This window comes from Rhizobium sp. Root1334, assembly GCF_001426665.1.
Lineage (GTDB): Bacteria > Pseudomonadota > Alphaproteobacteria > Rhizobiales > Rhizobiaceae > Pararhizobium.
This window is the reverse complement of the sequence record NZ_LMEY01000012.1, coordinates 566,129-618,750: the sequence shown is the minus strand read 5'-3', so window position 1 is coordinate 618,750 and position 52,622 is coordinate 566,129. Positions and strand designations below refer to the sequence as shown.

Genomic DNA, 52,622 nt, shown 5'->3' with positions numbered 1-52,622 from the left:
CCCTGAAGAGCCAGATGCACCCGAAGGATATCGCAGCTCAGCGCGGCATGAAGTATGCCACCCTGCAGAGCCGCCGCGTATCCGCCGGCGTTGCTTCCGAAGAATAAGGGAGCCTGAACAATGGCTAAGAAAGAAGTTGCAAAGAAGACGGTTGCGGTCGAACAGATCGGCAGCCCCATTCGCCGCCCAGCCGTACAGCGCGCAACGCTGATCGGTCTCGGTCTCAACAAGATGCACCGGGTTAGCGTTCTGGAAGATACACCTTCCGTTCGCGGCATGATCCGGGCCGTCCAGCATCTCGTTCGCGTCGTCGACGAGAAGTGAGGGGGATACCGTCATGAAACTGAATGAAATCAAAGACAACGAAGGTTCGACGAAGAACCGCAAGCGTCTCGGCCGTGGTATCGGCTCCGGATCCGGCAAGACTGCCGGCCGCGGTGTCAAGGGTCAGAAGGCTCGTTCGGGCGTTGCCATCAACGGCTTCGAAGGCGGCCAGATGCCAATCTACCGCCGTCTGCCGAAGCGCGGCTTCAACAACATCTTCCGTTCGGATTTTGTTGTTGTGTCGCTCGGCCGTATCCAGATCGCAATCGATGCCAAGAAGCTTGATGCTTCCAAGACCATCGATGCTGCTGCTCTGACGGCTGCCGGCGTTATCCGCCGCGCCAAGGACGGCGTACGCGTTCTCGCCGACGGCGAACTGAAGGCAAAGGTAACGATCGAAGTTGCCGGCGCTTCCAAGCCTGCGATCGAAAAGATCGAAAAGGCTGGCGGTTCGATCAAGCTGCTTTCGGGCGCTGCTGAATAATTAGTTGCTGATGAACCGCCCGGGGTGCTTCACACCGGGCGGTTTTGCTCCCATATGAGAGCCTCACGGATTGCACGGCCGGATTCGTCCGGCGCAGCAGAATATTGATCGGGAACTACGGTGAGGCGCGTGATTGCGGTAGCAGTCGTCTCCAAACCGGTTTTCATAAAAAGAAGATAGCTTTTTTCCGGATCTGACCGGGTTTCCCCGCGGGTTCCGAACTGGCTACGCGGAGAATTGCATGGCTTCTGCAGCGGAACAGCTCGCCTCCAACCTGAATTTTGCGACTTTCGCAAAAGCCGAAGATTTGAAACGCCGCCTCTGGTTCACCCTCGGCGCGCTTCTGGTGTATCGCCTTGGCACATATATTCCGCTGCCAGGCCTGAATCCGGAAGCTTTTGCGCAGGCGTTTGCCGGGCAGAGCGGTGGTATCCTCGGCCTTTTCAACATGTTTTCGGGCGGCGCCGTCGAGCGCATGGCAATCTTCGCCCTCGGCATCATGCCTTACATTTCCGCCTCCATCATCGTTCAGCTGATGACCTCCGTGGTCCCGTCGCTGGAGCAGTTGAAGAAGGAAGGCGAGCAGGGCCGCAAGGTCATCAACCAGTACACCCGCTACGGCACGGTGCTGCTCGGCACGCTGCAGGCCTATGGCATTGCAGTCGGCCTTGAAAGCGGCAATGGCCTGGTCGTGGACGCAGGCTGGTTCTTCCGGATCTCGACCGTCATTTCGCTGCTTGGCGGTACGATGTTCCTGATGTGGCTTGGCGAGCAGATCACATCGCGCGGCATTGGTAACGGTATTTCGCTGATCATCTTTGCCGGGATTGTCGCGCATCTGCCGACAGCTCTGGCTGGTACGCTCGAACTGGGCCGCACCGGCGCTCTGTCGACGCCGCTCATTCTGGCCATCATCGTCATGGTCGTTGCCGTTATCGCGCTGATCGTCTTCGTCGAGCGCGCCCAGCGCAGGCTTCTGATCCAGTATCCGAAGCGGCAAGTTGGCAACAAGATGTTCCAGGGCGACACGTCTCACCTGCCGCTGAAGCTTAACACCGCCGGCGTTATTCCTGCGATCTTCGCGTCGTCGCTTCTGCTTCTGCCGGCAACGCTTGCAGGCTTTGCCAATAGCGCAGCGCTGCCAGGCTGGGCAACGACCGTCGTCGCGGCCCTTGGCCACGGCAAGCCGCTCTACATGGTGCTCTACGGTGGCATGATCGCGTTCTTTGCCTTCTTCTATACGGCCATCGTTTTCAATCCGAAGGACACGGCCGACAATCTGAAGAAGCACGGCGGTTTTATCCTCGGTATTCGCCCAGGTGAACGCACTGCTGAGTACATCGATTACGTGTTGACGCGCATCACCGTGCTCGGCGCGATCTACCTGATGTTCGTCTGCATTCTGCCTGAAGTCATGATCGCGCAGACCGGCGTGCCGTTCTACCTTGGTGGTACGTCGCTTTTGATTGTTGTCAGCGTTACCCTTGATACTGTAGCACAGGTACAGGGTCACCTGATTGCCCAGCAGTATGAGGGGTTGATCAAGAAATCGAAGCTGCGTGGAGGAAAGAGGGGCCGATGAGACTAATATTTTTAGGACCGCCGGGTGCTGGCAAGGGAACTCAGGCCAAGCTTCTGACGGAAAAATACGGGATTCCGCAGCTTTCCACAGGCGATATGCTGCGGGCTGCCGTACAGGCGCAGACGGAAGTCGGGAAGCGTGCCAAGGCTGTCATGGATGCCGGCCAGCTCGTTTCCGACGAGATTGTCAATGAAATCGTATCCGACCGGATCGATTCGCCGGATTGCGCCAATGGTTTCATCCTCGATGGCTATCCGCGCACCGTTCCGCAGGCTGTTGCCCTTGGCAAGATGCTTGCAGGCAAGGGGCTTCGCCTTGATTCGGTTATCGAATTGAAGGTGGATGAAGATGCGCTTGTACGGCGCATCGAGAATCGCGTAGCAGAAACCATTGCCGCTGGCGGTACGGTTCGTTCCGACGATAATCCGGAAGCATTCAAGAAGCGTCTTGTCGAGTATCGCGAGAAGACGGCGCCTCTGTCGCAGCATTATGCTGTAACCGGCGAATTGAAGACAGTTGATGGAATGGCGCCGGTCGAGACCGTCACCTCTCAAATCAACGCAATTCTGGCATCGGCTTCGGCTGACGCCTAAAGGCAGTTCTTGAAAAAGGACTGCCGGGGAGTTGACTTTTGCGGTCGATTCCTTCAAAGACCGCGCTAACTCGCAGCATGCTAGGGATCGGCGCGGATTTCAAAGACGAAGTCCGGGCGCGATTCTTTTGACGTGTTCCGAACAGAACTTTCACAGTCGGCCTTTTGAAAAGGGCTGCATAACGAAGCACCTATTGCCGGATGGCAACTGGAAGCAAGGAGAACAGGCGTGGCACGTATCGCTGGCGTCAACATCCCGACGAGCAAGCGCGTAGTAATCGCGCTTCGTTACATTCACGGGATCGGAGCGAAGTTCGCACAGGAAATCGTCGAGAAGGTCGGTATCCCGGCTGAACGTCGTGTGCACCAACTGACGGATGCTGAAATCCTTCAGATCCGCGAAACAATCGACCGCGATTATCAGGTTGAAGGCGACCTGCGTCGCGAGACCTCGATGAACATCAAGCGTCTGATGGACCTGGGCTGCTACCGCGGTCTGCGTCATCGTCGTTCGCTGCCTGTTCGCGGTCAGCGTACGCATACCAATGCTCGTACCCGCAAGGGTCCGGCAAAGGCGATTGCTGGTAAGAAGAAGTAATTTCCCGACATGGGGAATGCGGGGGCTGGCGTTCGACGCCGGCCTCTTTTTGTAGTTTCGGATGGGCGTGGTTTCATGCCCCTCCGGTGGAGCTGCTGGTGTTACGGCAGTGACGATATCGCCGCGCAGGCCGGGTCTTCCGTCTGTGCACAATCTTGAGAATTCAGGGCAGGGGTTATCCTCCGCCCGGTGGAGCCGCTGGTACTACGGCGGTGCAGAGATCAACGAAAGGTATACCATGGCCAAGGAAGCCACACGCGTTCGCCGTCGCGAGCGGAAAAACATTTCTACGGGCGTTGCTCACGTCAACTCGTCGTTCAACAACACGATGATCACCATCACCGATGCACAGGGCAACGCGATTGCCTGGTCGTCGGCTGGTTCGAAGGGCTTCAAGGGCTCGCGTAAGTCGACCCCGTTCGCAGCCCAGATGGCTGCTGAAGATGCGGCCAAGAAGGCCCAGGAACACGGCATGAAGACGCTCGAAGTCGAAGTCTGCGGCCCGGGTTCCGGCCGTGAATCGGCTCTGCGCGCGCTTCAGGCTGCTGGCTTCATGATCACCTCGATCCGTGACGTTACGCCGATCCCGCACAACGGTTGCCGTCCGCGCAAGAAGCGCCGCGTTTAAGTTTACGCATTCATCAAGCCGGTGAGGGGGCAACCTCTCCCGGCGCTTCAAGGCTCGGTTGTCACGATTGAATGGTGGCAACGAACAGAAGGCAGAACATATGATTCAGAAAAACTGGCAGGAACTGATCAAGCCGAACAAGGTTGAGTTCTCGTCCTCCGGCCGCACCAAGGTTAGCCTTGTTGCCGAGCCGCTGGAGCGTGGCTTTGGCCTCACCCTCGGCAACGCGCTTCGCCGCGTTCTTCTGTCGTCGCTTCGTGGTGCTGCTGTTACCGCAGTGCAGATCGACGGCGTCCTGCACGAGTTCTCCTCGATCCCGGGCGTCCGGGAAGATGTGACGGACATCGTGCTGAACATCAAGGAAATCGCCATCAAGATGGATGGCGACGACGCAAAGCGCATGGTTGTGCGCAAGCAGGGCCCGGGCGTTGTTACCGCCGGTGACATCCAGACGGTTGGCGATATCGAAATCCTCAACCCGAACCATGTGATCTGCACCCTCGACGAGGGCGCCGAGATCCGCATGGAGTTCACCGTCAACAACGGCAAGGGCTACGTTCCTGCTGACCGCAACCGTTCGGAAGATGCACCGATCGGCCTCATCCCGGTCGACAGCCTGTATTCGCCGGTCAAGAAAGTGTCCTACAAGGTGGAAAACACCCGTGAAGGTCAGGTTCTCGACTACGACAAGCTGTCCATGCAGATCGAGACCGACGGTTCCGTCACCGGTGAAGATGCAGTCGCTTTCGCGGCCCGCATCCTTCAAGACCAGCTCGGCGTTTTCGTCAACTTCGACGAACCGCAGAAGGAAGCCGAAGAAGAAGCCGTCACCGAACTGGCTTTCAACCCGGCGCTCCTCAAGAAGGTCGACGAACTGGAACTTTCCGTCCGTTCGGCCAACTGCCTGAAGAACGACAACATCGTCTATATCGGCGACCTCATTCAGAAGACCGAAGCCGAAATGCTTCGCACTCCGAACTTTGGCCGCAAGTCGCTGAACGAAATCAAGGAAGTTCTCGCTTCCATGGGCCTGCACCTCGGTATGGAAGTACCGGCATGGCCGCCCGAGAACATCGAAGATCTCGCCAAGCGCTACGAAGACCAGTATTAACAATAAAAAAGGCAGGTTTTGACTGCCTTTCCCCGTCAAACAGCAGGCAAAAGTCTGCATGTGCCAGGAAACGGCAGGCCCAGACTGAAAAGGGAACCTGCAATTAAAGGAGAATAGCAATGCGCCATGGTGTAGCCGGCCGCAAGCTGAATAGAACTGCAAGTCACCGTAAGGCAATGTTTGCCAATATGGCTGCTTCGCTCATCGAACATGAGCAGATCGTCACCACCCTGCCGAAGGCAAAGGAAATCCGCCCGATCGTCGAGAAGCTCGTTACGCTCGGCAAGCGCGGCGATCTGCATGCCCGCCGTCAGGCCATCTCGCAGATCCGCGACGTTGCTGTCGTCGGCAAGCTGTTCGATGCCATCGCAACCCGTTACGCAACCCGCAACGGTGGCTACCTGCGCATCATGAAGGCCGGCTTCCGTCACGGCGACAATGCGGCTCTGGCCGTTATTGAATTCGTCGATCGCGACACCTCGGCCAAGGGCGCCAAGGACATCGCACGCGTTGCTGCCGAAGCAGAAGCTGCAGACGCCGCTTAAGTTTTCCGTTTGATCGGAAGATTGAAACAGCCGGGCCAAAAGCCCGGCTGTTTTGCGTTTAGGCTGTTGTTGATCCTGTTTTCACGGTTCCGCCGCCTTTGCTTTTTATCCCTGACATCCTATCTGTTTTACCCCATGACCCATTTCGGCAGGATGTCCCGCATGATCCGTTCCCCCGCTACTCTCGTCCTGTCCACCATCGCCGCGCTGGCGCTTGTTGCCGGCGTCGCGCATTTTGGTTTTGCCGGCACACAGCCGGACGATGGCGTGGAAAACATCCATACGAGTGCGGTAGTGGCGCAGGCGGAGACACCGAAGGTTCTGCCGCAAAGCAAGACGGAAATGCAGCTGTCCTTTGCGCCGCTGGTCAAGCAGACGGCCAATGCCGTCGTCAATGTCTATGCTGAAAAGACCGTTCAGACCCGCTCGCCCTTCGCCGATGACCCGTTCTTCGAGCAGTTTTTCGGCCAGCGCATGCCCAATCGCTCGGAAAAGCAGTCGTCGCTAGGCTCCGGCGTCATCGTCGGCAAGAATGGCATCGTCGTCACCAATTACCATGTCATCACCGATGCCGATAACATCAAGATCGCCCTGGCTGACGGCCGCGAGTTCGAAACCACGGTCATGCTCAAGGATGAGCGGCTTGATCTCGCCGTGTTGAAGATCAAGGCCGACGGTCCGTTCGAGACCGTGCCGCTGGGTGATTCCGATGCTGTCGAAGTCGGCGATCTCGTTTTGGCGATCGGCAATCCCTTTGGCGTCGGCCAGACGGTGACCAGCGGCATCGTTTCGGCGCTTGCCCGCAATCAGGTCATTTCTGGCGATTTCGGCTTCTTCATTCAGACCGATGCGGCGATCAATCCGGGCAATTCCGGCGGTGGCCTGATCGATATGAACGGGCAACTGATCGGCATCAACACCGCGATCTTTTCGCGCGGGGGCGGCTCCAACGGCGTCGGCTTTGCCATTCCGGCCAATCTGGTCAAGGTTTTCGTCGCTTCGGCCGAGGGCGGCAATGGCAGCTTTACCCGGCCGTTCATCGGAGCAAGCTTTGAGCCCGTAACCTCGGAAGTCGCCGATGCGCTCGGGCTCGACCGGGCACGCGGCGCGCTGGTCACGTCCGTTATCGAGGGCGGTCCAGCGGAGAAGGCCGGCATCAAGCCCGGCCAGGTGATCGTTGCCGTCAACGGCATTGCGGTCGAACACCCGGACGCTCTGGGTTATCGTCTCACCACCGTCGGCATCGGCCATGTCGCCAAAGTCACGATCAGCGACAATGGCAAGACCCGCGATATCGATCTCGCGCTTGCCGAAGCGCCGGAAACATCGCCCCGAGACGAGCGGCTGATCGAAGGCCGCAATCCCTTTGCCGGCGCCGTAGTCGGCAATCTGTCGCCGCGGCTGGCGGATGAACTGCGGATGCCTGCTTCATCGAAAGGCGTGGTGATTACCGAAATTAATCGTGGGTCGCCTGCTGCCCGCGTCGGTTTCCGGCCGAAGGACATCATCATCGCTGTCAACGGCACGCCGATCGACAAGTCAGCGACGCTTGAAACCATCGCCAAGGATGATCCGTCGCTGTGGCGCGTCGAGATCGAACGTGATGGCCAGCGTATCCGCCAGTTCTTCCGGTAATCATTTAGCCGGTTTCAGCGGGAGCAGAGAGCAGAGGCATCTTGCTTTGGCCGTCATAGGACCGGCCGGAGCAGGATGGGGGAGTTGGATATGACATTGTTCGATGAGGCGACGCAGCGGCCGCTTGCCGATGCTCTTCGTCCCGAGACTCTGGAAGAGGTCATCGGCCAGGATCATCTCCTGGGCGAAAACGGGCCTATCGCCCGTATGCTGTTGCCGGGCGGCACGGTAGGCTCCTTCATTCTCTGGGGGCCGCCCGGCGTCGGAAAGACCACGATTGCGCGGCTGGTGGCGACCTCCGCAAAGATGGAGTTCGTCCAGCTGTCCGCCGTCATGTCCGGCATTGCCGATCTTCGCAAGGTCTTCGAGACCGCAAAACACAACAGGACCGTCGGGCGGCAGACCATTCTGTTCATCGACGAGCTTCACCGGTTCAACCGCAGCACCCAGGATGCGCTTTTACCGCATGTGGAAAACGGTACGGTCATTCTGATCGGCGCAACCACGGAAAATCCGAGTTTCAGCCTAGTCGCGGCCTTGCTGTCGCGGCTCAAGGTTTTCACTCTCAATCCGTTCGACGCCGCCTCGTCCGAACTGCTCCTGGCGCGGGTTGAAAACTTCGTCGGAAAGCGGCTGCCGCTGACCAGCGATGCACGCTCCTCGTTGATTAACATGGCCGATGGAGACGGGCGATATCTGGTGGGACTGGCTGATGATGTTCTCTCGATCGGGGAGGAGGGCGACCTCGATATCGGGCGTCTGTCCAAGGCGCTGCAGAAGCGGATGCCCGTCTATGACAAGGCGCAGGACGGTCATTACAATCTGCTGAGCTGCTTCCACAAGAGCCTGCGCGGCAGCGATGTTGATGCGGCCCTTTATTGGGGCGCCAGAATGGTAGATGCCGGCGAAGATCCGACAACGCTGTTCCGGCGGCTTGCCTGCGCTGCCAGCGAAGACGTCGGCATGGCCGATCCCAACGCGATGCCGCAGGTGATTGCCGCCTGGACGGCCTTCGAGCGCATCGGCTGGCCGGAAGGACGGCTGTTCATTGCCCAGGCGATCGTCTACGTGGCGACCGCGCCAAAATCCAATGCCAGTTACCGGTCGTTCGACGCGGCACTCGAGATGGCCCGCCAGACCGGCTCCATCCCGCCGCCGAAGAGCATTCTTAATGCCCCGACCAAGCTGATGAAGGACCTCGGCTATCACGAGGGTTACAAATACGATCACGATTATCCGGATGCCTATTCCGGCCAGGAGTTCTTTCCGGAAGAGCTGCGCAGCAAGGACACGCGGTTTTACAAGCCGCAAGAACGCGGCTTCGAGCGTGAGACGCTGAAACGCCTGGAGTTCTGGCACCGGCTGAAACGGGAGCGCGCGGCAAAGGAATAGGCTTGCGCGTTCTTTACCGCTCTAGCCTACGTCTACTCACTCAGGCAGCTTGAAAAATGCCTCGAGGCGATAGCCATCGGGATCGACGAGAAAGCCGGCGTAATAAAACTGGCTGTATTCCGGCCGCAGTCCCGGCGGCCCATTGTCTTCGCCACCGTTGGCGATGCCGGCTGTATGGAAGGCGTCGACCGAAGCGGTATCCGGGGCGATGAAGCAGAAATGCAGGCCAGACCCTCGGTCGGCGGGGACGGGGGTCTCGACCTGCGCAATCCACAGACTGATCCGGTCCGAACCATAGCCGATCACCGTGTCCGTCTTCGACAACCGCTCATAACCGAGCGGCATCAGGATGGCGTCATAGAAGCGAAGCGAACGATCGAGGTTTTTGACGCCAATCGAGACATGGTCAAACATTGCGGAACACTCCCTGTTTCGTCGCCATCTTCACCGTTCGAAATCATTCGCACAAGTGCAAACCACAGGGCGTCCGGATTGCCGCCTGCGCATAGCCGGCACGCGCCGCGTGCTCTTGTCATGGTTAAACCGGGATGGCATAGAGTGCTTATGCAGACGGCTGCACGGGATCGGCATCATTGCCTGGACCCGAACATCCGCGAGGACGGCCTCGCTCCCTTAGACGGAGTCAGTGATGGCTTGGACTATCCTTTTCCTCGCAGGAATTCTTGAAATCGGTTGGGCAATCGGCCTGAAATATACCGAAGGCTTTACCAGGCTTGTGCCGACGGTACTGACCGGTGCTTCCATGGTGGCAAGCGTCGTTCTGCTCGGTATCGCCGTGCGCACGCTGCCGCTCGGCACGGCGTATGCCGTCTGGACGGGCATCGGAACAGTCGGGACGGTGATCCTGGGGATCGTGCTGTTTGCGGAGCCTGCGACGGCTGTACGCCTCGGCTGTATCGCGCTGATCATCGCGGGCATTGCCGGGTTGAAGCTGACGGCCTGAAATCACCGGCGTTGAATGAAAAAAATACCCCGTGCAGATCGCTGCACGGGGTATTTCAGTATCGGACGCTTGGGTCGCCTTGAAAATCAGCGCAGAGCGTCGAGCGTCACTGTTGCTGCCTGCATTTCCCGCCAGCGGTTTTCACGGCGCTGAAAGGCTTCATCGTCGGTGCCCCAATGCTCGATCTGCCAGTCCTCATCGAGATGGGCAAGCGCCCAGGCTTCTTCCGCCGACAGCTGCTTTTCGGCAAAGGCGATGGCGAGCAGGGCCGAGCCGGTCAGCGTGGTGATCGTGTGCAGGCAGGCGAGGCCGAGCGGCGTGGCATAGGCGCGAAGCGCTTCAGCGACACCGTTGATGGCGGCGCGCGGCTGGACCTGATGCACGATGCCTTCGACAAGGATGAAGTGCGCACCCAGCTTCTCGGCCGCCCAGCGGATCACGGGATCCCAGCGTTCCGACTGGCGGACGGCCAGGCCCTCAGGCTCTCCTGCCCGGTAGCAGAGAAGATCCGTCCCGGCAAAGTTGAGGATGTCGTCGAAAACAGCGCGGATATCCTTGGAGACACCATCGATCGCGGTGTTGGCAAGCCGGGTGACCGGCATGGTCGCCGGGTCGATTTCTTCCTTCTGCGCATCCCATTCGGCTGCCAAGAGGTTGGCTGCGGCTTGTGTCGGAACGGTCAGATACTGTTTTGCCGGGGTGCGGACCGTGCGGCCGTCGAGAAGCACGGCATGGCCGCCGTCTTCCGCCGGGGCGGTACTGACGGTGGTATAGAATCGCTTTGGCAGCGGCTTGTGCATCTGTATCTGCGCGCGGCGTACGGGATCGGGGTCGCTCAGCGCGTCATGCAGATCGTCGCGAATATCAGGCATGATGTCTCTCCATCCAGTCCAGAATGTCATGCGGGGTGCGGGCAATGAAATCGGCGCCTGCCTCGATCAGCTCGGGAACCGACGCATAACCCCAGGCAACGCCGATGGCGGATGCGCCGGCGCTCTTGGCCATCTGCATGTCATAGATGGCATCACCGATGACGACGGTATCCTTGGCGTCGATACCGGCTTCGCTGCAGCATTCCGTCACCATGGCCGGATGCGGTTTCGACGGGCAGTCGTCGGCCGTACGTGAAACGAAGAATGTCTTTTCGTAACCGTGGCTTGCACAGATCTGATCAAGTCCGCGGCGTGATTTTCCCGTTACGGCACCCAGCAGCAGTTCGTCCTTGGCCATCAGGGCTGCGAGCAGCGGCGCGATGCCGTCGAACAACGGCTCGCGGAAGTTCATTTCGGTGCGGACCCCGCCGTAGATTTTCTTGTAATGCGCCGTCATCGCCAGGGCGCGATCATCGACATGCGGCTGGTGCATCAGCCGGGCAATGGCAATGTCGAGCGTCAGGCCGATGATACTCTTGGTGGCATCCAACGAGATGCGTTCGAGGCCAAAATCCTCGAACGTCCGTGCCATGACTTCGTGGATGAGTCCGGCGCTATCGACCAGAGTGCCGTCACAATCGAAAAGAGCGAGTTTCATCAGTCGTCGGCTTCCTCGGCGCTGGCCATGTCGAAGCCGATCAGGTTCCAGCTCTGGACCATATGCTGCGGCATCGGTGCGGTGACGACCAGGCGGCCGCCATCCGGATGGGGAATGTCGATACGCCGGGCATGCAGGTGCAACTTGTTCTGCACACCACCGGGGAAGGCCCAGTTGAATTCGGCGGCAAAATATTTGGGATCGCCGATGATCGGGTGGCCGATATGGGCGGCGTGGACGCGCAGCTGATGGGTCCGCCCGGTATAGGGCTCCATTTCTAGCCAGGTCAGGTTCTGGCCGGCGGTCTCGATGATCCGGTAGTAGGAAACCGCATGATCGGCGCCATCGTCACCATGCTTGGCAATCCGCATCCGGTCGCCGTCTGGCGTCTGTTCCTTGACCAGCCAGGTGGAGATCTTGTCTTCCTTCTTGCGCGGGACGCCCTTGACCAGTGCCCAGTAGGTTTTCTTGGTGTCGCGTTCGCGAAACGCCGCCGTCAGTTTCTGCGCGGCGCCACGGGTGCGGGCGATCACAAGAACGCCGGATGTGTCGCGGTCGAGGCGGTGCACGAGACGTGGCTTTTCGCCCTTGGGGCTGGTCCAGGCTTCCAGCATGTCGTCGATATGGCGATTGATGCCGGAGCCGCCTTGAACCGCGATGCCTGGCGGCTTGTTGAGAACGATCACCTTGGCGTCTTCATGCAACAGCATGCGCGACAGAAGTTCGTGGTCGGAGGCGTGGCGCAGGTCACGGCCAGCGATCGGACCTGTCTTGGTCTTCGGATCGACATCCATCGGCGGAATGCGCACGACTTGGCCGGGCTGGACGCGGGTATCGGATTTGACACGGCCGCCATCGATGCGTACCTGGCCGGACCGCAAAAGCTTCTGCAGCGGACCGAAGCCGAGGCCCGGATAATGCACCTTGAACCAGCGATCGAGGCGCATGCCCGCTTCGTCGGATTCGACCTGCTTGTGTTCAATACCCGCCATCGTGTTTCTACCTGCATCCAATTGCCATCGCGCCCCGGCAATAGTGCCGGCCGGAAATCCGTGCGCAAACTGATATGACAGAGCAGGCCGGTCCCAAGTGGACGCATGGCGCTCTGAGAGGTCCCTTTAGACTATTGCGCGCATAAGGGCCAGCCCGGCAAACACCGCGAGAGCCGAAAGAAGCACGCTGGATACCACATAAATCAATGCCGTGACCGGTTCGCCGCGTTCAAACAGAGTGATCGCGTCAAGAGAGAAGGCGGAAAAGGTGGTGTAGCCGCCGAGAATGCCGGTGATCAGGAACACCCGCATCTCTGCCGATGCACCGAATTTTCGGGCAATCACCTCGGCAAAGACGCCGATCAGGAAAGATCCGGTGATGTTGACCGTCAATGTTCCCCACGGAAATGAGGGGCCGAAGCTGCGCAGCGTCCAGAGCCCGACGAGATAGCGCAGGACCGAGCCAAGCGCACCGCCGGCGGCAACGAGAAGGATATGTGTCATGGCAAATGCCATAGCCGAAACCAGGGTTCCAGAAAAGATGGCCGCCCGTTGCGATGGACCGGTCACGCCGGAGCGAGCGGGTGCGCCAAACCAATTTTTAACACGCGATCGCTAAGGTTCCGACATCTGGCCAGGCTGTTTTCAAGCGGACGTGCAATGACAAAACTGAAGTTCAGCTTCACCCACTACGACCTCAAGCAACAGCGCGCAGGCGTAACCATCGAGATCACCTTGTCGGCCGTCGCCAACGTGCGTTTGATGACGGCCAATAATTTCCAGCTCTACACGGAAACGCTGAAGCATCAGTTCGTCGGCGGCGTGGCGCGCAAATCACCGATCCGCCTGACCATCCCGCAATCCGGTCACTGGCATGTGGTCGTCGATATGGAAGGTCATCATGGCCAGTGCGAATCCAGCATCCGCATCGTCGAGACGGCCGCGCCGCCGCGCTTCCAGTCCGCCTCCTGAAAAAGAAGAACCGCACCGTGGGGGACGGCACGGTTCTCCAATCCGCTTGGCTAGGCTTTAGGCCAGCCGTTCGGCATGCCATTTCAGATGATCATCCATGAAGGTCGAGATGAAATAATAGGAATGGTCGTAGCGCTCATGCATGCGCAGTGTCAGGCCGATATCTGTTCCTTTGATGGCCTCTTCGAACAGCCAGGGACGTAAGCCGTTCTCCAGGAAATTATCGGCCTTGCCCTGATCGATCAGGAATTCCGGGAAGCGCGCGCCGTCTTTCACCAGCGCACAGGCGTCGTACTGCCGCCAGCGTACTTTGTCTTCACCAAGATATTTTTCGAAGGCACCGATCGACCAGTCGGCCGTCGACGGCTCGACGATCGGTGCGAAGGCCGAGCAGCTTTTGAACCGGTTCGGGTTCTTCAGCGCGATGGTCATGGCGCCGTGGCCGCCCATCGAATGGCCGAAGATGCCCTGGCGGCTCATATCGGCGCGAAAATGCTGGGCGACGAAGGCCGGCAGTTCCTCGTTGATATAGGTGTACATCTGGTAGTTTTCGGCCCAGGGCGCCTCTGTGGCGTCAAGATAAAAGCCCGCCCCCTTGCCCATTTGCCAGTTGGTCAGTTCGTCCGGAACGTCACCGCCGCGCGGGCTGGTATCCGGGCAAACGATGATCAGACCAAGCTCGGCGGCCATCCGGCGGTATTCGCCTTTCTCCATGACGTTGGCATGCGAGCAGGTGAGGCCGGAGAGATACCAGACGACCGGGCAGGGCGTGGTGATCGCCTGTGGCGGGATATAGACCGCGAAGGTCATCTCGACCCCGCAGGCCTGTGAATCGTGCGCAAACACGCCCTGCATGCCGCCGAATGCGGTGTTCTGGGAAAGGACTTTCAAGCTGTGCTCCTTTGAGGCTGAAACGGCATTATGCCAGCGACACCGCCGCGTTGACCGCAGCTGCCACCAGTACCGTATTGAAGAAGAAGGAGACGACCGCGTGAACAAGGTTGATCTTGCGCATGGCTGTCGTGGTGATTGCAATGTCTGAGGTTTGTGCCGTCATGCCGATGACGAAGGCGAAGTAGAGGAAATCGTAGCCGCCCGGATCCTTGGTGCCTGGAAACTCCAGACCGCGGCTGTCGCCTTCATTTTTGTCTGTCTGCAGCATCCAGTAGGTATGGGCATAGTGCATCGCCGCCATCGTATGGATTGTCAGCCAGCCGAGCGTGACGGAGGAAAATGCCAGCACCAGATCAAGCACCGTTTCCTTGCCGCCCGCATTCAACGCCATGAACAGCGAGACCAGCGAGATCGCGGCGGTCGCCAGCGTCACGGCAAAGATGATGATCGCCGGTTCGTCGGTGCGGGCAGCATGGTGCTTGAGATAGGAGCCCGTCAGTCTGGGAAGACGCCAGGCGATCATCAGCAGATAGACAAGGAAGAAGACCACTGCGGCCAGATTGACCGCCAAAGTAGGCTTGGCAAACAGGCAGATCGCAAAGGTGATCGCCGCGCAGATGCCGCCCGCATAGAACGGCGTATGGCGGCGATGCGTGATTGTCCTGTCCTGCATGCTCATCAGGGCTTCCGATCCTGCTGGGTCAGCGTTGTTTGACGCGGCGGCAAAGTCGATCGAGCGTTTCGAGGAAAGCCGACCGGTCGCGCGGCGAAAAGGCGGCATTATAGCCCTTGCTCTCGCCGGTTTCGCGCAAATGCGCGCCGAGATCGCGCATGGCGGTCGCCATGCCGATATTGCCCTTGTCAAAAATACGGCCCGTTGGCCCGGTCACCTGTGCACCGGCGGCAACGCAGCGCCCGGCCAGCGGCACATCGGCGGTAATGACGATATCGCCGTCATGGGCGCGTTCGGCAATCCAGTCGTCGGCGGCGTCGAAACCGGACGAGACGATGACGTTGCGCACCATCGGATCACGGGAGGGACGAAGACCGGAATTCGCGACCAGCACGACAGGCAGGCCGTGACGCTCGGCGACCTTCAGGATTTCCGGCTTGACCGGGCAGGCGTCGGCATCGACGTAGATCGTGGGTGTTGGCTGGGGTGGGTCTGACATGGCTGTTCGTACCGCTTCACTGTTGTCATGGCCGCGCCGCAGGGCTGCTCATCGGCTTCATCGCTTCGCTCGTTGGCGTCTTCGGCCGCTCAAGAGAGCGGGCAGCACCGGGGCGTGTCCATGTTTCCGTCGACACTTTTTCGCCATCCGCATAGGCCCAACGGCCTTTCCAGGAACCGTCCGGCTGCAGGTCATATTGCGAAATGCCAAAGCCGCTTTCGTTACCGTAGCCGATGGTGATCATATCGTCATCCACGGAGGCGACGCCCGTCGTTTCCGTGTTGCCACGCTTGCCGCCAATGCCGACGCCGTTTGCTTCCGTGCCGGCAATCGTCCAGGTCACCGAATAGGTTTCGCCGGTACGCTTGACGGTGACGGTTCCGTGATATTCGCCGCCATCGTCTGGATTGATGCCGGCGACATTATAGGTCCCGGTTGGATCAGCCAATGCAGGGGTGGAGGCGGAAAGGCTCAAGATTACACCGAATGTGTAAAAACCACGCCTGATCATTCCGCCCTCATGCTTTTCTTGTCTCGGCCGTTTTTCGGCCGTGGTCTTGCGAACGCATAGCTGTCCGGCCGCTCGAAATCCAGAACCATATCAAGCGGGCAGGGATCCGTACGGCAGACAAGCGCCGCGCCTTGAACAGACGCGGCGCCCGGTAATTGTTAAGCCCGAAGATGCGAGAACCGGTGCCGGAGTCTCGGGTTTCTGCTAGTAGATCACCACACTGCGGATGCTCTTGCCTTCGTGCATCAGGTCGAAACCCTTGTTGATGTCTTCCAGACCCATTGTGTGGGTGATCATCGGGTCGATCTGGATCTTGCCTTCCATGTACCACTCGACGATTTTCGGCACATCGGTGCGGCCGCGCGCGCCGCCAAAGGCAGTCCCCATCCAGTTGCGGCCGGTGACCAGCTGGAACGGACGGGTGGAGATTTCCTGGCCGGCACCGGCAACGCCGATGATGACCGATTTTCCCCAGCCGCGATGCGAGGATTCCAGTGCCTGGCGCATGACTTTGGTATTTCCGGTGCAGTCGAACGTGTAGTCCGCGCCGCCGATCGTGTCGCCGTTGCGCTTGGTCAGGTTGACCAGATAGGGAACGATATCATCGCCGACTTCCTTCGGATTGACGAAATGCGTCATGCCGAACTTTTCGCCCCAGGCCTTGCGGTCATTGTTGATATCGACGCCGATGATCATGTCGGCACCGGCAAGGCGCAGGCCCTGCAGCACGTTGAGACCAATGCCGCCGAGACCGAAGACGATGGCCGTCGAGCCGATCTCGACCTTGGCCGTGTTGATGACGGCACCGATGCCGGTGGTGACGCCGCAGCCGATATAGCAGATCTTGTCGAACGGCGCGTCGGGATTGACCTTGGCCAGTGCGATCTCCGGCAGAACCGTGAAATTGGCGAAGGTCGAGCAGCCCATATAGTGGAAGATCTTGTCCTTACCGATGGAAAAGCGGCTCGTGCCGTCCGGCATCAGGCCCTGTCCCTGGGTTGAGCGAATCGACGTGCACAGGTTGGTCTTGCGCGACAGGCAGGAATAGCACTCGCGGCATTCCGGCGTGTACAGCGGAATGACGTGGTCGCCTTTCTTCAGCGATGTGACGCCCGGGCCGACATCGACGACGATACCTGCACCCTCATGGCCGAGAATGGCTGGAAACAGGCCTTCCGGATCCGCACCTGATAGCGTGAATTCGTCCGTATGGCAGATGCCGGTCGCCTTGACCTCGACCAGCACTTCGCCGGCGCGCGGGCCGTCGAGTTGAACGGTCATGATTTCGAGTGGCTTGCCTGCCTGCACGGCAACAGCGGCGCGTACGTCCATGAGTATCGTCTCCCTGAAATGAATTCTCGCCACAATCGCAGAGTGGCTGGTGGCGCTCAAGCCGGAATCGGCCGAGAATCGGTCGTGAAATATTACATGTCCTGTAGGACGCGGTTGATCTCCATCTCAAGGGCGGAGATCGCCTTTCCCGTTTGTTCGTGCAGTTTCTTCACTTGCGCCAGCTGATCGCGCAGCTGGCCGGACACCGTGTTCGAAAGATCGTCCTTCGGCGCTTCGCCAATGCCGGCGATCAACCAGGCCGGTGTGACCCCAAGGACGCCGGCCAGCATGAACAGCCGGTTCGTGCGGGGCTCGGACCGGTCACGCTCCCAGGCGGAGATTGTATCGCTGCGGACGCCGAGCTGGTTGGCAAGATCTTTCACCGAGAGGTTCATCGCATCGCGCGCCCGCCAGATGCGGCCTCCCAGCGTGTCGTTGTCGCTTGGCCTGCGTAACATTGCCATGGCGGTTTCGGTCGATAGACGCATCGGTCTCTCCTTGTGCCTTTTGGGCCGGGATGGGTCGAGTTCCGGAGCGGCCGCGAATGCGGTCGAAGACTTCAAGCTTGCAATTTATAGGGTCTGCGGCGAGATTGGACACCCCTCCACGTCAAAAATGCCGCCAAATGCGTCTTCCGTGCGTTCCATCCCGCACGGCGCCAACAATGGGACTTCGAGCTTGAGCGTTTCCACATCCACAGCCGCCGCGCCCAGCCATACCGTCATGCAAGGCCTGGTGATCATGCTGGTGGCGATGATCATCCTGCCATGCATGGATGCGATCGCCAAATATATGGCGGTCTATCAAGGCATGTCGCCGGCGCAGGTGACGTTCTACCGGTTCTTCTTCCAACTGGTCTCGATCCTGCCGATGCTTCTGTCGGCCGGTGGCCTGCGGGCATTGAGGCCGAAGCGCCTCTGGTTCAACCTTTTGCGCGGCGTGCTGTTGGCCGGTGCCGCACTGTTGTTTTTCGTTTCGGTCAAATACATGCCGCTGGCCGATGTCTTCGCCATCTATTTCGTCGAACCGTTCATCCTCACGTGCCTTTCGGCCCTGATCCTGCGTGAAAAGGTCGGCTGGCGGCGCTGGCTCGCCATCTTCATCGGTTTTGGAGGGGCGATGATCGTCATTCAGCCGAGTTTCGAAATCTTCGGGCTGAAGTCGTTGATGCCGGTTTTCTGCGCCTTCCTGTTTGCCTGCTATCTGCTGCTCAACCGGGTGGTCGGCAATGCCGATACGCCTTTGACGATGCAGACCATTGCCGGCATCGGCGGGTCGCTGTTCATGATGGTCGTCATCGCGGTCGGCTACAGCGCAGGATCAGCGGATTTCGTGCCATCCTTGCCACACTCGACGCTGGGCTGGGTTCTGGTCATCGCGCTCGGTACCATCTCCGGTTATGGCCATCTTCTGGTGGTCAAGGCATTCCAGGCAGCTCCCGTCTCGCTGCTGGCCCCGTTTCATTATCTGGAGATCATCACCGGCACCGCGCTGGGGTTCCTGATTTTCGGCGAATTCCCGACACTGTCGAAATGGCTGGGCATCGCCATCATTGTCGGTTCCGGCCTGTTCATGATCTGGCGCGAGCGGCGGGCCGGATTAATGGTAAAAATTGACTGAATCCCGCAAGCCTCTGCTAACGCTCATTCTTTCCAGATTGGAAACGGGCACGGTCTACGTTTAGTCCAGTTTCATGATGAAACGGGAGAGAAACGATGGGTGAACTTCGTCTTTCTTATCCGGCATGTGTCATCGCCGGGAAGACGCGCTTGACGGTCGATGATATCGCCATTCTGCGTGAGCATGTTTTCGTTCCAGGAATTACCGCATCGCAGGATGCGGTAATTCTCCTGGCGATCAACGGCTCGTGCAGCGAAAAATGCCCGGAATGGCGCCATTATTTCATCGATGCCCTGACGGAATTCATTGTCCATACCCGTTACCCGCAAGGCGCCATGGATGAGTGGAATGCCGATTGGCTGATTGCGATGATCTCGACGCGCGGCGTGGTCAATTCGCGGATCGAGCTCGATCTGTTGTTTCACATCATCGACATCGCCGCGCACATTCCCGACAGCCTGTCCATATTTGCTCTGGAACAGATACGCATGGCGATGGCCGAGGATACGGGGGCCTGGGCGAGCTTGCGCGGCACCCGGAAAAATGGCCTACAAAAGGCTGACGTTCTGCTGATTACCCGGGTCATGAGCGCCATTGCCCGCTCGCGTGGCAGCCAGTTGACGGCACGCGAGCGCAGGATGCTGGATGAGATCGGTATCCTGACGGGCGTATCGGCCAGTCGTGTCGAAGCCGCATAGCCACTGAAACGTGGAGAGGCCGGTGGGGTGCGGCTTCCCGCACGATTTGTTCATGCTCTGCGGCTAGCGTTCGGCTGACCATCAAGGGGAGAGCACATATGGCGACGCATGCACCGGCGATCGCGCTGCTTGTCATCAATGTCGGGCTGCTATGGCTTCTGCTGGCGGTGCCGCTTGGATTGCGCACGCTGCGTGTGCAGGCAACGTTCCGGGCGGGGCGGGCCAAGGTCTGGAACGCGATCTTTCCGCTTGGAACTTCCGCCAACTGGCACCATTCCGTTCTGGCCAGCCAAAAGGAAGCACCCAACCGGGTCCGCCAAACCTACACCCATCTTGATCGTCATGGACAGCCGATCGTCCGGTCGATGGAAGTTACCGAAACACGGGCTGGAACCGAATATGACGCTCGTGTGCTCGATGACAGCGCACTCGACCCGGTATTCTGGAAGGATTTTCACGAGCGCCGGCGGCTCGTCGAGGATGGCGACGGGGTTCATCTGACCATCGAACAGACGGATCGTTATCGTGGCCTGGCGTTTCTGATCTTTCGCTTCTTTGCCTTGCGGCGCGAGGTTAAGGCGTTGCAGCAATGGCTCGATACCGGGCAGAGCAGGCCGGCTCGCGCCGTTTTCGAGCACCCACTTGTCCAATGCGGGCTGGCGATTGTATCGACGCTGCTTCTGTGGCCGTTCTTCGGTCTTACCCGCAACGGCCTGTTGCTATCGACGCTTTTGACGCTGGTCATCGTGCTGCACGAACTGGGACATATGGCTGCCTACCGGGCTTTCGGACATAAATCGGTGCGTATGATCTTTGTGCCGCTGTTGGGTGGGGTGGCGATCGGCGGCAGACCCTACAATTCGCTTTTCGAGGTCGCCACCTGCGCCCTGATGGGGGCGGGCATGTCGGCTTTTCTCATTCCGGGTGCCATCCTTCTATACGAAGCAGCCGGCAATGACGTGTTCGGCTCGGGAACGGCGGTTCTGATTTTCCTGCTGATTCTCGGCGCTTTCAACCTGCTCAATCTCTTGCCGATGAACCGGTTCGATGGCGGTCAGGTCCTGCGCCAGGTTTTCCATTCACATGCTGGCCGGGTAGCGGGAAGCTTCCTCATCACTCTGATCATTGCCGGTGTCGGCTGGCGTATCGGCCTTTCAACACCGGCACTGCTGGCCGGGCTCGCGGTCTTTGGCCTGCTGAGCATGATGGGGAGCGGCGGCGTCAAACCGCGCCACCGGCTGGACGAGATGACAAGTGGCCAGCGGATTCTCAGTGGCCTGGGGCTTTATTCTGCCGTGGCCCTGCACGGTTATGCCATCGTCTATGCAACGGACCGGCTGTTTTCCTGATCGTCCTGTGGACAGCCGGCGTCATTGACGGCCGGGCCAAAAATATCTTCGAATGCCTGACGAAGCTTGATGTCGACATCGGTCATCATCACCGGCAGGCCGAGATCGACCAGGCTGGTGACGCCATAACCGCGAATGCCGCAGGGCACGATTCCGTCGAAATGCTCAAGATCAGGGTCGACGTTCAACGACATGCCATGAAAGCTCACCCAACGGCGCAGGCGAATGCCGATCGCGGCAATCTTGTCTTCGGCCATCGAGCCGTCGGGCAGGGCAGGCCGTTCCGGACGCCGGACCCAGACGCCGACACGGTCCTCGCGCCGCTCGCCCCGGACATTCATACTGGCCAGCGTTTCGATCACCAGGCTTTCGAGAGCGGCGACGAAGGCGCGAACATCCTGCTTGCGCCGTTTCAGATCGAGCATGACGTAAACGACGCGCTGGCCCGGGCCATGATAGGTATATTCGCCGCCGCGACCGGTCTGAAAAACCGGAAAGCGGCCGGGCATGACCAGATCGGCGGAATCGGCGCTGGTTCCGGCTGTATAGAGCGGCGGATGTTCGACGAGCCAGACAAGTTCGTCCGCTTCGCCGGCCGCGATCGCGGCTGCTTCGCGCTCCATCGTCTCGATTGCATCTTCATATTCGACCGGTGAGGGCGCGATTCTCCACCGCACCGGCGGACAGTCATCGGCTGCGAAGAATGTTTTTTCCAGATTTTCGCGCTGCATGGTCAAAGCAATCCCGTTGATTTGCTTTTCTAAATGGTACGCCGGAGGGCAAGAGTCCAGCATTCTCAGGGGGCCGTGAAAAGGCCTGTTGAAATAGTTGATGTTGCCGTCAATTTTCTGTCATCCTGCCCTTGTGCACCCCAAATGCTTTTGCTACATGCACCCCCGTCGCCGCAAGACGACACCTACCACGATGCGGTCGTGGCGGAATTGGTAGACGCGCAGCGTTGAGGTCGCTGTGGGGCAACCCGTGGAAGTTCGAGTCTTCTCGACCGCACCAACTAAAACCCGCTTCGGCGGGTTTTTTGTTGCCTTATCGCAAGTTGGCATGTGAAGGCTTCGTCAGCATCCGCGCTTCACAAACAGACGAGGCTGCGGTGGAAAGCAAAGAGCCCGCCGTTCGTCCGTTTACAATCCGCCATTATCATTCAGCCTGAAATCTTCCGCTCTGCGTCTTGAAATGATTTTGAGCGAGCGATCCGGCTGTATCTGATAGGTCTCGCTCCAGTAGTTGCCCCGCTGGTCGTGGAAGGTGTGACTGAACGTGCTGCCGGCTGGCGACTTCGTCAATTTGGTGCGTGGCTGGCCGTTATAGGTGATGCTGCCAGGGATCGGCTCAACCTCCACAGCAGTGCAGGAGGCAAGCAGTACCGCTGCCACCATTATCATGCCCCATCTCATTGCAGGCCTCCTCCTATCGTTCTGCCTTATTTTATACTCCGCTAATTAAATCGCGCCAGCGTGAAATCGAACGCTGGGATCCAGTCGCGCATCTGTGTGTCTGTCTCGCTTGAGGCAACGCTTGATTGCCAATGGGCATAGTCGAAGCGCGACCTGTACCAGACACCCGCTTTGTACTCCGGCACATCTCAGTGTTGCGTTCAAGAATCAGCCGCCTTCTCCTGCTTGGCGAAACGCTTGATCGCTCTGTCGCGTTTCAGGCGCGACAATCTCTGAAGCCAGAATATGCCGTCGAGTTGATCGATCTCGTGCTGGAGGCAGATGGACAGGAGGCCATCGGCCTGGTCTTCCTTCACCTCGCCAAGTAACGTTTGATAGCGGACACGGACCTGGCTCGGCCGGATCACGTCTTCGCTGATGCCCGGCATGGAGACGCTGCCTTCGGCATGCGATACCGTTTCAGCCGATGACCCTGTGATTTCCGGATTGACGTAGATTCTAGCGCCGGACTGAGCGTCGAGTTCAATCACCGTCAAGCGTTGCAGCACGCCGACATGCGGCGCCGTGATGCCGATACCGGGGGCTGCCCGCATGGTGTCGAAAAGGTCTGACGCCAGTGCTGCAAGCTCCGTGCCGAATTGCACCACCGGGCTGGCTGGCACGGATAGAAGCGGATGGGGAAAACGCAGGATCGGTCTTCGGGGCAAGGGCAGGCTCCATGGTTTTTCGCTTCGCCAGAGCTAAACATTTCATATGATTTTGCAACAGCTTGCACAAAAACAGCAGCAGGACCGAATTGTCAGGGCATCGGGTTGTGGACCTCCCGGGTTTGTTGGGTTAGCAGAGACAGGCGGTTTGCTTTTTCAAGGTCACCGCGACCACCGGTCTATGACATTGCCTTCCTGCTCCCGCCCGGTTTTATGCCGGCGCCTTGGATGGCTGCAAATCTTTTGAGGCGGGCACATGAGCAGTACCGGCGACCAGGACAAGGACCGTAATCCCTTAGAAGCCGATGTCTATGATGGCTCCGATATTTACGGCGAAGACGGGTCGGTGCGCTCCGACTATCTGATGCATGTCGGTGCCGCCATTGCCGATCGTGATCTTCTTTATCTGCGCCAGCACGTCGCAAGGCTGCACGCGTCCGAAATGGGCGACCTTCTGGAGGTCATCCAGCCGGAGCAGCGCCGGGCGCTGGTGTCGCTTCTGGGCGACGATTTCGACCTTTCGGCGCTGACCGAGGTCGATGAGGCGATCCGCCTCGATATCGTCGAGCACCTGCCCAACGAGCAGATCGCCGCCGCCCTTGGCGAAATGGATTCCGATGATGCGGTCTACATTCTGGAAGACCTCGATCAGGAGGACCAGGAAGAGATCCTGTCGAAGCTGCCGTTTACCGAGCGGGTGCGGCTGAGACGGTCTCTTGATTATCCCGAAAGCACGGCCGGCCGCCGCATGCAGACGGAATTCGTCGCGGTGCCGCCGTTCTGGACGGTCGGCCAGACTATCGACTACATGCGCGAAGACGAAAACCTTCCGGAGAGCTTTACCCAGATCTTCGTCATCGATCCGACGTTCAAGCTGCTGGGGGCGCTTGATCTCGACCGCGTGCTGCGCACCAAACGCTCGGTCAAGATCGAGACGATCATGCGCGAAACCAACCACCCGGTGCCGGCCGAGATGGACCAGGAAGAGGCTGCCCAGCTGTTCGAGCAGTACGATCTTCTTTCCGCGGCGGTGGTCGATGAGAACAACCGGCTGGTCGGGGTTTTGACCATCGATGATGTCGTTGACGTCATCCAGGAAGAAGCCGAAGAGGACCTGATGCGCCTTGGTGGCGTCGGCGACGAAGAACTGTCTGATTCGATCGGCAGCGCGTCGCGCTCGCGCGTCCCGTGGTTGATGGTCAATCTCTTCACCGCATTTCTGGCTGCATCGGTCATCGGCCTGTTTGAGGCGACAATCCAGCAGATCGTTGCCCTTGCCGTATTGATGCCGATCGTTGCCGGCATGGGCGGCAATGCCGGTTCGCAGACGATGACGGTGACGGTGCGTGCGCTTGCCACACGCGATCTTGATATTCACAATGCCTGGCGCGTCGTTCGCCGCGAGGCCGGGGTCGGCCTTTTCAACGGCATGCTGTTTGGCATTCTGATCGGCGTTGTCGCCGGCGCCTGGTTCCAGGATTACAATATCGGCGGTATCATCGCGGCTGCGATGCTGATCAATATGATTGCCGCGGCACTTGCCGGCATCATGATTCCGTTGCTGCTTGACCGCTTCGGCGCCGATCCGGCCGTCTCCTCGGCCGTTTTCGTCACGACAGTCACTGACGTCACCGGCTTCTTCGCCTTCCTGGGGCTGGCGACGTGGTGGTTTCGGGTTGGTTGACGCCACGTGAAAATTTGACTTTTACGTCAAAGTCAATCAATCTGCCTTTTGGACATCGGTGCCGCTTCATTTCAGGCAGAGTTCCGGTGCGACACTTCAATCGCAGCAGTATTATCCGGCGCATGTCGCCTGATTGTCCCGCTTGCGGTGTAGGGCGAGGCAGGCGTGAACAAGTATTATACCATTACAGAGCTGACACGGGAATTCGGGGTTTCCACCCGCACCCTGCGCTTCTACGAGGACGAGGGGCTGATCCACCCGGAGCGGCGGGGCCGGACCCGATTGTTCCGTTCGGCAGATCGCCGCCTGATCATGGAAATCCTGCGCGGCCGCCGTATCGGCTTCACCATCGCTGAAATCCGCGAAATTATCCAGGTCTACCGGGATCCGCCGGGCGAGGCTGGTCAATTGCGCCTGCTGATGAAGCGTGTCGAGGAAAAGCGCGAAGAACTCAATCAGAAGCGCAAGGACATCGAGGAAACGCTGGAGGAACTCGGCAATGTCGAGGAAGCCTGTCTGACCCGGCTCGCCGAAATCGGCGTCGGAACCTGAGCGGTCAAATCCACCGGCTGGTGGTGCGGCAGTAGCGTTCGAACTCGAAGCCGAAGCGCGACAGCAGATGGCGTTCTTCGTTGCGGATGGCAAACATCGTCATGAGCGCAACAGCAACAATTGCCATAATGAAAAACCAGGGATTGAGTGTGATCAGCCCGAAACCGACCATCATCAATGTGTAGCCGAGATAGATCGGATTACGGGTGAAATAGTAAGGTCCGCAGGTGACCAGATGCGAGGAACAGCGATGCGGCAGAACCGCTGTTCGCCGTTCGATCAGCGTCTTCACCGCCCAGGCGTCCAGGCAGGCCGCAACAGCGATCAGCGCGCAGCCAGACAGCCAGGGAAACCAACCATGGTCGTGGACAATCGCAATCGGCAGCATCCGCCCCAAGGCGACCGCTCCCGCAAAGGCTGCCATATAGAGAAATGGTGGCCAGGGGTAGGTCAGCGGCTTGGCGCGATAGGCGTTCATATCCTATTCCTTGGGTTGTGACTCCATGGTGCATTGACCGGCGATTCGCGCAATACGCTCATCCGTCTTGACGTCGATTTTGCCTTCGTTCAGCGGTGCGAAGAGGTTTTCTTCCATCAGTTTGTCCAGCGTGCAGCTGCAGAAGGTGGTGCAGAGCGCCGCACTTTCCTGCAGGCTGCAGGAGGCGACGCAATTGTTCTGATAGGTCTCCACCGGGTCGGGTTTGGCCGCCGGGAAACCCAGCGCATAGACATAGACCAGCGCAAACAACAGCGGCTGGTGCACGAGGTAGATGATCAGGCTGTGACGGCCAGCTGCGGTCAGGATCCTCTTCCACCGGGCGCTGCCATCGGTGCGCAGTTTTTCGAACCACCCGAAGCTCAGCGCAATGCGCGCGAATGCGATACCGGTGAGGAACGGTGCCAGCCAGGGAAGCAGCGGCACGTAATCGTTCGAGCGTGGCAGGGTTTCCGACAGCCCGACCCACCAGAGCGCCGGCGTGTCGAAAACGGGTGACCGCAGGTAGAACGGTGCGGCAAAGGCGGCAGCGGCCACCAGAAGCGTCAGGATCGTCGGCAGGCGCAGGAAAAGCAGGCCGATGACGCTTGCTGCCGCAATTGCATGCAGGATGCCGAAGAAGATGAAGCCATCGGGAAAGGCAAACCAGGTGGCGATGGTGATAACCAGCGCAGCAGCAGCGATCTTGGCAAAGCGGATGGCGAAGGACCGGGGTTTGAAGACCGGATAGTGGCCGAGCACAAGCCCGAGGCCCGCCAGAAACAGGAAGCTGCTGGCGATCATCCTTGCGTAGATCTTGAATGCGCCGGTGCCGACCGTGCCTGGATCGAGATAGCCGAAATATTCCAGATCCCAGGAGAAGTGATAGGTCGCCATTGCAATCAATGCAAACCCGCGCAGCGCATCGATCGCCCAGATGCGGCCTCGCTTTTCAGCGGCCACCGGCGGTGCCGTCCCGTTGTCGGTTTCGGTGACTGCGTTGGGTATCGACATGGCTCTATCTTTTCGAATGGCGTGATTATCGCGCGGCGAGCTTGCGTCAGGCGCAACGCGTCACATGGCTTGCCGCCCGAGACTTTCAGGGGTTTGTGTCGTCAAGAAGGGCTTCGCGCGCTTCCGAATAGAATTGGCGGCGGGCCAGGACGAAAATGACGAAGATTGTCAGCGCAATGAAGACATAAGGGCTGATGAACCAGCCGAGATAGCCAATCGACAGGAAGACGCTGCGCAGCCCGGCATTGAAATTCTTGGCGGCCAGAATGTTCATCTTCACGGCCCGTTCGGCCGCACGCTCTGCACCGGCCCGGTCCTGTATCAGGTCGGACATCATCGGGATGCTGCCGACGAGAATGGAGCAATAGTTGAACAGGCGGTAGGACCAGGCAAACTTGAAGAAAGAATAGGCAAACAGGCAGGCAAGACCGCCGACTTTCAGCTCGAAGGCCGTGCGCCCGCCCTGGAAGACATAAGGCAGGTCGCCCATGATCGCCTGGACCTGATCCGTGGCGCCCAGAAGAGCAAAGCAGCCACCCAGCGCAAAGATCGTCGTCGAGGCGAAGAATGCGGTCCCCGCCTGTAATCCGGCGACGATCTGGGTATCGATCATCTTCAAGTCGCGGTTAAGGGAGTTCATCAGCCAGCGCCGCCTGTTGTCCATCATCAGACGCGTCAGCGAGATGCGCTTGAGATGCACCTTGCCGTCCGTGGCCCAGTTGTAGCTGGTCCACAGCAGCGCGAAAACGGTCAGTGCGATATAGTCGACGATTGTCATGGCTCGTTTTTGGCATGCTTTGCCGAAATTGCAAGGTATCGCGAAAGTTTACCCAGCACCTTGAAATCGATGGCTGGGCATGGCGAATTATGAAGGAGGAATCGTGCTACAGCCACCCGGCCGCCGTTCGTGTCGCACGCACGGAAGCGGATGTCGGTTGATCGCCTGATGGCAGGCACAGGATGGCCTAGTTTTGATGCAATGATCGTGGTCCGGCAATCTTGTCCGGTCCAGCAGTCCCCGGGCGGAGTTCGCATGTTTCTTTCGGTTTTTGATGTCTTCAAGATTGGTATCGGCCCCTCCAGTTCGCACACGATGGGACCGATGTCGGCGGCAAACCGCTTTCTCGATCTGATCCTGTCGAGCGACTGGCCGCGCCCGGCCAATGCCACCATCACTTCCATCAAGTCGAGCCTGCACGGGTCGCTCGCCTTTACCGGCATCGGCCATGGAACGGGCAGGGCGGTGATCCTTGGCCTGATGGGCGAGCGTCCGGACCGCGTCGACCCCGACCGGATGGATCCGATCATTGAGGAAGTCGAGCGCACCGGGCGCATCACCCCGGCCGGGCATCCGTCCTATGAGTTCCAGCCGAAGACAGATCTTGTCTTCGACAAGAAGGTACCGCTGCCCGGTCATGCCAATGGTATGTCCTTTTCTGCGTTCGACAAGGATGGCCGCCTGTTGTTGAAGCGCGTCTATTATTCCATCGGCGGCGGCTTCGTCGTCACCGATACCGAGTTGGAGGCCATGAAGGCCAGCAAGACCAAGCCCGGCGGCGTCAAGGTTCCCTATCCTTTCTCGACGGCAAAGCAGATGCTTGATATGGCGCGGCATTCCGGCCTGTCTATTGCCCAGATGAAGCGGGCGAACGAGGAATGTTCGATGCCCGCCGAAGAACTCGACGAAGGCCTCGACCGGATCTGGGCGGCGATGAAAAGCTGTATCGATCGTGGCCTGACCGGGTCCGGCATCCTTCCTGGCGGCTTGAAAGTCCGCCGCCGCGCCGGCATGATCCATGACAAGCTGCAGGACGAATGGCGCTCCAACAAGATCAACCCCTTGCTCGCCAACGACTGGCTGAGTGTCTACGCCATGGCGGTGAACGAGGAAAACGCCGCCGGCGGTCGCGTCGTCACCTCGCCGACCAACGGTGCCGCCGGTGTGGTGCCTGCAACGATCCGCTACTATCTGCATTTTCACGAGGATGCCGATCATCACGGCATCCGCGACTATCTGCTGACGGCGGCGGCGATCGGCGGCATCATCAAGTTCAACGCATCCATTTCCGGTGCCGAAGTCGGCTGTCAGGGCGAGGTCGGTTCGGCCTCGGCGATGGCGGCAGCGGGCCTTGCCGCCGTCATGGGCGGCACCCCGGAGCAGATCGAGAATGCGGCGGAAATCGCGCTGGAGCACCATCTTGGCATGACCTGCGATCCCATCGCCGGTCTCGTCCAGGTTCCGTGTATCGAGCGCAATGCGCTGGGCGCGGTCAAGGCGGTCACGGCTGCTTCACTGGCGATCAAGGGCGACGGCCAGCATTTCGTGCCGCTCGACGCCTGCATCGAGACGATGCGCCAGACCGGTGTCGATATGCACGATAAATACAAGGAAACGTCGACAGGCGGCCTTGCCGTCAACGTTGTCGAGTGCTGACGGGCACGCACCTGTGGAGCGGGGCAGAACGGGCTTGACCGCGACCGCTGTGCGGGTATTCAACTCCGGCCATGGCCTTGCATCTTATCAAGCTCTGCGTCGGCGCAGAATCGATCGATGACCTTCGCGAATGGGTGTCGCGCAAGGCAGCCGTGGCGGTTGCCGCGGGTCTCGAACCACATTCCTATCATACGACACGCATGGTGCCGAAGCGTGTCGAAGAATTGCTGGAAGGCGGATCGCTCTATTGGGTGATCAAGGGGCAGGTGCAGGCCCGCCAGCGGCTGACCGGCATCGAAACCTTCACCGACGGCGAGGGGATCGGCCGCTGCAACCTGATCCTCGGCCCTGACGTCGTCGAAACGGCCTATCAGCCCCGTCGTGCTTTTCAGGGCTGGCGTTATCTTCAGGACAATGAGGCGCCGCGCGATCTGGCGGCGTTGGGCGTCGGTGCCGAAGAATTGCCGCTGGAACTGCGCCGCGAACTGGCCGAACTGGGCCTTCTCTAAAAGCTGACATCAAAATGCGAAAAGCCCGGCAAAACCGGGCTTTGATCGTTATTCCATGCCGTTTTACCGGATCCGCAGCCGGATCGGGTAGCGTCCCGAGGGCGAGGTCACGTGCACGTGGATCTGTGCATCTGGCTGTGTCGAGCGCCATGCCCGTGCCCCGTGCGTCAGAAGCAGTGTCACCAGATCCTTGGTCTTCGACCGGGGGCGGCTGCCGAGTTCGGCGATCCGCATGGCGGCTTCGTGCAAGGGGTGCAGGCCGGAGCGCGGCGATTTCCGCTTTTTGTCCGGTGCGGGCGTCATGCCCGATCCATTCTCATTCATTCCCATAACTAACCTCGTTACGCAAAACCAAATCCGAGGAGGACCAGCGGTAAACACAACACGCCGCTGATCGAAACTGTGTGATATCGTTACTGGGCGCTTGCCCAGCAGGCGAAGCCCTTGCTTTTCAAAGTCTTGCAGGCAGAAACCGCCTTGTTCTGGTCCGAGAAGCCGCCGAAGCGTGCCCGGTAGAGCTGGCTGTCACCACTGGCGAATGCCACCGTGAACGGGGTTGCGCCGCGCAGAGCCTTGCCGCCCTTGTCCTTGGCATTATCGAGCAATGTCATGGCCTGGGCTTTGTCCGGTGTCGCACCGATCTGGATTACCCAGCCGGCCGGTACATTGTCGGCAACGGCAGCTGTTTCAGCGGCGGGCTTGGCAACCGAATTGGTGATCTGGTTGTCGACATCGGCAGCCGGAACCGGAGCCGCCTTGGCGAGCTTGCGGCTCTGCGCTTCCAGCGTGTTCGGCATGACTTTCTGGGTCAGCAGCGGGTTGGCGCTGGCCTTGACCGGCGCTGCATAGGCAACTTCGATGCTCTTGGTGGTCTCGCCGCTGTAGCGGAAATCCGGAACCGGACCGTTGCTCGGGAGGTTGAAGCTGCCACCGGTCGCGGCAACAGCGGTTTCGACCGGCTGTGCGACAGCCTGAGCCGTCTGCATGGTCGGTGCATCAGCCGTTTCGGCAACGAGATTGCCACCGCCGCGGCGCGACGCTGCCGGCATGTATTTGGCCACGAGGGCGCGCATCTGCGCGTCACGGGCACCACCGGACTTGCCGCCCATGACGACGCCGACAATGCTGCGGCCGTCAGCCTGGGCTGAGGTTACCAGATTAAAGCCGGCAGCCCGCGTATAGCCGGTCTTGATGCCATCGACACCGCGGACATTGCCAAGCAGGCGATTGTGATTGCCGATCGTCTGCTTGCCGAAGCGGAAGCTGCGGGTCGAAAAATAGGAATAATACTGCGGAAAATGCTGGCGAAGCGCCATGCCGAGCCGCGCCTGATCGCGCGCTGTCGTCATCTGCGCGTCGTTCGGCAGGCCGTTGGCGTTGCGATAAGTGGTGCGGGTCATGCCGAGCGCACGCGCCTTGTTGGTCATGATCCGGGCAAAGCGCTCTTCGGAACCACCGAGCAGTTCGCCGAGTGCGGTCGATGAATCATTGGCGGAGCGTGTGACCATCGAAAGGATGGCCTGCTCGACGGTGATCGAGTTGCCGGAGCGCACGCCGAGTTTCGATGGCGGCTCGGCCGATGCGTTCTTCGAGAACGGAACGGGCGTATTCTCGTTGATTTTGCCGGCTTCCAGCGCCTCGAAGGTGAGGTAGAGCGTCATCATCTTGGTCAGCGAAGCCGGATAGCGCAGGCTGTCGGCGTTTTCGCTATACAGAACCTTGCCGGTCTTCGCATCAACGACGATACCCGCATATTGCGCGGCAAAGGCGGCGGGGATCGCCGTAAACGTAGCGGCCAGCGATACCAGCAGAACCCGGCACGCTTTCTTGAAGAATAGCGCAGGCGCGTATGGAGCGGAGCCGTTGAATATGGATTTGGACACTACACTACTCTTCATTCTATTTTCACAGATGCCGTCCGGGCGTGGCCTGCCGAAAACGACCGTTCTCGAAACTCTATCGGGATAGCGTTACCAATCGGTTTATGATGAATGATTGGTTTCTGCTGTCTGACGTCTTCTTTTGCATTTCGGTACAGTCGATCCGCTGGCCCTGAACTTCGCAAGTGAAGCTCAGGCAAGGTAAGGCAGTGACATTCAAGGGATGAGCCTATCGTTCAGGAAAGTTGCGATGGCGGTGTCGATGGCTTGCCATTGTGGCAGCAATTGGCTGGAAAAGCGGTAAAGCACAACAAGATCGCGGCCGATGTGAATATCGCGCTGGCAATCGGCGCTGGTCGACAGGGCAGGCGTTGCCGGCATCATGCAGCGAACGGCGTAGGGCGTATCGCCATCCCGGTTCGCCGTAAAAAAGACTTCCTGTCCATAGCCGGAATTTTGTTTCATTTCGTGACGCACCAGTCCAGCCGGTCCCGGCAGGATCGTACCGCTGAAAAGATGCTGGTAGATTGGCTCGATCCGTCCCGACATGTCGCGGGACATCGTGCTCTGGGAAATGTCGAGGAAAAGCAGCGATTCCGGCTTGTTGATATCGTTGAACAGGGCGCGCGTCTCGTCGGTATATCCTTGAAGTCCCGGCCAGGTCAGGTAGAGGTCGACGCGTTCGGCCCGGCCGGTCATGCGCTGCTGTTCGAAGCGGATGTAATTGGAGGCAAGCCGCAGGTGATCCTGCCCGATGAGGATATCGGCAGGTTCCGCGCTGGTCGTATGTCCGGCCAGCGCCAGATTTTCTCCATACCAGCGGCCGGCAAGGCTGATCGCAGCCGTCAAGGTTGCCAGTCCGATGACGGCAGCCGTCAGCCTGTAGACAAAGCGCGGCGAGATTAAAGGAGCATGATCATCCTGGCCGGCGGTCGCTGAATTGGCTTTCATGAATGGTCCGCGGTCTTGTCATTGTTAACAGGAAGTATCGTCGCCGGACTGGCTTGTGCCGGAATGGAGCAGGAAAGGGCGGCACGGAATTTGCTGATAGGGAGTAACAGGCTGACGCTCGCCCAACATGGTTAATTTTCGATGAATATTGCAACGATCCCCGTTCTGCTTGCTGCCGGTTTTGGAGTCTCCTTCCTTGTGCTGGATATCTGCCGCATCGCCGCGCGCCGGCACTGGCCGGTGACCGATGGGGCGTTGACCGGGCGGTTTCGGCCCTTTCCGATGTTTTTGGCGCTGTTTGCCGGGCCGGCCCTGTTTGCTGAAGCCACCTGGCGGATGCGCCTGGAAGGTACTCTATCGCCGGTCGAAATCACCGTCGCCGGCGTGATTGCCTCTGGCTGGGCCTGCTGTTACGGCCTGCTGGTGGCCCAAAGTACCTGGTTGCTGTTTCTAGATGGCCCGCTGCTGTTTTGATAATAGAAAAAGGCCGGTTCCGGGGACAGCGGAACCGGCCAGCAGGGCCTTGGTCTGGGACGGGGATTGGGGACTGACCGAAGCCCTTTTTATACGCAGCCCAGGCATCCTGAGCCGGGCTGCGTATGTCTGCTATGCCTGGCTTACTGGCTGACGCTGCCGACCGCCACGGTGCGGCCGTCCTGAAGTTTGACCCAGCGCCCGGAATGCTGTTCCGACTGGCGCTTGAGATAGGTGTATTCGGTCTCCGACCACAGCAGCACCTTGTTGCGCATGTTGTCGAGGACGAAGTCGCCACGGTCGGTCCGCACGGTGAGCACGGCATGGCCTTCGCCATTCGGCTGCAGCACGACGGTGATCAACAGGTCGGAGGGCGAAAAGCCGGCCTGGATCAGGCGCTTGCGCTTCAGAAGCACGTAGTCTTCGCAATCGCCAACCTTGTCGGGATAGGCCCAGTATTCTTCAACGCCGTAGATTTCCTTGTCGGTCAGCGGCGCCACGGATTCGTTGACGTCGTAGTTGACCTCGAGAATTTTCTTCCAGCCCTCACGCGTCAGGACCAGAGGTCCCTTCTTGTCCGGGTTGGCGCGGCATTCCTGCGGCAGGCTGCGGCAGAACTCATAATGTCCGACTGGCGGGTTGGTGGAGCCGCCGGTGATCATGTTGGCTGGCAGGGCAAAAGCCGACTGCACCGCTGCTGCAGAAAGAAACGCGCCGATGATGACGGCCTTCAGGAATGTTTTCGTTGTCATGCTTGTCTCCCCGTTCTGGAGTGACAATGACATCGAGTTTTTTATTGCTCGCGAAAATTGGAAGTAAAATAAAGTGCAAAACAAAGTGAAATGAGTAGAAAATTCAAAATAAACTTGAATAAATATTGAAATACATTTGAATCAAATACGTTTAAAATTTGAACTATTCTCACTTTGATGCGCCTGTCCTTAACAACCTGGAAACCATATATGTTACTGTAAATGCTCATATTTTTCCATTTTCACCGGTTCCGAACCCGCGGTCGCCCATGCGCTATTTGAAATTCCGCGGCGTCAGATGGGGAGGGGTGGAGATCAGTTTAGACTTGATTTACCAAAAATATCCCCGGTTTTGGTCTGGATTTGCTGCAAGCGACCGGAAATTTATTTTATATTCTGGCACGAAAAATCATGGCCGGACTTTGTTCGTCATCGAAATGGCACTGAACTGCATCCGGATTTGTATCATATTGGGTCGCATGGAACGCGAGGCGAGGCTGGCACCGTGACGAAAAACGAACTGTCGGATATTTACAGGGACTATATCGACTGCCTGAACGGGCAGGATTGGTCGAACTTGGGAAAATTTGTCGCCGATGAGGCTTGCCACAACCGCCGGCAGATCGGATTGGCGGGTTATCGCCAAATGCTTGAAGGTGATTACCGGGATATTCCCGATCTCCGGTTCAACGTTCATCTGCTCATCGCTGATCCGCCTTTTGTCGCAAGCCGGTTGGTGTTCGACTGTACGCCGGAAGCGATGTTCCTGGGGCTGCCGGTCAATGGCAGGACAATCTCGTTTGCCGAGAATGTGTTCTACGAATTTCGGGGCGGGAAGATTGCGAATGTCTGGTCGGTTATCGACAAGACGGCGATCGAAGCTCAACTCTAATCCGTTGCACCTGCCGACCGGATGCTCATCGATCACATTGTGCTCGAAAAGGTCGATCGCCCGCGAGACTTTGCCTGCGAAACCGCTGCTGAAGAGCTTTTCCGGATGCGGAAGGCTGGCGCGATGTATGGCAACCAATCGGAGCAAGAAGAAGCAAAAAGCGCCAGCCGCGCCTCGTGCGAAGGAAAAGACGAGCAAAGGGGCGCGAGACTATCGCCTCAACCTGTCTTGTTCATTGCTGGAAATATGCCGGAAGTGGTGCGCAAAAAATCACGCATGGCTTTCAAGCGAAAGCGTCCCGGCGTTAAAGAAACTCGCGCAGAGCCTCGCGCGACTGAATCCCGAGGAATTCGATCGCCACGCCTTCCTGGAAATGGCGCACGACGCGGCCCTTCATGCTGCCGAGCAGAACGGGCGTGCCGAGTGGCAGGCGGGTCTCCATGTCGACGGCGGCGCCGGACAGGGAAAGGTCGATGATCCGGCAGACATATTTGCTGCCGTCTTCCAGGGTGATTTCCGTGCGGGTCTTGCGCGGGGCCAGACGGTCGTGGCGTCGGTCTTCCGGCAGTCCCAGTTCGTGCTTGTTGGCAATCCAGGTTAGCTGAGCCGCAAGCTTTTCGCGCTTGCGGTCGGTGGCGTTGATCTGGATGACGAAGGCGTTTTCGGCAAGGCGCGAAACCGTGCCCTCCAGGCGGCCGACATGGTCGACATAAGCGATGATGCGTTCGCCGGCGCGCGGCCGTGCATCGCAAGTGAACAGCACGTCACCCGGCGACATGTCGATGGCGGTGCACTCGAATTCGTCATGGTTGGCAAGCATCAGGCGGCCTGTCAGGTTCACAGAAACACGCTGGAAAGCGCCTTCGTTGTGCTGCTTGGGGCCGGCCGTCTGCGACTGCTGAAACGAATACATGACCACACTTGTGCGATGTCCATCCAGGCCACAGCTTTAACTGCTTCCGGTTAACAGAAGGTTCTCGCGTTGCTTGGTATTTGACTGGCGTTAATCCCTTCGGCCGCCCTCGAACACCCGAAGATGCAGCACGCGGCGGATCGCGCCGGCAAAACTATGGTCGCCCATTGGCTGACGGAGGGCCGGTTGGCGGGGTGCGGGCAGGGGCTTTTCCGGGCGGTTCTGCATGAACAGGTTGGTCTTGGCGATATCGAGGACGCGAATGCCGTCAAGGTCGAGGTAGTTGACGGGCGTCGCCTCGAGCCAGAGTGGTCTCGACAGCGGCACCAATGCGCCGATGATCCGGTCTACGGCTCCATCCGGCGACAGCAGTGGCAAAAGGATGATTTCTGTGGGCAGACGATCGGCCGTGCCAGCAAGGGATGAGGCCGAGAGAACGACAGGCGTCTTCTGCGTCATCACGTCCTCCGCGATGCGGGCAAGACGGCCGGTCTGTTCGGCAAGCCAGAGCGCATCGAATGCCGAGCCACGCAGTTCGCGCGCAAACAGGGAACAGATGCGGGTGCCGGCAAGCCGGAAGCGGATATCGCCACGCGGTGTCTTTTCCAGGATGAAGAGATCCGGCAGGATATTACGAATATGACCAGGCTCGATCTGGCTGCGGGCCGGCACCTCGCGATGCCCCCGCAACTCATCCCAATAGGCGTAGATCTCGATAGCGGTCTTGCTGCGCATGCTCTCATTCCATTTGACACATGTTTGTGCCGCTTTGGCACATCCGGCGGGAGAAAACGCTCCCTTAGGGGGTACGTTGCGATATCCGTGCCAGCCCGATATTAAGGTTAATGTTTGGTTTAGATTGAAAGCGCCGGGCTCAGATGGCATGAAAGGACATCACTTCACGAAGGGTTGCCTTCGGCACACTGACTTTGGGCTCGGGGTTTTTGGGGGCTCACCGGCCGTTCAGTTTTTGACTGGACGGCCTTTTTTTCGCCGGAAGATCTGCGGCCGAATTTGCAAATCCTTTTGATTTGATCTGCGCCCGCAAGCTGTGCGAACAAGTGCCGCGCATCACGCCGCTTTTGACGCAGCCGTGAATCGTATAGAGCGACGCAGGAGAGCCCGGTTGAGGATGAGCGGGCGGAAGGAATTGTGAGCAGGATGACAGACCAAACCGACGGTGCAACGCCGCCGCAGGGCACGGAAGCAGACAATGCAACGCGGGTCAGCGAACCGGCGTTCAATCTGCCGTCAGGTCTTGTTGCCGTGCTGGCGCTGCTTGTGATCATTCATGTGGTGCGCACCTATATGCTCTCGGCCGCCGTGGATAGCGCAGTGATCATGAACTTCGCATTCTGGCCGGCACGATATGATCACCCGTTTTCGGATCAGAACCTTGCTTGGCTCTGGAGCCCCCTGACATATTCGCTGCTGCATGGTTCCTGGGAACACCTGATTTTCAACGGCTTCTGGATGGTGGCGTTCGGCGCCCCGGTCATTCGCCGGATCGGTCCGGCGCGTTTCATGCTTTTCTGGTGCCTGTCCGCTGTCGCCGCGGTCGCGCTGCACGTGGCCTTCCATTGGGGCGAAACGATTTTTGTCGTTGGCGCCTCCGGCGTGGTCGCCGGGCTGATGGGGGCTGCAGCGCGGTTCGTCTTTTCTCCCAGCGGCCGCATCAGCCGCCAGTTCGCCCATCTCAACCGCCGGCTGACCGTCGGCGAAGCGCTGTCGAACCGCTCGGTCGTGGTCTTTACCGGCATCTGGTTCCTGACCAATTTCCTGATCGGCCTTGGCGTCTTTGCCTTTGGTGGGGCCGGGGGCATTGCCTGGGAAGCGCATATCGGCGGCTTCCTGTTCGGCTTTCTGCTGTTTGGCCTTTTCGACCCCCGCCAGTGATCCTAGAAGAGGGCTACGGCCTTTCAAAAGATTGACGATCTTACCGGAAGCGCTTGATTTTCGCCGGTCCGTAGCGCACCATTCCTGTCCGAAGGCAGTGAACCGCGCGGTCCCCGGTTTGATGCCAATGGGCAGATAACGCGACAGGAATGATATCTGTCTTGCGAGTTGGTCCATAACCGCAGCGCGAGGAGCGCCTTTGTGGTTCGCCAATGTCCCGGTCAGATGCAGGTCGCTGAAACGGGAGGGTTTGAATGTCTGTTAAGGCAATATTGAATGAAAAAGGCCGTCAGGTGGTGACGGTCGATCCGCAGGCGAAAGTGCGCCAAGCGGTCGCCTTGCTGAGTGAAAATCGTATCGGTGCCGTTATCATCGTCAAACCGGGTGACAAGATCGCCGGTATCCTGACGGAGCGCGACGTGGTCGCTGCGATGGCCAAGTTCGGCGCCGAATGCCTCGACAAGCCGGTATCCTCCGTCATGTGGGCGAAGGTGTACTGCTGCACCGAGGAGATGACCATCAACGACATCATGGAAATCATGAACAACATGCGCTCCCGCCATCTTCCGGTTGAAAAGAACGGTCGCCTTGTCGGCATCGTCTCGATCGGCGATGCGGTGCGTCATCACATCCGGGCGATCGAGCACGAGGCCGAGCAGATCAAGGCGTATATCGCTGGTTAATCGTAACCATTGCGCACAAAAAAGCCGCGCTGCCATCAGGGCCGCGCGGCAGAGGTGCCGGGTGTCAACGCCGGAAATTATCGCAGCATCACATCCTGAAGCCGCTGCAACTCGCTGAGCTTCGACTTGGTTTCGTGATAGCCGCGATCGATTGCCTCACCGGCGCGGTGGAATTCCGACAGGCCGATATCGTTGAGCTTGGGATGCAGCGCCAGATCCGGCGGATCGCCGGCAAGCCGTGCGCGAGAGATGCGGTCCTGGATGATGTTGAAAGCCTGGACCATCACGCTGGTCATGCCCATCCGTCCAGCCTGGCCTTCCTGCTGTTTTTGCATTTGCGGCTGCTCGGCCGTCTGGCTTCCGGCATTGTGCTTGATGACGGCGGAACGGCCGTAGAGATCGTAATTCAGGTTGACGGCAACGACCAGCTGCTGTTCGTGGGCACGGCAGACCGATACCGGCACGGGATTGACCAGCGCGCCATCCATCAGGGTGCGATTGTTGCATTTGACCGGTTCGAAGATGCCCGGCAGCGCATAGGAGGCGCGGATCGCGGTGATCAGCGAGCCCTGACCGATCCAGACTTCGTGACCGGAATTGACCTCGGTCGCGACGGCGACGAACGTCCGGTCGAGATTTTCGATCGACATGTCCTGCAGGTGTTCCTGCATCCGCTTGGTCAGGCGCAGGCCACCGAACAGGCCGCCGCCACCGATAGCGAAATCAAGCAGGCCGGCAATCCGCCGCATGGTCAAAGAGCGGGCAAAGGTTTCCAGCTCGTCGAGCTTTCCAGCCAGATAACAGCCACCGACCAGCGCGCCGATCGAGGTGCCGGCAATCATGCCCACTTCGATGCCTTCTTCGTCCAGCGCCTTCAGCACGCCAATATGGGCCCAGCCGCGGGCAGCACCGCCACCAAGCGCAAGGGCAATCTTCGATTTCTGCGGTTTGGTCTCGATGGGAGGAGGGACGCTGAGCGCGTGAGAAGGGCCGCCGGGGGCCGATGCATCTGCGGTGATACCGCTGCGATTGAATGTCCAGTTCAACATCCGGCACCTCCATGCCGCAGAACACACTGTTACAGGCCGTCACGTCTCGCTTTACTGCGTTGCAAGCGCATGCCGTAAGAACTCAATCTATTCGAGGGCGTTCCGTGCAGGTGTTCCCGGCGGAACGTATGCTTGTTGTCGGGATTACGCTCCCAGTCTGGTTGCGAAATCGTGAATCCCCGAAAAAACTGAGCCAAAAAGCGTCAGATGATTAATTTTTGCCGTAGACGTCGTCCGGATGGAAATGAATTTCGGTATCAATGATGTTAAGTGACGTGACACCATCCTTGGCGCCAACGGCACGATAAAAGCAGGAGCGCCGGCCGGTATGGCAGGTTGCGTCATGGCCGGCGACACGGACTTTCAGCCACAGTGCATCCTGATCGCAGTCGGTGCGAATTTCTTCGACTGTTTGCAGGTTACCGGACGTTTCGCCCTTTTTCCAGAGGCTCTTGCGTGAGCGGCTGTAATAGTGGGCAACACCGGTTTCGATGGTCAGCGCCAGTGCCTCGGCGTTCATATGCGCCACCATCAAAAGCGTGCCGTCTCCGGCGTCGGTGACAACGGCGGTAATCAGGCCGCTGGCATCGAAGCGTGGTGTGAACACGGAACCGGATTCCAGTTCCGCCTTGTCGTTGGACGGGGAGGCAAATTCAATTGTCATCGGAAAGCTCCGGTTGACGGAGCTTACTTGAAGCCCCGCAGCATGGTCATGAAGCGGGCCTGTTCGGCGGGCTCGGTCTTGAAGGCACCGGTAAAGGTGGTGGTCAATGTCGTCGAGCCCTGCTTCTGGACACCACGCATCGCCATGCACATATGCTCGGCTTCGATCATGACGGCGACGCCGCGCGGCTGCAGCGTATCGTCGATCGCCTTGGCGATCTGCGCCGTCATGGTTTCCTGCGTCTGCAGGCGGCGGCCGAAAATATCGACGACACGGGCGATTTTCGACAGGCCAAGTACCCTGCCTTCCGGCAGGTAGGCGACGTGCGCCTTGCCGATGATCGGCACCATATGGTGTTCGCAGTGCGAGAAGAACGGAATGTCCTTGACGAGGACGATGTCGTCATAGCCGCCGACTTCCTCGAAAGTGCGTCCAAGCACATCCTCGGCAGCAAGGTCATAACCGGAGAAGAGCTCCTTGTAGGCCTTTGCAACGCGGGAAGGGGTGTCGAGAAGCCCCTCGCGCGCCGGATCGTCACCGGCCCAGCGCAGGAGAACGCGCACGGCGTCCTCGGCTTCCTTTTGGCTCGGCCGGCCGTCAACGGCGGGCACGGCGGGAAAATTCTTGACTATGGCGTCCATAATGGCCTCTTGGCGTAACAGGTGTTACTTGACGTTTATCTTTTCGGACAACTCGCCACTGGCCATTGACCTGATGTTTTCAGGCCTGGTTTCCGTCGGCGGGCTCCGGGGCTTTTTGATTTGCAGAGGTTAAGGGCTCTGGATCATCCGGCACGGTTTCCCAAACAACAGGCGACTGTTCGCTCTTGCGAACCTGTCGCCCCCTCACGACATAGCATATAATATGCCGGGATGCATGTGAAAGGGGCGCAGATGGAGACACTGTGTTTTTTTCTGAGATACGATAGAAAATCATGCGCCGTTTGCCTGAAAACGCGCAAAAACAAGCGGATCGCGCCGAATGATGGATGAAATCTATAACAGCAGGATCTTGGAGTTCGCCGGCAATATCCCGGAAATTGGCACGCTTGCCGATCCCGATGCCGAGGCAAGCGCCTATTCCAAGCTGTGCGGCTCGAAAGTCCGCGTCTATCTGAAAATGGAGGGAGACACGGTTGCCGACTTCGCCCATGAGGTAAAAGCCTGCGCTCTGGGACAGGCCTCGTCCTCTATCATGGCCCGCCACGTGGTCGGTGCGACATCGGCTGAAATCCGAAAGGCACGCGAAGACATGCTGGCGATGCTGAAGGCGGACGGCGAGGGGCCATCGGGCCGTTTCGAAGACATGCGCTTTCTGAAACCCGTCAAGGATTACAAGGCCCGCCACGCCTCGACCATGTTGACCTTCGACGCTGTCGTCGATGCGATCAGCCAGATCGAAGCGTCCCGTTCGGTCAAGGCTGCCGTCTGAGATGTGCGGCAAGCCGGGATGTCAGGGCCATGAGGAAGCTCCGGCCAAGCGGCCCTATTCGGGCCGCAACTATGCAGGGCCGTTCCGCAAGACGCCGGGGCGGCTGTTCGGCATGGCCTTCATCCGGCTCTACCAGTTGACGCTCTCCGGCTTCATCGGCAATTCCTGCCGCCATATCCCCACCTGTTCCGAATATGGTTATGAGGCCATCGCCCGTCATGGCTTCTGGCCGGGTGGCTGGATGGTGCTGTTCCGGTTTATGCGCTGCGGTCCCGGCGGCACAAGCGGGTTCGATCCGGTGCCGGACCGTATCGCGGCGCGCTGGTGGGAGCCCTGGCGGCTCTGGCGCCTGCCGCGGCCGGCGGGGGAATAAGGCTGTGGCAACCTATGTCGCTCTGCTGCATTCGATCGTGCTTGGCCCCGGACGCCGCGTCGTCATGGCCGATCTGAGGGCGATGGCGCAGGACGCGGGCTTTGCCGATGCCCGCACGCTGGTTTCCACCGGCAATCTGGTTTTTGCGGCGGAGGATGCGCCGGTTTGCGTGATCGAGGAGCGGTTGGAGACCGCCTTTCGTGCGCGCTTCGGCAAACATGTCGATATCATCGTGTGCACCGCAGGCGACTGGAGGCGGCTTGCCGCGGACAACCCGTTTGCTGAGGGCGAGGGTGGCAATGTCGTGGTGCGGGTGATGCGAAAGCCGCTGGCCGAGGCCGCGCTGGCACCGCTTGCGCGCATCGCCGAACCGCAGATCCGGCTGGCCGTTGTCGGTGGCGACCTCTGGATCGATTTCGCCGGCAAACCGAGCGGGACGAAACTGCTGTCGCATCTAACCACGAAGAAGCTCGGCATCGGCACAACACGCAACGCCAACACCGTCAACGGGCTTTGCGCCATGCTCGGCTGAGGCGGGGCTGCGGATTTTCAGGCGCGTTGCCGCTGTCCCGCAGGGCTTCACATTCACGACACCATTCTTCGGTCTGCTCGGGGGAGGGTGTCACGTTGCTTGGAGAGCGCTCAGCACCAATGCAGGTATTCCTCTCCATATCCACGATTGTCCGCTCTTGCCCCAATGTCGGATATTGAACTGCAAACTCCTGAAAGACGTCGTTTATGGACACGATGGTGCGGCGACTGCCGACTTATCCAGATGAGCAGCGTTCAACCGTCCAACCAAGTGACGAGGCTATCAAGCGTCTGCAAGCCGTACTCCACCGCGCCAAAACCAACGACCACCTGGCGACGTTCGCGGCTTGGGTGAAGCTGGCGCATGGTCAGCACGGTCTTGCCGTCGGTCTGCTCATCGAAGGTAATCGTCATGTAGAAGCGTTCCGGATCGTTGGGGTCCGGGGTGCCATAGTCTACCAAGATCAGCTCGTTCGGAACGACCTTCAAGAAGCGCATGAGATTGGCGAAGCGCTGCTGTCGGCCTTCAAACACGCCCACCATGTCGAAGCGCCATTCCCCGCCCTCGCGGATGTCGGCGTTGTGGCTCTCGATAGTCAGGCCAGCCGGACCGTACCATTGCGCCAACGCTTTCGGGTCCATCCACGCGGCGAAGACCTTATGCCGCGGGTGCTTCAGCACCTTCACCAGCACGATCTCACGGTCGAGCGACCAGGTTTCAAACAGCTTTTCCATCGTTGTTCTCTTCCGTCCTGTCCAAATAAGTTTCCAGCCGGTCGAGCCGCTCGGCCCAGCGTCGGCGCTCCGCTTCCATCCAGTTTGCCGCCTCGGAAAAGCGCGCCCGCTCCAGCCGGCACCAGCGGCTGCGCCCACGTTTCTCGCTGACGATCAATCCGCAATCCTCCAGTACCTTGAGATGCTGGGCGAAGGAGGGCAGCGCCATGTCGAATGGCTCGGCCAGTGCGGTTACCGGCAGCTCGCCCTCGACCAGCCGCGACACCACCGCGCGGCGGGTCGGGTCGCTGAGCGCGTGAAAGGCAAGATCGAGTGGGGCAGAATGGTGAGGCATTTGACTCAGTTAGAACGGATCAGGATGTGGGTCAATAATAATTAGGTACTTGCCTTTCTATTTGGCGTAAAATACAAAGGCAAACACCTTAGTGTATGGTCGCCAAATATCGAGGCGGCTTCAAACTTTCAGAAGGAGTGTTCGAATGGCCGTTCGTGTCGATCTTATCATTTCGCTTGATGGCTTCGCGACAACCACTGATCAAACCCCCGAAAAACCATTTGGTGAAGACTGGATGCGCCTTGTCGGTGCCTACGTCGCGACCAGGACATTCCAGGAGCGCGTGCTCAAGGACGTCAGCGGCAAAGGCACCACTGGCATAGACGATAAGTATGCGCAGGATTACTTCGACAATATCGGCGCGGAAATCATGGGGGCCGGTAAATTCGGCCTGCATAACTTTCCTGATGACCCGAACTGGAAGGGGTGGTGGGGCGACGAACCGCCGTTCCGCTGCCCGGTCTTTGTGCTGACCCACAAGCCTCGCCCCGCCATCGAAATGGCGGGTGGCACCACGTTCTACTTCATAGAGACGAACCCTGTTGACGCGCTGCAGCAGGCCACAAGCGTTGCCAACGGCAAGGATGTCAGAATTGGCGGCGGCCCCAGCATGGTGCGCGACTATCTGAAGGCCGGACTTGTCGACCGCCTGCATGTTGCCATTGTGCCGATTCTGTTGGGGCGGGGCATACGCCTTTGGGACGATCTGCGTGGTCTGGAGGGCGGATATACGGTCAAGTCGGAAACGGCCGAGAGTGGCACCATCCACATCACCTTCCAACGCTAGGTCCTGAGCTGGGTCGATCTTGGACCGTCAATCACAGCCATACCCTAACTCAGGCATCCGCTTCTCGCATTACGGCCCCAATAGCGGCTCTTTAATTTCAAACATCCAATCCCCGTTTCCCTTCAGCCCTGCGCCGCCCTCTAAATCCGCTTCTCAAAAAAAGTGTCCGGGTACGGATCGTCGTTGAAGCGGTCGATCTCGGTCCAGCCGGTGCCGCGATAAAGCTGTTTTGCTTCCGGCAATGCGCTGTTGGTATCCAGACGAAGGATTTTGATGGTGAGGTCACGGGCAATGGCCTCGGCTGATGTCATCAGGCGTTTGGCGAGCCCAAGGCCACGCGCTGAAGGTGCGACCCAGAGCCTTTTGATCTCCGCGACATCGCCGCCGCTGCCTTTCAACCCGACGCATCCGACCGGCAGGCCATCCGACATGGCGACCAGGAACGCCCCGCGCGGACGGATCATGTCCTTGGCGTCGGGATCACGGGACAGCGATACATCAAAGCCGTTGTCGAAGCGGCGGGCGAGTTCGCCGTAATATTCGCCCAGACAGTACAGGGCGTCCTCATGGCGGGGATCTTTCTCCTCGAGCGCGATGTGGTCACGCCTCAGGGAACTGGCGACGATGTCCATGGCCCGGAGAAGGTGCTCCGGGCTGCTATGGCGTGTCAGGAATGTTTTCGCCTGGGCATTCGACAGGGCTTCATATTCTTGGAATTCGGAGCGGCCGGTATCGGTCAATCGCGCGACGCGGCGGCGCGCATCCTGTTGATCCGGCACCGTCTCGATCAGGCCTTCGTCTTCCAGACCGCGCAGCAGGCGGCTCATCAGGCCCGAATCGAGACTGAGATAATCGCGAATAGCGGCTATTTCGGATTGCCCCTGGCCGATCGCATTGAGAACACGAGCGGCGCCCAGCGGACGGCCGCGCCCAAGGAACGATGTGTCGAGAGCGCCGACTTCGGCGGTGACGGCACGGTTGAAGCGGCGAACGCGGGAGATAGGATCATGGGTCATATTGTCTGACTTAAGTCAGGTAATTGCCTCTGTCAATTTCGGTATGATCGAGCCCATGCGTTTTGGCTTGCTGGTATGGCAGGTGCGCCGCGAAACGGCCACTGGGTTCACACCTCTTCCAATCGCCCCGTTTTCCCTCTATACCGCGCACCGCACGCGCCGGCTTTGCCGGCCTTCACCGTACACCACCCGCATTCGTTGGCGGGACTGGACAAGGAAGAAAACATGTCTGACGCTGTTTCCCTTACATTTCCCGATGGTTCCGTCCGCGGTTATGCCGCTGGCACGACGGGACGCGAAGTTGCCGAATCGATCTCCAAGTCGCTTGCAAAGAAGGCCATCGCGATCGCGCTGGATGGTGAGCTGCGCGACCTGTCCGATCCCGTCGTCACCGGCAAGCTCGAGATCGTCACCCGCGAAGATGCCCGCGCCCTGGAGCTGATCCGCCACGATACCGCCCACGTCATGGCCGAGGCCGTGCAGGAATTGTGGCCCGGCACGCAGGTGACCATCGGCCCGGTGATCGAGAACGGCTTCTATTACGATTTTGCCAAGAACGAGCCCTTCACGCCCGACGATCTGCCGAAGATCGAAAAGCGGATGAAGGAGATCATCCAGCGCAACAAGCCTTTCACCAAGGAAATCTGGCCGCGCGACAAGGCGCGTCAGGTGTTTGCCGACAAGGGCGAAGCCTACAAGGTCGAGCTGGTCGATGCGATTTCCGCCGATCAGGACCTGAAGATTTACTATCAGGGCGACTGGTTCGATCTCTGCCGTGGTCCACATATGGCCTCCACCGGTCAGATCGGCAATGCCTTCAAGCTGATGCGGGTGGCCGGTGCCTATTGGCGCGGTGACTCAAACAACCCGATGCTGACGCGCATCTACGGCACGGCTTGGCGTACGCAGGAAGAACTCGACCAGTATCTGCATATCCTGGCCGAAGCCGAAAAGCGCGACCACCGCCGCCTTGGCCGCGAAATGGACCTGTTCCATTTCCAGGAAGAAGGCCCGGGTGTCGTCTTCTGGCACGGCAAGGGCTGGCGCGTCTTCCAGACGCTGGTTGCCTATATGCGCCGCCGTCTGGCTGGCACTTACCAGGAAGTCAACGCGCCGCAGGTGCTCGACAAGTCGCTCTGGGAAACCTCGGGTCACTGGGGCTGGTACCGCGACAACATGTTCAAGGTGACGGTCGCCGGTGACGAAACCGACGACGAGCGCGTTTTTGCGCTGAAGCCGATGAACTGCCCCGGCCATATCCAGATCTTCAAGCATGGCCTGAAATCCTACCGCGAACTGCCGATCCGGCTTGCGGAGTTCGGCAACGTTCACCGCTACGAGCCTTCGGGCGCGCTGCATGGTCTGATGCGCGTGCGCGGCTTCACGCAGGACGACGCGCATGTGTTCTGTACCGACGAGCAGATGGCGGCGGAGTGCCTGCGCATCAACGACCTGATCCTGTCGGTCTATCAGGATTTTGGGTTCAAGGAAGTCGTGGTCAAGCTGTCGACCCGTCCGGAAAAGCGCGTTGGCGACGATGCCCTTTGGGATCGTGCCGAAAGCGTCATGATGGACGTGCTGAAGACGATCGAACAGCAGTCGGAAGGCCGCATCAAGACCGGCATCCTGCCGGGCGAGGGCGCTTTCTATGGCCCGAAGTTCGAATACACGCTGAAGGACGCCATCGGCCGTGAATGGCAGTGCGGCACGACGCAGGTCGACTTCAACCTGCCGGAACGCTTCGGTGCCTTCTATATCGACAGCAACTCGGAAAAGACGCAGCCGGTGATGATCCATCGCGCCATCTGCGGCTCGATGGAACGTTTCCTCGGCATCCTGATCGAGAATTTCGCCGGCCATTTCCCGCTGTGGCTCTCGCCGCTGCAGGTCGTCGTCGCCACCATCACGTCGGAAGCCGACGATTACGGCCGTGAAGTTGCCGAACTGCTGCGCGATGCCGGTCTTCAGGTCGAGACCGACTTCCGCAACGAGAAGATCAACTACAAGGTCCGCGAGCATTCGGTCACCAAGGTTCCGGTGATCATCGTTTGCGGCATGCGCGAAGCCGAAGAGCGGACGGTCAACATCCGCCGCTTGGGCTCGCAGGCACAGACACCGATGACGCTGGACGACGCCATTGCCTCGCTGGTGTCGGAAGCAACGCCGCCGGATGTAAAGCGCAAGGCCGAACGCCGGAGCAAGGCTTCCGCCTGATCATTCGCTAAGTTGTGTATGATCTAATAAAGAAGGTGTGGCAGGACCGCACCTTCAGTCTATTGTCAGAAAACTGTAACATTCGCAGATTATCCGGATGACGCTGCTGCGCCTCTATCGGCGCAGCTTTCATGGAGCGGGGAACAACGTGCAGTTCAAAGAGCTGTCTTACGCCAACGAGAACGATCGACGGCTAAAACGTTGGTTTATCCGTTCCATGGAAGGGCTTGCCGGGCGCAATCGCTATGCCAGGCTCTACACGCAATGGCGCGATACAATCGTCGGCAAGAGCGACCGGATTTTCGGGGAAATGCTGGATCTGATCAATGTGCGCGTCCGCATCCAGGGCGAATGGCCGCCGCGCCATCTGCCGGATACCCCTGTTGTCATCGTCGCCAATCATCCCTTCGGCATCGGCGACGGCATTGCCGTTCTGTCGCTGGCCGAACAGCTTGGCCGCCCGTTCCGCGTGCTGATCAACAACGAACTCTTGAAGGTGCCGGAAATGGCGCCCTATTCGCTGCCGATCTCGTTTGAGGAAACCAAGGAAGCGCTGGCGATCAACATGCAGACGCGCCACGAAGCGGTGCGGCTGCTGAAGGAAGGCGTCACCCTGATCGTCTTTCCGGCCGGCGGCGTCGCCACGGCAAGAAAGGGATTCGGCAGGGCCGAAGACCTGCCGTGGAAGATGTTTCCGGCAAAACTCATCCAGACCGCCAAGGCAAGCGTTATCCCGATCTATTTCGAAGGCCAGAACGGCAGGCTGTTTCACCTAGCGAGCAAGGTGTCGATGACGCTGCGTATCTCGCTGTTGATCCGCGAGTTCCGCCGTCTTTCCGGTACGACGATCTCGTCGCGCATCGGCCAGTTGATTGCCTGGGAAGAACTGAGCGCCATTGCCGACCGCAAGGATATCCTGACGCGGATCTATGACGGCGTGTTCTGCATGGCACCGCCACGCCGCCGGTTTCTCAGCCGGGCGTCGTAACCGTTCAGTCCTGCGCGTCCGTGGCGCCGGAGGCTGGCTGCACGCCCTTGTCGTTGAGCAAGACCTCGACATCGGTATTAACGCCGGCCTTGACGGTAAAGTCACGCTGGAAAATTTTCTCGTTGTTGCGCGCGACCGCCGAATAGCCGCCTTCGGCCAGCACCAATGTCGGGAAAGCACCGACGCTTTCGCTGACGACGTCGCCCGACGAGGTCAGGATCGACCAGGCCGTATCTGCAATCGCTTCGCCGCCGGGTTCGGAGACAAGTTTCAGTGTCAGCTTGGCCGCGCGGTGCTGGATCGTCGCTTCTGTCAGTTTACCGGCTTCGACCTGGATATCGGCGCGAATGACTGCGTTGACCGAGCCATAGTTGGAAACGACGTGATAGGTGCCGGTGTTCAAACGAACGACCGTGTTGGGCTTGACGTCGGCAACCACGAGGGCGCGTTCGCCATCTTCTTTCGAATCAGCCGAAAAGATCGAAAAGCTCAGTTCTCCCGGCGGGATACGCACGTCGCTGCCGGAGACGGCATTGAGCATGACGCCACCGGCATCCAGCACCAGCACCTGCTTTTCAGGGAGGCCAGCGTCCGCCACCCGGATCTTGCGTGTCGCGCCGGCGCGGCCGAAGGCGACATTGACGAAGTATTCGCCGGGAATGAGCTGGAACGCGGCCGAGCCGCCTTCTGATGTCGCCACCAGCGGCAGCTTGCCGTCTGAACCGGGAATGGGATTGAAAACGCGCCAGGTCAGGCCCTGCTCGACGGCATTGCCCTTTTCCGTCAGATGCGCTTCCAGCTGGATGTCCTTTGCGGTCGGACCTTGCGTCGCGGCATCCGGGTTGGTCGGATTGAAGCTGTTGAGCTTTGGCATCTTCTTGGATGGAGCGGAGATCGCCGGAAAGGCCTTGAAGGGGTCGGCAAGCTCCTGCGCCTGCGGCGCACGGGCGCCAACTGTTGCAAGAACAAGCGCTATGACGAGAGCGCGAACATGACCGGCCTTGATGCGCATGGGGTGGTTGACATCCTGAGTGTGTGGCTCCACTTGAAACGCCGATATGGCAATTTCGTGGCTGCCTGCTTGGTGGCGGCGTGCGGTGGCAAACTAGTGGAAATGGACGGCGATGAAAACTGAAATCAGCCTGCGCGATTATCTGACAACCCGAAGGTCTATTCCAGCCTTTCAAATGAGCGGGCCTGGACCGGACACAGCGGAGATCGAAGAGATGCTGACGCTTGCCTCGCGCGTGCCGGATCACGGCAAGCTGGCGCCTTGGCGTTTCATCGTCTATCGCGGCGAGGAGCGGGTGCGTATCAGTGCCGAACTGGCAAAAATGGCGCTCGCAGCCAAGCCCGATCTTTCCGAAGAGATGATCAAGGTGGAAAACGCCCGCCTGTCGCGCGCGCCCGTCGTCGTCGCCGTCGTCAGCAAGGCAGCGCCGCATTTCAAGGTGCCGGAATGGGAGCAGGTGATGTCGGCCGGCGCCGTCTGCCTTAACCTGCTCATGGCTGCCAACGCGCTCGGCTTCTGCTCGAACTGGCTGACCGAATGGTATGCCTTCGATGAAAAGGCCTATCCGCTGCTCGGCGTTCAGCCCGGTGAAAAGGTCGCCGGCTTCATCCATATCGGCACGCCGCAGGTTCCGCCGACGGAGCGCCCGCGGCCGGAGCTTGCGGATATCGTCACCTGGGTTGGCGAGGACGCCTGATGTTTTATGCGACTGCGGAAAACGCCCATGGTCTTGCCCATGATCCGTTCAAGGCCATCGTTTCTCCGCGGCCGATCGGCTGGATCGGATCGAGGTCTGCCGATGGCAGCCTCAATCTGGCGCCCTATTCCTTCTTCAATGCGATCAGCGACGCGCCGAAAATGGTGATGTTCTCCTCGGCCGGCCGCAAGGATTCGGTCCGCAACATCGAGGAAACCCGTGAATTCACCGCCAATTTAGTCAGCTTTGACATCCGCGAAGCGATGAACGTCACGTCGGCTCCGGTGCCACATGGTGAGAGCGAATTCGCGCTTGCCGGATTGACGCCGGTCCAAGGCCAGTTTGTCCAAGCGCCCTTCGTTGCCGAAGCTTACGCCGCCCTCGAATGCAAGGTCACGGAAATCTTCCGGCCGAAAGCGCTCGACGGTACGCTGTCTGAAAACCACGTGGTCATCGGCCAGGTTGTCGGTATTCACATTCGTGACGAGGCGATCCGCGACGGGCGGCTTGACATGGCCAAGGTCCGGCCGGTCGGCCGCATGGGATACATGGACTATTGCGAATCCGGAGACGTCTTCGAAATGTTCCGGCCCAAACGCTAGGGCTGGCCGCTCAGGACGGCGACAGCGCCTCAAGCTGGGCGGCATTGCGCGCCACCACGCCGGAAAAACCATCGGCAAGAGCGATGTCGCGAGTGATCCGCGGGTCGCCATCCGCGCCTTTCAGCAGTTCATAACAGTCTATGCCTGCCTGCCTCGCCTTGATGACGGCGGCGCCACGGGCAAGGAGAAGCGGTGCACCCATCCTTGATGCCGCCGCGTTGAACGTTTGGCTTGCCGTCGCCTGTGTCACGCCGTTACCGTCGAAAATGATCGCTATCAGCCGGCGCGACACGTCTTTCAGGGAAGCTTGCGAGAGAAGAAACGCCAAATCCCCGCCAAGCTCGGCAACCAGTCCGATCGATCCCGCATCGATCCCGTGGGTGGCTTCCGCGACCCGCAGCATGACATCGAATTTCTGGATATCGGCGGCACCGCCGCAGCCGGAAAGCACAAAGCCATGCGGCCGCAGTGTCGCCAGTTGCCCGATCGCCGTCTGCCCGGCCTCGTCGTCTGGCCTGCCGACGCGAAGCAGCGTCGAGGCTGATTGCCGGTGTGTAATTATCCGCCGCGCCTGATCGGCTGCGCTCTTGGTTATCCAGTCCCCGCGGATATCGAGGATCACGGTCGATGCCCCGCCGGTGGCGGACTTTGGCGGCAGCGCATCCGGCGTTGCGCACATCATCGGCAGCGTGATTTCGAAGCGGTTAACGGACATGGTGAACCAATCTTAAACCTTTGATCGCTAACGTAACCGGCACCATGATTGGGCTGGTTGGTGTGTAGTGAGGCGTCGGTGATCATTCAAGCATTTCTTCGTTGGGTTGAAACCGCGAAAACCGGGGATCGGGTTCGCGCAGCGCAGGCGTTGGGCCGTGCCTATGTCGCGGCCGAAATGAATACGCTCGACGAACATGCGGCCGAAATGGCAATGACCTTTCTTCTCGATGATCCCTCGCCGAAAGTTCGGCTGGCGCTGGCCGAAGCCATTGCAGATTGCGCGCGCATTCCACGGACCATCATTCTGTCGCTTGCCGAAGACCAGCCTGAAACCGCCTATGCCGTCATTTCGCGTTCTCCTGTGCTCAACGATATGGATCTTGTCGATCTTGCTGCCAAGGGGACGCCGGAGACCCGCGCAGTCATCGCCGCCCGCCAGTCTATGTCACGCCCGGTTGCTGCCGCCATCGCCGAAATCGGCGGTGAGGAAGAGGTTCTGATCCTGCTTGAAAACGGGCAGGCGCGGTTCTCCTGCCGGACGCTGAAGCGCCTGAGTGACCGGCTCGGCCATCTCTGGTCGGTCCGCAATACGCTGCTCGACCGTGACGATCTGCCGGCCGATGCCCGGCATGCGCTGGTCGAAAAGGTCGGAACGGCCCTTTCCGGATTTGGCCTCGTGCAGGCCGCCATTGGCGAGCGCCGTGTCGAGCGGATCACCCGCGAAGCCTGTGACAAGGCGGCCGTCGGCATGGCCGGCGCTGCCCAACCTGATCAGATTCCCAATCTCGTCGAACATCTCAGGGTAACGGGACGGTTGACGCCAGCCTTCCTTCTGAACGCCCTGTGTTCCGGCAAGGTCGATTTTTTTGCTGCGGCCATCGTCAACCTGTCCGATGTCGCCGACAAGCGCGTGCGCTCGATCCTGTCGGATGGCCGTATCCACGCCATCCGGGCGCTGTTCGAAAGTGCGGGCCTTGGTCGCGATGTCAGCGCCCTGTTTGCCGAAGCCGTGCTGATCTGGCGCAAGGAAAACCGGGTTGGCTCGTCTACTGTGACGGCCACCATCTCTGCCGCCCTGTTGTCTAAACTGCGTGGCAAGAGCCAGGCCTCCGATGCGTCCGGCGGACTTGCCGGCCTCATCGAGAAGCTGACGATTGCCGAACAGCGCCAGACCGCCCGCGACTATGCATTGCTCGCTGCACGGGAAGCGGCCTGACCCTGGCTGCTTCTGCGCTGGCGCGTTGCAGAACAATCCGGACAGTCCGCCTTTGACACAGGGTGCCAAACCCACCATGTAGCTGATGAAGATCGGTGCGGCA

The 52,622-nt window shown here is 59.4% G+C and carries 64 protein-coding genes and 1 tRNA gene (1 of these 65 cut by a window edge); 34 read left to right on the top strand and 31 right to left on the bottom strand.

Annotated elements, in window-relative coordinates:
* The 11 genes from rpsE to ASD36_RS17020 all read left to right on the top strand — a co-directional run.
* A protein-coding gene (gene rpsE, locus ASD36_RS17070; protein WP_060505083.1) for a 30S ribosomal protein S5 crosses the window boundary here: on the top strand, positions 1 to 107 show its 3' portion. Its footprint begins 463 nt before the window's first position; the window shows 107 of its 570 coding nt (coding positions 464-570); the start codon falls outside the window, past its left edge; its stop codon occupies positions 105 to 107.
* Positions 108 to 120: 13 nt separating this feature from the next.
* Positions 121 to 324: a 50S ribosomal protein L30 gene (gene rpmD, locus ASD36_RS17065; protein WP_037100625.1), complete on the top strand. Its 204-nt coding sequence runs from the start codon at positions 121 to 123 to the stop codon at positions 322 to 324.
* A gap of 13 nt (positions 325 to 337) precedes the next feature.
* Positions 338 to 808 (top strand): 50S ribosomal protein L15, encoded by a 471-nt coding sequence (gene rplO / locus ASD36_RS17060; protein ID WP_060505084.1) that lies wholly within the window; start codon positions 338 to 340, stop codon positions 806 to 808.
* A 241-nt stretch (positions 809 to 1,049) separates the two neighbouring features.
* Positions 1,050 to 2,390 carry a preprotein translocase subunit SecY gene (secY, locus tag ASD36_RS17055; protein ID WP_060505085.1) on the top strand — a complete coding sequence of 447 codons (1,341 nt, stop codon included), beginning with the start codon at positions 1,050 to 1,052 and terminating at the stop codon, positions 2,388 to 2,390.
* Positions 2,387 to 2,983, top strand: a complete 597-nt coding sequence (locus ASD36_RS17050) for an adenylate kinase (protein WP_060505086.1) — start codon at positions 2,387 to 2,389, stop codon at positions 2,981 to 2,983. Before secY ends, ASD36_RS17050 begins: the two co-directional genes overlap by 4 nt.
* A gap of 228 nt (positions 2,984 to 3,211) precedes the next feature.
* Complete coding sequence (gene rpsM, locus ASD36_RS17045; protein ID WP_060505087.1) at positions 3,212 to 3,580, top strand: 30S ribosomal protein S13; 369 nt, start codon at positions 3,212 to 3,214, stop codon at positions 3,578 to 3,580.
* A gap of 238 nt (positions 3,581 to 3,818) precedes the next feature.
* The gene (rpsK, locus tag ASD36_RS17040) at positions 3,819 to 4,208 is read left to right on the top strand and encodes a 30S ribosomal protein S11 (RefSeq protein ID WP_018328263.1); all 390 of its coding nucleotides are present in this window, start codon (positions 3,819 to 3,821) and stop codon (positions 4,206 to 4,208) included.
* A 100-nt stretch (positions 4,209 to 4,308) separates the two neighbouring features.
* Positions 4,309 to 5,319 carry a DNA-directed RNA polymerase subunit alpha gene (locus ASD36_RS17035; RefSeq protein WP_037100639.1) on the top strand — a complete coding sequence of 337 codons (1,011 nt, stop codon included), beginning with the start codon at positions 4,309 to 4,311 and terminating at the stop codon, positions 5,317 to 5,319.
* Positions 5,320 to 5,438: 119 nt separating this feature from the next.
* Complete coding sequence (gene rplQ, locus ASD36_RS17030) at positions 5,439 to 5,864, top strand: 50S ribosomal protein L17 (RefSeq protein WP_060505088.1); 426 nt, start codon at positions 5,439 to 5,441, stop codon at positions 5,862 to 5,864.
* Between the two features lie 342 nt (positions 5,865 to 6,206).
* Positions 6,207 to 7,499 (top strand): DegQ family serine endoprotease, encoded by a 1,293-nt coding sequence (locus ASD36_RS17025; protein WP_244482290.1) that lies wholly within the window; start codon positions 6,207 to 6,209, stop codon positions 7,497 to 7,499.
* 90 nt (positions 7,500 to 7,589) lie between these two features.
* Positions 7,590 to 8,891, top strand: coding sequence for a replication-associated recombination protein A (locus ASD36_RS17020; RefSeq protein ID WP_244482244.1), 1,302 nt, complete (start codon positions 7,590 to 7,592; stop codon positions 8,889 to 8,891).
* A gap of 36 nt (positions 8,892 to 8,927) precedes the next feature.
* Here the strand turns inward: ASD36_RS17020 and ASD36_RS17015 are convergent, their stop codons facing one another.
* On the bottom strand, positions 8,928 to 9,305 hold the full coding sequence (locus tag ASD36_RS17015) for a VOC family protein (protein ID WP_060505090.1): 378 nt from the start codon (positions 9,303 to 9,305) through the stop codon (positions 8,928 to 8,930).
* A gap of 235 nt (positions 9,306 to 9,540) precedes the next feature.
* On the opposite strand from ASD36_RS17015, the gene sugE reads away from it, so the two are divergent.
* Complete coding sequence (sugE, locus tag ASD36_RS17010; protein WP_060505091.1) at positions 9,541 to 9,855, top strand: quaternary ammonium compound efflux SMR transporter SugE; 315 nt, start codon at positions 9,541 to 9,543, stop codon at positions 9,853 to 9,855.
* Between the two features lie 86 nt (positions 9,856 to 9,941).
* Here the strand turns inward: sugE and ASD36_RS17005 are convergent, their stop codons facing one another.
* From ASD36_RS17005 to crcB, 4 genes are all read right to left on the bottom strand, one after another.
* Positions 9,942 to 10,727, bottom strand: a complete 786-nt coding sequence (locus tag ASD36_RS17005) for an ATP12 family chaperone protein (RefSeq protein ID WP_060505092.1) — start codon at positions 10,725 to 10,727, stop codon at positions 9,942 to 9,944.
* Positions 10,720 to 11,385: an HAD-IA family hydrolase gene (locus ASD36_RS17000; RefSeq protein WP_060505093.1), complete on the bottom strand. Its 666-nt coding sequence runs from the start codon at positions 11,383 to 11,385 to the stop codon at positions 10,720 to 10,722. Before ASD36_RS17000 ends, ASD36_RS17005 begins: the two co-directional genes overlap by 8 nt.
* Positions 11,385 to 12,377 (bottom strand): RluA family pseudouridine synthase, encoded by a 993-nt coding sequence (locus tag ASD36_RS16995; RefSeq protein ID WP_060505094.1) that lies wholly within the window; start codon positions 12,375 to 12,377, stop codon positions 11,385 to 11,387. The genes ASD36_RS17000 and ASD36_RS16995 overlap by 1 nt, the downstream gene beginning before the upstream one ends.
* 126 nt (positions 12,378 to 12,503) lie before the next feature.
* Complete coding sequence (gene crcB, locus ASD36_RS16990; RefSeq protein WP_060505613.1) at positions 12,504 to 12,881, bottom strand: fluoride efflux transporter CrcB; 378 nt, start codon at positions 12,879 to 12,881, stop codon at positions 12,504 to 12,506.
* Positions 12,882 to 13,037: 156 nt separating this feature from the next.
* Here crcB and ASD36_RS16985 point away from each other — a divergent pair, with 156 nt between their 5' ends.
* Entirely contained in the window at positions 13,038 to 13,349 is a 312-nt protein-coding gene (locus tag ASD36_RS16985) for a DUF1883 domain-containing protein (RefSeq protein ID WP_060505095.1), read from the top strand.
* A gap of 57 nt (positions 13,350 to 13,406) precedes the next feature.
* Here the strand turns inward: ASD36_RS16985 and fghA are convergent, their stop codons facing one another.
* From fghA to ASD36_RS16955, 6 genes are all read right to left on the bottom strand, one after another.
* A complete protein-coding gene (gene fghA / locus ASD36_RS16980) occupies positions 13,407 to 14,240 on the bottom strand; it encodes an S-formylglutathione hydrolase (protein ID WP_060505096.1) in 834 nt (277 codons plus the stop codon).
* 28 nt (positions 14,241 to 14,268) lie between these two features.
* A complete protein-coding gene (locus ASD36_RS16975) occupies positions 14,269 to 14,922 on the bottom strand; it encodes a DUF1345 domain-containing protein (RefSeq protein WP_060505097.1) in 654 nt (217 codons plus the stop codon).
* 22 nt (positions 14,923 to 14,944) lie between these two features.
* Complete coding sequence (locus ASD36_RS16970) at positions 14,945 to 15,415, bottom strand: YaiI/YqxD family protein (RefSeq protein WP_060505098.1); 471 nt, start codon at positions 15,413 to 15,415, stop codon at positions 14,945 to 14,947.
* 25 nt (positions 15,416 to 15,440) lie between these two features.
* Positions 15,441 to 15,926: a hypothetical protein gene (locus tag ASD36_RS16965; RefSeq protein WP_244482246.1), complete on the bottom strand. Its 486-nt coding sequence runs from the start codon at positions 15,924 to 15,926 to the stop codon at positions 15,441 to 15,443.
* Positions 15,927 to 16,130: 204 nt separating this feature from the next.
* Positions 16,131 to 17,258 (bottom strand): S-(hydroxymethyl)glutathione dehydrogenase/class III alcohol dehydrogenase, encoded by a 1,128-nt coding sequence (locus ASD36_RS16960; protein WP_060505099.1) that lies wholly within the window; start codon positions 17,256 to 17,258, stop codon positions 16,131 to 16,133.
* Positions 17,259 to 17,350: 92 nt separating this feature from the next.
* Positions 17,351 to 17,746: a helix-turn-helix domain-containing protein gene (locus ASD36_RS16955; RefSeq protein ID WP_060505100.1), complete on the bottom strand. Its 396-nt coding sequence runs from the start codon at positions 17,744 to 17,746 to the stop codon at positions 17,351 to 17,353.
* 235 nt (positions 17,747 to 17,981) lie between these two features.
* Between ASD36_RS16955 and ASD36_RS16950 the strand changes: the two genes are divergently transcribed.
* From ASD36_RS16950 to ASD36_RS16940, 3 genes are all read left to right on the top strand, one after another.
* Positions 17,982 to 18,878, top strand: coding sequence for a DMT family transporter (locus tag ASD36_RS16950; RefSeq protein ID WP_060505101.1), 897 nt, complete (start codon positions 17,982 to 17,984; stop codon positions 18,876 to 18,878).
* Between the two features lie 95 nt (positions 18,879 to 18,973).
* Positions 18,974 to 19,576 (top strand): hypothetical protein, encoded by a 603-nt coding sequence (locus tag ASD36_RS16945; RefSeq protein WP_060505102.1) that lies wholly within the window; start codon positions 18,974 to 18,976, stop codon positions 19,574 to 19,576.
* A gap of 98 nt (positions 19,577 to 19,674) precedes the next feature.
* A complete protein-coding gene (locus tag ASD36_RS16940) occupies positions 19,675 to 20,925 on the top strand; it encodes a hypothetical protein (protein ID WP_060505103.1) in 1,251 nt (416 codons plus the stop codon).
* Here ASD36_RS16940 and lipB read toward each other — a convergent pair.
* Entirely contained in the window at positions 20,898 to 21,656 is a 759-nt protein-coding gene (gene lipB / locus ASD36_RS16935; protein ID WP_060505104.1) for a lipoyl(octanoyl) transferase LipB, read from the bottom strand. The genes ASD36_RS16940 and lipB overlap by 28 nt on opposite strands.
* 195 nt (positions 21,657 to 21,851) lie before the next feature.
* Here lipB and ASD36_RS16930 point away from each other — a divergent pair.
* Positions 21,852 to 21,936, top strand: a tRNA-Leu gene (locus ASD36_RS16930).
* Between the two features lie 128 nt (positions 21,937 to 22,064).
* Here ASD36_RS16930 and ASD36_RS16925 read toward each other — a convergent pair.
* Positions 22,065 to 22,337, bottom strand: coding sequence for a hypothetical protein (locus ASD36_RS16925; RefSeq protein ID WP_060505105.1), 273 nt, complete (start codon positions 22,335 to 22,337; stop codon positions 22,065 to 22,067).
* Positions 22,338 to 22,537: 200 nt separating this feature from the next.
* Positions 22,538 to 23,044: a peptide deformylase gene (locus tag ASD36_RS16920; RefSeq protein ID WP_060505106.1), complete on the bottom strand. Its 507-nt coding sequence runs from the start codon at positions 23,042 to 23,044 to the stop codon at positions 22,538 to 22,540.
* 256 nt (positions 23,045 to 23,300) lie between these two features.
* Between ASD36_RS16920 and mgtE the strand changes: the two genes are divergently transcribed.
* The gene (mgtE, locus tag ASD36_RS16915) at positions 23,301 to 24,728 is read left to right on the top strand and encodes a magnesium transporter (RefSeq protein WP_060505107.1); all 1,428 of its coding nucleotides are present in this window, start codon (positions 23,301 to 23,303) and stop codon (positions 24,726 to 24,728) included.
* A 165-nt stretch (positions 24,729 to 24,893) separates the two neighbouring features.
* A complete protein-coding gene (locus ASD36_RS16910) occupies positions 24,894 to 25,280 on the top strand; it encodes a MerR family DNA-binding transcriptional regulator (protein WP_060505108.1) in 387 nt (128 codons plus the stop codon).
* 4 nt (positions 25,281 to 25,284) lie between these two features.
* Here ASD36_RS16910 and ASD36_RS16905 read toward each other — a convergent pair whose 3' ends face one another.
* The 3 genes from ASD36_RS16905 to ASD36_RS16895 form a co-directional block, all read right to left on the bottom strand.
* The gene (locus ASD36_RS16905) at positions 25,285 to 25,758 is read right to left on the bottom strand and encodes an isoprenylcysteine carboxylmethyltransferase family protein (protein ID WP_060505109.1); all 474 of its coding nucleotides are present in this window, start codon (positions 25,756 to 25,758) and stop codon (positions 25,285 to 25,287) included.
* Between the two features lie 3 nt (positions 25,759 to 25,761).
* Complete coding sequence (locus ASD36_RS16900) at positions 25,762 to 26,769, bottom strand: DUF1624 domain-containing protein (protein ID WP_060505110.1); 1,008 nt, start codon at positions 26,767 to 26,769, stop codon at positions 25,762 to 25,764.
* 85 nt (positions 26,770 to 26,854) lie between these two features.
* Positions 26,855 to 27,547 carry a DUF599 family protein gene (locus tag ASD36_RS16895; RefSeq protein WP_060505111.1) on the bottom strand — a complete coding sequence of 231 codons (693 nt, stop codon included), beginning with the start codon at positions 27,545 to 27,547 and terminating at the stop codon, positions 26,855 to 26,857.
* Positions 27,548 to 27,802: 255 nt separating this feature from the next.
* Between ASD36_RS16895 and ASD36_RS16890 the strand changes: the two genes are divergently transcribed.
* Entirely contained in the window at positions 27,803 to 29,203 is a 1,401-nt protein-coding gene (locus tag ASD36_RS16890; RefSeq protein ID WP_060505112.1) for an L-serine ammonia-lyase, read from the top strand.
* A 71-nt stretch (positions 29,204 to 29,274) separates the two neighbouring features.
* Positions 29,275 to 29,712 (top strand): DUF1489 family protein, encoded by a 438-nt coding sequence (locus tag ASD36_RS16885; protein ID WP_060505113.1) that lies wholly within the window; start codon positions 29,275 to 29,277, stop codon positions 29,710 to 29,712.
* A gap of 63 nt (positions 29,713 to 29,775) precedes the next feature.
* Here the strand turns inward: ASD36_RS16885 and ASD36_RS16880 are convergent, their stop codons facing one another.
* From ASD36_RS16880 to ASD36_RS16870, 3 genes are all read right to left on the bottom strand, one after another.
* Positions 29,776 to 30,042: a hypothetical protein gene (locus tag ASD36_RS16880; protein WP_060505114.1), complete on the bottom strand. Its 267-nt coding sequence runs from the start codon at positions 30,040 to 30,042 to the stop codon at positions 29,776 to 29,778.
* 83 nt (positions 30,043 to 30,125) lie between these two features.
* The gene (locus ASD36_RS16875) at positions 30,126 to 31,595 is read right to left on the bottom strand and encodes a D-alanyl-D-alanine carboxypeptidase (protein WP_244482248.1); all 1,470 of its coding nucleotides are present in this window, start codon (positions 31,593 to 31,595) and stop codon (positions 30,126 to 30,128) included.
* A gap of 213 nt (positions 31,596 to 31,808) precedes the next feature.
* Positions 31,809 to 32,543: a hypothetical protein gene (locus tag ASD36_RS16870; protein ID WP_060505116.1), complete on the bottom strand. Its 735-nt coding sequence runs from the start codon at positions 32,541 to 32,543 to the stop codon at positions 31,809 to 31,811.
* Between the two features lie 141 nt (positions 32,544 to 32,684).
* On the opposite strand from ASD36_RS16870, the gene ASD36_RS16865 reads away from it, so the two are divergent.
* Complete coding sequence (locus tag ASD36_RS16865) at positions 32,685 to 33,017, top strand: hypothetical protein (RefSeq protein ID WP_060505117.1); 333 nt, start codon at positions 32,685 to 32,687, stop codon at positions 33,015 to 33,017.
* A gap of 143 nt (positions 33,018 to 33,160) precedes the next feature.
* Here the strand turns inward: ASD36_RS16865 and ASD36_RS16860 are convergent, their stop codons facing one another.
* Positions 33,161 to 33,769, bottom strand: coding sequence for a transglutaminase-like cysteine peptidase (locus tag ASD36_RS16860; protein WP_060505118.1), 609 nt, complete (start codon positions 33,767 to 33,769; stop codon positions 33,161 to 33,163).
* Between the two features lie 505 nt (positions 33,770 to 34,274).
* On the opposite strand from ASD36_RS16860, the gene ASD36_RS16850 reads away from it, so the two are divergent.
* Entirely contained in the window at positions 34,275 to 34,661 is a 387-nt protein-coding gene (locus ASD36_RS16850) for an ester cyclase (RefSeq protein ID WP_060505614.1), read from the top strand.
* Between the two features lie 304 nt (positions 34,662 to 34,965).
* On the opposite strand, the gene ASD36_RS16845 is transcribed toward ASD36_RS16850, so the two are convergent.
* Together ASD36_RS16845 and ASD36_RS16840 are read right to left on the bottom strand one after the other, a co-directional pair.
* Positions 34,966 to 35,574, bottom strand: coding sequence for a PilZ domain-containing protein (locus ASD36_RS16845; protein WP_060505120.1), 609 nt, complete (start codon positions 35,572 to 35,574; stop codon positions 34,966 to 34,968).
* A 90-nt stretch (positions 35,575 to 35,664) separates the two neighbouring features.
* On the bottom strand, positions 35,665 to 36,309 hold the full coding sequence (locus ASD36_RS16840) for a PAS domain-containing protein (RefSeq protein WP_060505121.1): 645 nt from the start codon (positions 36,307 to 36,309) through the stop codon (positions 35,665 to 35,667).
* A 426-nt stretch (positions 36,310 to 36,735) separates the two neighbouring features.
* On the opposite strand from ASD36_RS16840, the gene ASD36_RS16835 reads away from it, so the two are divergent.
* Together ASD36_RS16835 and ASD36_RS16830 are read left to right on the top strand one after the other, a co-directional pair.
* Entirely contained in the window at positions 36,736 to 37,470 is a 735-nt protein-coding gene (locus ASD36_RS16835) for a rhomboid family intramembrane serine protease (protein WP_060505122.1), read from the top strand.
* 254 nt (positions 37,471 to 37,724) lie between these two features.
* On the top strand, positions 37,725 to 38,153 hold the full coding sequence (locus tag ASD36_RS16830) for a CBS domain-containing protein (RefSeq protein ID WP_060505123.1): 429 nt from the start codon (positions 37,725 to 37,727) through the stop codon (positions 38,151 to 38,153).
* Positions 38,154 to 38,230: 77 nt separating this feature from the next.
* Here the strand turns inward: ASD36_RS16830 and ASD36_RS16825 are convergent, their stop codons facing one another.
* The 3 genes from ASD36_RS16825 to folE form a co-directional block, all read right to left on the bottom strand.
* A complete protein-coding gene (locus ASD36_RS16825) occupies positions 38,231 to 39,202 on the bottom strand; it encodes a patatin-like phospholipase family protein (protein ID WP_060505124.1) in 972 nt (323 codons plus the stop codon).
* A gap of 211 nt (positions 39,203 to 39,413) precedes the next feature.
* Positions 39,414 to 39,866: a phosphoribosyl-AMP cyclohydrolase gene (gene hisI / locus ASD36_RS16820; RefSeq protein ID WP_060505125.1), complete on the bottom strand. Its 453-nt coding sequence runs from the start codon at positions 39,864 to 39,866 to the stop codon at positions 39,414 to 39,416.
* Positions 39,867 to 39,889: 23 nt separating this feature from the next.
* Entirely contained in the window at positions 39,890 to 40,507 is a 618-nt protein-coding gene (folE, locus tag ASD36_RS16815) for a GTP cyclohydrolase I FolE (RefSeq protein ID WP_060505126.1), read from the bottom strand.
* 340 nt (positions 40,508 to 40,847) lie between these two features.
* Here folE and ASD36_RS16810 point away from each other — a divergent pair, with 340 nt between their 5' ends.
* From ASD36_RS16810 to ASD36_RS16800, 3 genes are read left to right on the top strand one after another with little or no spacing between them, the layout of a single operon-like run.
* The gene (locus ASD36_RS16810; RefSeq protein WP_060505127.1) at positions 40,848 to 41,297 is read left to right on the top strand and encodes an iron-sulfur cluster assembly scaffold protein; all 450 of its coding nucleotides are present in this window, start codon (positions 40,848 to 40,850) and stop codon (positions 41,295 to 41,297) included.
* A gap of 1 nt (position 41,298) precedes the next feature.
* A complete protein-coding gene (gene yidD, locus ASD36_RS16805) occupies positions 41,299 to 41,670 on the top strand; it encodes a membrane protein insertion efficiency factor YidD (protein ID WP_060505128.1) in 372 nt (123 codons plus the stop codon).
* 4 nt (positions 41,671 to 41,674) lie between these two features.
* The gene (locus tag ASD36_RS16800; RefSeq protein WP_082512216.1) at positions 41,675 to 42,202 is read left to right on the top strand and encodes a DUF1697 domain-containing protein; all 528 of its coding nucleotides are present in this window, start codon (positions 41,675 to 41,677) and stop codon (positions 42,200 to 42,202) included.
* 254 nt (positions 42,203 to 42,456) lie between these two features.
* On the opposite strand, the gene ASD36_RS16795 is transcribed toward ASD36_RS16800, so the two are convergent.
* Positions 42,457 to 42,936 carry an SRPBCC domain-containing protein gene (locus tag ASD36_RS16795; RefSeq protein WP_060505129.1) on the bottom strand — a complete coding sequence of 160 codons (480 nt, stop codon included), beginning with the start codon at positions 42,934 to 42,936 and terminating at the stop codon, positions 42,457 to 42,459.
* Positions 42,920 to 43,270, bottom strand: a complete 351-nt coding sequence (locus ASD36_RS16790; RefSeq protein WP_060505130.1) for a metalloregulator ArsR/SmtB family transcription factor — start codon at positions 43,268 to 43,270, stop codon at positions 42,920 to 42,922. The genes ASD36_RS16795 and ASD36_RS16790 overlap by 17 nt, the downstream gene beginning before the upstream one ends.
* Before the next feature lie 145 nt (positions 43,271 to 43,415).
* Between ASD36_RS16790 and ASD36_RS16785 the strand changes: the two genes are divergently transcribed.
* Entirely contained in the window at positions 43,416 to 44,057 is a 642-nt protein-coding gene (locus ASD36_RS16785; protein WP_060505131.1) for a dihydrofolate reductase family protein, read from the top strand.
* A 140-nt stretch (positions 44,058 to 44,197) separates the two neighbouring features.
* Here the strand turns inward: ASD36_RS16785 and ASD36_RS16780 are convergent, their stop codons facing one another.
* Positions 44,198 to 45,073, bottom strand: a complete 876-nt coding sequence (locus ASD36_RS16780; RefSeq protein ID WP_060505132.1) for a helix-turn-helix domain-containing GNAT family N-acetyltransferase — start codon at positions 45,071 to 45,073, stop codon at positions 44,198 to 44,200.
* Positions 45,074 to 45,298: 225 nt separating this feature from the next.
* On the opposite strand from ASD36_RS16780, the gene thrS reads away from it, so the two are divergent.
* Both thrS and ASD36_RS16770 read left to right on the top strand, forming a co-directional pair.
* Positions 45,299 to 47,287 (top strand): threonine--tRNA ligase, encoded by a 1,989-nt coding sequence (thrS, locus tag ASD36_RS16775; RefSeq protein WP_060505133.1) that lies wholly within the window; start codon positions 45,299 to 45,301, stop codon positions 47,285 to 47,287.
* Positions 47,288 to 47,435: 148 nt separating this feature from the next.
* Complete coding sequence (locus tag ASD36_RS16770; RefSeq protein ID WP_060505616.1) at positions 47,436 to 48,275, top strand: lysophospholipid acyltransferase family protein; 840 nt, start codon at positions 47,436 to 47,438, stop codon at positions 48,273 to 48,275.
* 4 nt (positions 48,276 to 48,279) lie between these two features.
* On the opposite strand, the gene ASD36_RS16765 is transcribed toward ASD36_RS16770, so the two are convergent.
* A complete protein-coding gene (locus ASD36_RS16765; RefSeq protein WP_060505134.1) occupies positions 48,280 to 49,287 on the bottom strand; it encodes a hypothetical protein in 1,008 nt (335 codons plus the stop codon).
* Positions 49,288 to 49,399: 112 nt separating this feature from the next.
* Here ASD36_RS16765 and ASD36_RS16760 point away from each other — a divergent pair, with 112 nt between their 5' ends.
* Together ASD36_RS16760 and ASD36_RS16755 are read left to right on the top strand one after the other, a co-directional pair.
* Positions 49,400 to 49,984, top strand: a complete 585-nt coding sequence (locus ASD36_RS16760) for a nitroreductase (protein WP_060505135.1) — start codon at positions 49,400 to 49,402, stop codon at positions 49,982 to 49,984.
* Entirely contained in the window at positions 49,984 to 50,586 is a 603-nt protein-coding gene (locus tag ASD36_RS16755) for a flavin reductase family protein (protein WP_060505136.1), read from the top strand. Before ASD36_RS16760 ends, ASD36_RS16755 begins: the two co-directional genes overlap by 1 nt.
* A 10-nt stretch (positions 50,587 to 50,596) precedes the next feature.
* Here the strand turns inward: ASD36_RS16755 and ASD36_RS16750 are convergent, their stop codons facing one another.
* Positions 50,597 to 51,301, bottom strand: coding sequence for a hypothetical protein (locus ASD36_RS16750; RefSeq protein ID WP_060505137.1), 705 nt, complete (start codon positions 51,299 to 51,301; stop codon positions 50,597 to 50,599).
* Positions 51,302 to 51,379: 78 nt separating this feature from the next.
* Here ASD36_RS16750 and ASD36_RS16745 point away from each other — a divergent pair, with 78 nt between their 5' ends.
* Positions 51,380 to 52,519, top strand: coding sequence for a DUF2336 domain-containing protein (locus ASD36_RS16745; protein WP_060505138.1), 1,140 nt, complete (start codon positions 51,380 to 51,382; stop codon positions 52,517 to 52,519).
* Positions 52,520 to 52,622: the final 103 nt, after the last annotated feature.

Bases quoted from the DNA above. Each gene is read 5' to 3' on its own strand.
- yidD (WP_060505128.1), top strand. From the start codon at position 41,299: ATGTGCGGCAAGCCGGGATGTCAGGGCCATGAGGAAGCTCCGGCCAAG.
- ASD36_RS16790 (WP_060505130.1), bottom strand. From the start codon at position 43,270: ATGCCTCACCATTCTGCCCCACTCGATCTTGCCTTTCACGCGCTCAGC.
- ASD36_RS16925 (WP_060505105.1), bottom strand. From the start codon at position 22,337: ATGAGATGGGGCATGATAATGGTGGCAGCGGTACTGCTTGCCTCCTGC.
- mgtE (WP_060505107.1), top strand. From the start codon at position 23,301: ATGAGCAGTACCGGCGACCAGGACAAGGACCGTAATCCCTTAGAAGCC.
- folE (WP_060505126.1), bottom strand. From the start codon at position 40,507: ATGGACGCCATAGTCAAGAATTTTCCCGCCGTGCCCGCCGTTGACGGC.
- ASD36_RS16870 (WP_060505116.1), bottom strand. From the start codon at position 32,543: ATGAAAGCCAATTCAGCGACCGCCGGCCAGGATGATCATGCTCCTTTA.
- ASD36_RS16895 (WP_060505111.1), bottom strand. From the start codon at position 27,547: ATGACAATCGTCGACTATATCGCACTGACCGTTTTCGCGCTGCTGTGG.
- ASD36_RS16825 (WP_060505124.1), bottom strand. From the start codon at position 39,202: ATGTTGAACTGGACATTCAATCGCAGCGGTATCACCGCAGATGCATCG.
- ASD36_RS16905 (WP_060505109.1), bottom strand. From the start codon at position 25,758: ATGAACGCCTATCGCGCCAAGCCGCTGACCTACCCCTGGCCACCATTT.
- ASD36_RS16995 (WP_060505094.1), bottom strand. From the start codon at position 12,377: ATGGCGGGTATTGAACACAAGCAGGTCGAATCCGACGAAGCGGGCATG.
- rpsK (WP_018328263.1), top strand. From the start codon at position 3,819: ATGGCCAAGGAAGCCACACGCGTTCGCCGTCGCGAGCGGAAAAACATT.
- ASD36_RS16795 (WP_060505129.1), bottom strand. From the start codon at position 42,936: ATGGAAAAGCTGTTTGAAACCTGGTCGCTCGACCGTGAGATCGTGCTG.
- ASD36_RS16965 (WP_244482246.1), bottom strand. From the start codon at position 15,926: ATGATCAGGCGTGGTTTTTACACATTCGGTGTAATCTTGAGCCTTTCC.
- ASD36_RS16785 (WP_060505131.1), top strand. From the start codon at position 43,416: ATGGCCGTTCGTGTCGATCTTATCATTTCGCTTGATGGCTTCGCGACA.
- secY (WP_060505085.1), top strand. From the start codon at position 1,050: ATGGCTTCTGCAGCGGAACAGCTCGCCTCCAACCTGAATTTTGCGACT.
- thrS (WP_060505133.1), top strand. From the start codon at position 45,299: ATGTCTGACGCTGTTTCCCTTACATTTCCCGATGGTTCCGTCCGCGGT.
- ASD36_RS16845 (WP_060505120.1), bottom strand. From the start codon at position 35,574: ATGTATTCGTTTCAGCAGTCGCAGACGGCCGGCCCCAAGCAGCACAAC.
- ASD36_RS16900 (WP_060505110.1), bottom strand. From the start codon at position 26,769: ATGTCGATACCCAACGCAGTCACCGAAACCGACAACGGGACGGCACCG.
- ASD36_RS17015 (WP_060505090.1), bottom strand. From the start codon at position 9,305: ATGTTTGACCATGTCTCGATTGGCGTCAAAAACCTCGATCGTTCGCTT.
- rplO (WP_060505084.1), top strand. From the start codon at position 338: ATGAAACTGAATGAAATCAAAGACAACGAAGGTTCGACGAAGAACCGC.
- ASD36_RS16985 (WP_060505095.1), top strand. From the start codon at position 13,038: ATGACAAAACTGAAGTTCAGCTTCACCCACTACGACCTCAAGCAACAG.
- ASD36_RS16810 (WP_060505127.1), top strand. From the start codon at position 40,848: ATGATGGATGAAATCTATAACAGCAGGATCTTGGAGTTCGCCGGCAAT.
- ASD36_RS16835 (WP_060505122.1), top strand. From the start codon at position 36,736: ATGACAGACCAAACCGACGGTGCAACGCCGCCGCAGGGCACGGAAGCA.
- ASD36_RS16885 (WP_060505113.1), top strand. From the start codon at position 29,275: ATGGCCTTGCATCTTATCAAGCTCTGCGTCGGCGCAGAATCGATCGAT.
- ASD36_RS16940 (WP_060505103.1), top strand. From the start codon at position 19,675: ATGGCGACGCATGCACCGGCGATCGCGCTGCTTGTCATCAATGTCGGG.
- ASD36_RS16950 (WP_060505101.1), top strand. From the start codon at position 17,982: ATGCAAGGCCTGGTGATCATGCTGGTGGCGATGATCATCCTGCCATGC.
- ASD36_RS16830 (WP_060505123.1), top strand. From the start codon at position 37,725: ATGTCTGTTAAGGCAATATTGAATGAAAAAGGCCGTCAGGTGGTGACG.
- ASD36_RS16960 (WP_060505099.1), bottom strand. From the start codon at position 17,258: ATGGACGTACGCGCCGCTGTTGCCGTGCAGGCAGGCAAGCCACTCGAA.
- lipB (WP_060505104.1), bottom strand. From the start codon at position 21,656: ATGCAGCGCGAAAATCTGGAAAAAACATTCTTCGCAGCCGATGACTGT.
- ASD36_RS17005 (WP_060505092.1), bottom strand. From the start codon at position 10,727: ATGCCTGATATTCGCGACGATCTGCATGACGCGCTGAGCGACCCCGAT.
- ASD36_RS17050 (WP_060505086.1), top strand. From the start codon at position 2,387: ATGAGACTAATATTTTTAGGACCGCCGGGTGCTGGCAAGGGAACTCAG.
- ASD36_RS16865 (WP_060505117.1), top strand. From the start codon at position 32,685: ATGAATATTGCAACGATCCCCGTTCTGCTTGCTGCCGGTTTTGGAGTC.
- sugE (WP_060505091.1), top strand. From the start codon at position 9,541: ATGGCTTGGACTATCCTTTTCCTCGCAGGAATTCTTGAAATCGGTTGG.
- crcB (WP_060505613.1), bottom strand. From the start codon at position 12,881: ATGACACATATCCTTCTCGTTGCCGCCGGCGGTGCGCTTGGCTCGGTC.
- ASD36_RS16860 (WP_060505118.1), bottom strand. From the start codon at position 33,769: ATGACAACGAAAACATTCCTGAAGGCCGTCATCATCGGCGCGTTTCTT.
- ASD36_RS17000 (WP_060505093.1), bottom strand. From the start codon at position 11,385: ATGAAACTCGCTCTTTTCGATTGTGACGGCACTCTGGTCGATAGCGCC.
- ASD36_RS16955 (WP_060505100.1), bottom strand. From the start codon at position 17,746: ATGCGTCTATCGACCGAAACCGCCATGGCAATGTTACGCAGGCCAAGC.
- rpmD (WP_037100625.1), top strand. From the start codon at position 121: ATGGCTAAGAAAGAAGTTGCAAAGAAGACGGTTGCGGTCGAACAGATC.
- ASD36_RS16780 (WP_060505132.1), bottom strand. From the start codon at position 45,073: ATGACCCATGATCCTATCTCCCGCGTTCGCCGCTTCAACCGTGCCGTC.
- hisI (WP_060505125.1), bottom strand. From the start codon at position 39,866: ATGACAATTGAATTTGCCTCCCCGTCCAACGACAAGGCGGAACTGGAA.
- ASD36_RS16840 (WP_060505121.1), bottom strand. From the start codon at position 36,309: ATGCGCAGCAAGACCGCTATCGAGATCTACGCCTATTGGGATGAGTTG.
- ASD36_RS16945 (WP_060505102.1), top strand. From the start codon at position 18,974: ATGGGTGAACTTCGTCTTTCTTATCCGGCATGTGTCATCGCCGGGAAG.
- ASD36_RS16760 (WP_060505135.1), top strand. From the start codon at position 49,400: ATGAAAACTGAAATCAGCCTGCGCGATTATCTGACAACCCGAAGGTCT.
- ASD36_RS16755 (WP_060505136.1), top strand. From the start codon at position 49,984: ATGTTTTATGCGACTGCGGAAAACGCCCATGGTCTTGCCCATGATCCG.
- ASD36_RS16890 (WP_060505112.1), top strand. From the start codon at position 27,803: ATGTTTCTTTCGGTTTTTGATGTCTTCAAGATTGGTATCGGCCCCTCC.
- ASD36_RS17035 (WP_037100639.1), top strand. From the start codon at position 4,309: ATGATTCAGAAAAACTGGCAGGAACTGATCAAGCCGAACAAGGTTGAG.
- ASD36_RS17020 (WP_244482244.1), top strand. From the start codon at position 7,590: ATGACATTGTTCGATGAGGCGACGCAGCGGCCGCTTGCCGATGCTCTT.
- ASD36_RS16750 (WP_060505137.1), bottom strand. From the start codon at position 51,301: ATGTCCGTTAACCGCTTCGAAATCACGCTGCCGATGATGTGCGCAACG.
- ASD36_RS17025 (WP_244482290.1), top strand. From the start codon at position 6,207: ATGCAGCTGTCCTTTGCGCCGCTGGTCAAGCAGACGGCCAATGCCGTC.
- ASD36_RS16880 (WP_060505114.1), bottom strand. From the start codon at position 30,042: ATGGGAATGAATGAGAATGGATCGGGCATGACGCCCGCACCGGACAAA.
- ASD36_RS16970 (WP_060505098.1), bottom strand. From the start codon at position 15,415: ATGTCAGACCCACCCCAGCCAACACCCACGATCTACGTCGATGCCGAC.
- ASD36_RS16975 (WP_060505097.1), bottom strand. From the start codon at position 14,922: ATGAGCATGCAGGACAGGACAATCACGCATCGCCGCCATACGCCGTTC.
- ASD36_RS16765 (WP_060505134.1), bottom strand. From the start codon at position 49,287: ATGCGCATCAAGGCCGGTCATGTTCGCGCTCTCGTCATAGCGCTTGTT.
- rplQ (WP_060505088.1), top strand. From the start codon at position 5,439: ATGCGCCATGGTGTAGCCGGCCGCAAGCTGAATAGAACTGCAAGTCAC.